At 27.9% G+C, this 57,671-nt stretch carries 46 protein-coding genes, 1 pseudogene and 1 other annotated feature (2 of these 48 cut by a window edge); of the genes and pseudogenes, 42 read left to right on the plus strand and 5 right to left on the minus strand.

The annotated features are described in order from the left end of the window. Together ACYUET_RS02060 and ACYUET_RS02065 are read left to right on the plus strand one after the other, a co-directional pair. On the plus strand, positions 1-991 hold the 3' portion of the coding sequence (locus ACYUET_RS02060; RefSeq protein ID WP_460277524.1) for an FAD-binding oxidoreductase. It extends 446 nt beyond the left edge of the window; 991 of the gene's 1,437 nt are visible here — the last part of the coding sequence; its start codon lies off the left edge, out of view; the stop codon is at positions 989-991. Positions 992-1,161: 170 nt separating this feature from the next. Beyond that, positions 1,162-2,301, plus strand: a complete 1,140-nt coding sequence (locus ACYUET_RS02065; RefSeq protein ID WP_460277525.1) for an acyl-CoA dehydrogenase — start codon at positions 1,162-1,164, stop codon at positions 2,299-2,301. Positions 2,302-2,817: 516 nt separating this feature from the next. Here ACYUET_RS02065 and ACYUET_RS02070 read toward each other — a convergent pair. Further along, positions 2,818-4,557 (minus strand): ABC-F family ATP-binding cassette domain-containing protein, encoded by a 1,740-nt coding sequence (locus ACYUET_RS02070; RefSeq protein WP_460277526.1) that lies wholly within the window; start codon positions 4,555-4,557, stop codon positions 2,818-2,820. A 701-nt stretch (positions 4,558-5,258) separates the two neighbouring features. Between ACYUET_RS02070 and ACYUET_RS02075 the strand changes: the two genes are divergently transcribed. The 22 genes from ACYUET_RS02075 (at position 5,259) to ACYUET_RS02180 (ending at position 29,347) form a co-directional block, all read left to right on the plus strand. Then, the gene (locus ACYUET_RS02075) at positions 5,259-7,697 is read left to right on the plus strand and encodes a S24 family peptidase (protein WP_460277527.1); all 2,439 of its coding nucleotides are present in this window, start codon (positions 5,259-5,261) and stop codon (positions 7,695-7,697) included. 162 nt (positions 7,698-7,859) lie between these two features. Next, positions 7,860-7,994 (plus strand): hypothetical protein, encoded by a 135-nt coding sequence (locus ACYUET_RS02080; protein WP_460277528.1) that lies wholly within the window; start codon positions 7,860-7,862, stop codon positions 7,992-7,994. Between the two features lie 134 nt (positions 7,995-8,128). Then, positions 8,129-9,292 carry a flagellin lysine-N-methylase gene (gene fliB / locus ACYUET_RS02085; protein WP_460277530.1) on the plus strand — a complete coding sequence of 388 codons (1,164 nt, stop codon included), beginning with the start codon at positions 8,129-8,131 and terminating at the stop codon, positions 9,290-9,292. A 161-nt stretch (positions 9,293-9,453) separates the two neighbouring features. Next, positions 9,454-12,354 (plus strand): DEAD/DEAH box helicase, encoded by a 2,901-nt coding sequence (locus ACYUET_RS02090; RefSeq protein ID WP_460277532.1) that lies wholly within the window; start codon positions 9,454-9,456, stop codon positions 12,352-12,354. 241 nt (positions 12,355-12,595) lie between these two features. Further along, positions 12,596-12,841 carry a hypothetical protein gene (locus ACYUET_RS02095; RefSeq protein WP_460277534.1) on the plus strand — a complete coding sequence of 82 codons (246 nt, stop codon included), beginning with the start codon at positions 12,596-12,598 and terminating at the stop codon, positions 12,839-12,841. A 1-nt stretch (position 12,842) separates the two neighbouring features. Beyond that, entirely contained in the window at positions 12,843-13,124 is a 282-nt protein-coding gene (locus tag ACYUET_RS02100; protein ID WP_460277535.1) for a hypothetical protein, read from the plus strand. A 125-nt stretch (positions 13,125-13,249) separates the two neighbouring features. Beyond that, positions 13,250-13,426 carry an HRDC domain-containing protein gene (locus ACYUET_RS02105; protein WP_460278231.1) on the plus strand — a complete coding sequence of 59 codons (177 nt, stop codon included), beginning with the start codon at positions 13,250-13,252 and terminating at the stop codon, positions 13,424-13,426. A 617-nt stretch (positions 13,427-14,043) separates the two neighbouring features. After that, the gene (locus tag ACYUET_RS02110; RefSeq protein WP_460277537.1) at positions 14,044-15,720 is read left to right on the plus strand and encodes an AAA family ATPase; all 1,677 of its coding nucleotides are present in this window, start codon (positions 14,044-14,046) and stop codon (positions 15,718-15,720) included. A 372-nt stretch (positions 15,721-16,092) separates the two neighbouring features. After that, positions 16,093-17,334 carry a sensor histidine kinase gene (locus ACYUET_RS02115; RefSeq protein ID WP_460277538.1) on the plus strand — a complete coding sequence of 414 codons (1,242 nt, stop codon included), beginning with the start codon at positions 16,093-16,095 and terminating at the stop codon, positions 17,332-17,334. Between the two features lie 15 nt (positions 17,335-17,349). After that, positions 17,350-18,096 (plus strand): response regulator transcription factor, encoded by a 747-nt coding sequence (locus tag ACYUET_RS02120; protein WP_460277539.1) that lies wholly within the window; start codon positions 17,350-17,352, stop codon positions 18,094-18,096. 326 nt (positions 18,097-18,422) lie between these two features. Next, a complete protein-coding gene (locus ACYUET_RS02125; RefSeq protein WP_460277541.1) occupies positions 18,423-20,087 on the plus strand; it encodes a propanediol/glycerol family dehydratase large subunit in 1,665 nt (554 codons plus the stop codon). A gap of 17 nt (positions 20,088-20,104) precedes the next feature. Further along, on the plus strand, positions 20,105-20,680 hold the full coding sequence (locus tag ACYUET_RS02130) for a propanediol/glycerol family dehydratase medium subunit (RefSeq protein ID WP_460277543.1): 576 nt from the start codon (positions 20,105-20,107) through the stop codon (positions 20,678-20,680). Between the two features lie 21 nt (positions 20,681-20,701). Then, positions 20,702-21,124 (plus strand): diol dehydratase small subunit, encoded by a 423-nt coding sequence (locus ACYUET_RS02135; RefSeq protein WP_460277545.1) that lies wholly within the window; start codon positions 20,702-20,704, stop codon positions 21,122-21,124. A gap of 27 nt (positions 21,125-21,151) precedes the next feature. Continuing rightward, the gene (locus ACYUET_RS02140; protein WP_460277546.1) at positions 21,152-22,990 is read left to right on the plus strand and encodes a diol dehydratase reactivase subunit alpha; all 1,839 of its coding nucleotides are present in this window, start codon (positions 21,152-21,154) and stop codon (positions 22,988-22,990) included. Then, the gene (locus ACYUET_RS02145) at positions 22,990-23,349 is read left to right on the plus strand and encodes a glycerol dehydratase reactivase beta/small subunit family protein (protein WP_460277548.1); all 360 of its coding nucleotides are present in this window, start codon (positions 22,990-22,992) and stop codon (positions 23,347-23,349) included. Before ACYUET_RS02140 ends, ACYUET_RS02145 begins: the two co-directional genes overlap by 1 nt. Positions 23,350-23,370: 21 nt before the next feature. Then, the gene (locus tag ACYUET_RS02150) at positions 23,371-23,883 is read left to right on the plus strand and encodes a cob(I)yrinic acid a,c-diamide adenosyltransferase (protein WP_460277549.1); all 513 of its coding nucleotides are present in this window, start codon (positions 23,371-23,373) and stop codon (positions 23,881-23,883) included. A gap of 17 nt (positions 23,884-23,900) precedes the next feature. Then, the gene (locus tag ACYUET_RS02155) at positions 23,901-24,326 is read left to right on the plus strand and encodes a GlcG/HbpS family heme-binding protein (RefSeq protein WP_460277550.1); all 426 of its coding nucleotides are present in this window, start codon (positions 23,901-23,903) and stop codon (positions 24,324-24,326) included. Between the two features lie 131 nt (positions 24,327-24,457). Next, a complete protein-coding gene (locus ACYUET_RS02160; RefSeq protein ID WP_460277551.1) occupies positions 24,458-25,615 on the plus strand; it encodes an iron-containing alcohol dehydrogenase in 1,158 nt (385 codons plus the stop codon). Positions 25,616-25,749: 134 nt separating this feature from the next. Continuing rightward, entirely contained in the window at positions 25,750-26,460 is a 711-nt protein-coding gene (locus ACYUET_RS02165; protein ID WP_460277553.1) for an MIP/aquaporin family protein, read from the plus strand. A 457-nt stretch (positions 26,461-26,917) separates the two neighbouring features. After that, positions 26,918-27,634 carry a CoA transferase subunit A gene (locus ACYUET_RS02170; RefSeq protein ID WP_460277554.1) on the plus strand — a complete coding sequence of 239 codons (717 nt, stop codon included), beginning with the start codon at positions 26,918-26,920 and terminating at the stop codon, positions 27,632-27,634. Positions 27,635-27,645: 11 nt separating this feature from the next. Then, positions 27,646-28,299, plus strand: a complete 654-nt coding sequence (locus tag ACYUET_RS02175; protein ID WP_460277555.1) for a 3-oxoacid CoA-transferase subunit B — start codon at positions 27,646-27,648, stop codon at positions 28,297-28,299. Between the two features lie 64 nt (positions 28,300-28,363). Continuing rightward, positions 28,364-29,347 carry a patatin-like phospholipase family protein gene (locus ACYUET_RS02180; protein ID WP_460277557.1) on the plus strand — a complete coding sequence of 328 codons (984 nt, stop codon included), beginning with the start codon at positions 28,364-28,366 and terminating at the stop codon, positions 29,345-29,347. 148 nt (positions 29,348-29,495) lie between these two features. Here ACYUET_RS02180 and ACYUET_RS02185 read toward each other — a convergent pair whose 3' ends face one another. Further along, the gene (locus tag ACYUET_RS02185) at positions 29,496-33,065 is read right to left on the minus strand and encodes a transglutaminase domain-containing protein (RefSeq protein WP_460277559.1); all 3,570 of its coding nucleotides are present in this window, start codon (positions 33,063-33,065) and stop codon (positions 29,496-29,498) included. A gap of 417 nt (positions 33,066-33,482) precedes the next feature. On the opposite strand from ACYUET_RS02185, the pseudogene ACYUET_RS02190 reads away from it, so the two are divergent. The 7 genes and pseudogenes from ACYUET_RS02190 to ACYUET_RS02220 all read left to right on the plus strand — a co-directional run. After that, positions 33,483-33,749, plus strand: a pseudogene (locus tag ACYUET_RS02190) (HI0074 family nucleotidyltransferase substrate-binding subunit); the annotation flags it as partial. A 269-nt stretch (positions 33,750-34,018) separates the two neighbouring features. Further along, positions 34,019-35,158: an AlbA family DNA-binding domain-containing protein gene (locus ACYUET_RS02195; RefSeq protein WP_460277560.1), complete on the plus strand. Its 1,140-nt coding sequence runs from the start codon at positions 34,019-34,021 to the stop codon at positions 35,156-35,158. 202 nt (positions 35,159-35,360) lie between these two features. Next, positions 35,361-35,618: a hypothetical protein gene (locus ACYUET_RS02200; RefSeq protein WP_460277561.1), complete on the plus strand. Its 258-nt coding sequence runs from the start codon at positions 35,361-35,363 to the stop codon at positions 35,616-35,618. A gap of 63 nt (positions 35,619-35,681) precedes the next feature. After that, a complete protein-coding gene (locus ACYUET_RS02205) occupies positions 35,682-36,623 on the plus strand; it encodes a sugar-binding transcriptional regulator (protein ID WP_460277563.1) in 942 nt (313 codons plus the stop codon). 430 nt (positions 36,624-37,053) lie between these two features. Further along, on the plus strand, positions 37,054-38,235 hold the full coding sequence (locus ACYUET_RS02210; RefSeq protein WP_460277565.1) for a NupC/NupG family nucleoside CNT transporter: 1,182 nt from the start codon (positions 37,054-37,056) through the stop codon (positions 38,233-38,235). Positions 38,236-38,526: 291 nt separating this feature from the next. Then, positions 38,527-39,480 carry an L-lactate dehydrogenase gene (locus ACYUET_RS02215; protein WP_460277566.1) on the plus strand — a complete coding sequence of 318 codons (954 nt, stop codon included), beginning with the start codon at positions 38,527-38,529 and terminating at the stop codon, positions 39,478-39,480. A gap of 94 nt (positions 39,481-39,574) precedes the next feature. After that, the gene (locus ACYUET_RS02220) at positions 39,575-41,275 is read left to right on the plus strand and encodes a WD40/YVTN/BNR-like repeat-containing protein (protein WP_460277568.1); all 1,701 of its coding nucleotides are present in this window, start codon (positions 39,575-39,577) and stop codon (positions 41,273-41,275) included. Positions 41,276-41,520: 245 nt separating this feature from the next. Here the strand turns inward: ACYUET_RS02220 and ACYUET_RS02225 are convergent, their stop codons facing one another. Beyond that, positions 41,521-42,387 (minus strand): LysR family transcriptional regulator, encoded by an 867-nt coding sequence (locus tag ACYUET_RS02225; protein WP_460277569.1) that lies wholly within the window; start codon positions 42,385-42,387, stop codon positions 41,521-41,523. Positions 42,388-42,686: 299 nt separating this feature from the next. Between ACYUET_RS02225 and ACYUET_RS02230 the strand changes: the two genes are divergently transcribed. The 3 genes from ACYUET_RS02230 to ACYUET_RS02240 all read left to right on the plus strand — a co-directional run bounded on the left by ACYUET_RS02230 (position 42,687) and on the right by ACYUET_RS02240 (position 47,908). Further along, a complete protein-coding gene (locus ACYUET_RS02230; protein ID WP_460277571.1) occupies positions 42,687-44,420 on the plus strand; it encodes an ABC transporter ATP-binding protein in 1,734 nt (577 codons plus the stop codon). Next, positions 44,421-46,160 carry an ABC transporter ATP-binding protein gene (locus tag ACYUET_RS02235; RefSeq protein WP_460277572.1) on the plus strand — a complete coding sequence of 580 codons (1,740 nt, stop codon included), beginning with the start codon at positions 44,421-44,423 and terminating at the stop codon, positions 46,158-46,160. A gap of 242 nt (positions 46,161-46,402) precedes the next feature. Then, positions 46,403-47,908 carry a leucine-rich repeat protein gene (locus ACYUET_RS02240; protein ID WP_460277574.1) on the plus strand — a complete coding sequence of 502 codons (1,506 nt, stop codon included), beginning with the start codon at positions 46,403-46,405 and terminating at the stop codon, positions 47,906-47,908. Positions 47,909-48,039: 131 nt separating this feature from the next. On the opposite strand, the gene asnB is transcribed toward ACYUET_RS02240, so the two are convergent. Next, a complete protein-coding gene (gene asnB / locus ACYUET_RS02245; RefSeq protein ID WP_460277575.1) occupies positions 48,040-49,629 on the minus strand; it encodes an asparagine synthase B in 1,590 nt (529 codons plus the stop codon). 47 nt (positions 49,630-49,676) lie between these two features. Then, positions 49,677-49,949: a binding site (T-box leader), on the minus strand. 257 nt (positions 49,950-50,206) lie between these two features. Between asnB and ACYUET_RS02250 the strand changes: the two genes are divergently transcribed. The 6 genes from ACYUET_RS02250 to ACYUET_RS02275 all read left to right on the plus strand — a co-directional run bounded on the left by ACYUET_RS02250 (position 50,207) and on the right by ACYUET_RS02275 (position 54,825). Further along, positions 50,207-50,992: an ABC transporter ATP-binding protein gene (locus ACYUET_RS02250; protein WP_460277577.1), complete on the plus strand. Its 786-nt coding sequence runs from the start codon at positions 50,207-50,209 to the stop codon at positions 50,990-50,992. Positions 50,993-50,994: 2 nt separating this feature from the next. Beyond that, positions 50,995-52,653 (plus strand): hypothetical protein, encoded by a 1,659-nt coding sequence (locus ACYUET_RS02255; protein WP_460277578.1) that lies wholly within the window; start codon positions 50,995-50,997, stop codon positions 52,651-52,653. Between the two features lie 401 nt (positions 52,654-53,054). Continuing rightward, positions 53,055-53,567, plus strand: coding sequence for an RNA polymerase sigma factor (locus ACYUET_RS02260; RefSeq protein ID WP_460278232.1), 513 nt, complete (start codon positions 53,055-53,057; stop codon positions 53,565-53,567). Next, positions 53,564-54,022, plus strand: a complete 459-nt coding sequence (locus tag ACYUET_RS02265; RefSeq protein WP_460277579.1) for a hypothetical protein — start codon at positions 53,564-53,566, stop codon at positions 54,020-54,022. The genes ACYUET_RS02260 and ACYUET_RS02265 overlap by 4 nt, the downstream gene beginning before the upstream one ends. Then, positions 54,003-54,527 carry a hypothetical protein gene (locus ACYUET_RS02270; protein WP_460277580.1) on the plus strand — a complete coding sequence of 175 codons (525 nt, stop codon included), beginning with the start codon at positions 54,003-54,005 and terminating at the stop codon, positions 54,525-54,527. The genes ACYUET_RS02265 and ACYUET_RS02270 overlap by 20 nt, the downstream gene beginning before the upstream one ends. Continuing rightward, entirely contained in the window at positions 54,520-54,825 is a 306-nt protein-coding gene (locus ACYUET_RS02275) for a LiaF transmembrane domain-containing protein (protein ID WP_460277582.1), read from the plus strand. The genes ACYUET_RS02270 and ACYUET_RS02275 overlap by 8 nt, the downstream gene beginning before the upstream one ends. A gap of 201 nt (positions 54,826-55,026) precedes the next feature. Here ACYUET_RS02275 and ACYUET_RS02280 read toward each other — a convergent pair whose 3' ends face one another. Next, complete coding sequence (locus ACYUET_RS02280) at positions 55,027-55,917, minus strand: AraC family transcriptional regulator (protein ID WP_460277583.1); 891 nt, start codon at positions 55,915-55,917, stop codon at positions 55,027-55,029. 172 nt (positions 55,918-56,089) lie between these two features. Here ACYUET_RS02280 and ACYUET_RS02285 point away from each other — a divergent pair, with 172 nt between their 5' ends. Then, on the plus strand, positions 56,090-57,475 hold the full coding sequence (locus ACYUET_RS02285) for an MFS transporter (protein ID WP_460277584.1): 1,386 nt from the start codon (positions 56,090-56,092) through the stop codon (positions 57,473-57,475). Between the two features lie 177 nt (positions 57,476-57,652). Further along, on the plus strand, positions 57,653-57,671 hold the beginning of the coding sequence (locus ACYUET_RS02290; RefSeq protein ID WP_460277586.1) for an ROK family protein. It continues 923 nt past the right edge of the window; the window shows 19 of its 942 coding nt (coding positions 1-19); its start codon is at positions 57,653-57,655; its stop codon lies off the right edge, out of view.

Consider the following 57,671-nt stretch of genomic DNA (forward strand, 5'->3'; position numbering starts at 1 on the left):
TGCAACTAATGCTGGTGGAATGAGAGCGGTAAAATACGGTGCAACACGTGATTATGTACGTGCAATGAAGGTTGTACTTCCAACAGGTGAAGTAACAGACTTTGGAGCTACAGTATCGAAAACAAGTTCAGGTTATAGTCTTTTGAATTTAATGATTGGTTCAGAAGGTACCCTTGGAGTTATTACTGAACTTACACTTAAAATCATGCCAGCACCAAAGGTAGTTGCAAGTTTAATTATACCTTTTGAAAATTTAGATGATTGTATTGCTACTGTTCCTAAATTTAAAATGGAACACATGAATCCGCAAGCTATAGAATTTATGGAAAGAGAAATCGTTTTATCTAGTGAAAGATATATTGGAAAAAGCGTATTCCCACAAGTAATTGATGGAGTAACTGCAAATGCTTATTTACTTGTAACTGTTGATGCGGGTAATGAAGATGAGTTAAATAATCTTATAGAACAAGCTAGTGAAATAGTATTAGAATCAGGAGCAATTGATGTGCTTGTAGCTGATACACCAGCAAAAATTAAGGATGCGTGGGCTGCACGTTCTAGTTTCCTTGAAGCCATTATGGCAGAAACAAAATTATTAGATGAATGTGATGTTGTAGTTCCAGTAAATAAAATTGCTCCTTATCTTGCATTTGTAAATAAAACTGGTGAAGAGTGTGGAATAACTATTAAAAGCTTTGGACATGCAGGAGATGGAAATCTTCACATATACCAATGCAGTAATGATTTAGAAGAAGGAGAGTTTAAAACAAGAGTTGATAAATTCTTTAAGATTATTTACGAGGAAGCAATAAAATGTGGAGGCCTTGTTTCAGGAGAACATGGAATTGGTAGTGGAAAGGTTAGCTATTTAAGAGATAGCATTGGAGAAGTAAATATGGAATTAATGAAAGGCATTAAAAAAGTCTTTGATCCAAATTCCATTATGAATCCAGGAAAAGTATGTAGCCAAATAGAAGGTTTAAGTTCATAATAAAAAAGTTTATATATATAAATATCTCATAAAAGTAAAAAAGAAAAATAAGCGTATCCTACAAAAAGTAAAAAGGAAAAGATGTTCCACAAAACAAGAAAAGGAATTAAAAAAAAACAATTGATATCACACAAATTATAAAAAGGAAAAAAGGAAGGCAGGAGATTAATATGAATTTTAGACAAGATGAAACCCATGAACAATTACAAGAAATGTATCGCGAGTTTGCAGAAAATGAGGTAAAACCAATCGCAAAAGAAATTGATGAAAGCATGCGTTTTCCAGAAGAGAATGTAGCAAAAATGGCTGAAATGGGCTTACTTGGAATTCCATTTTCTGAAGAATACGGCGGAGCTGGAATGGACACATTAAGTTATGTACAATGTGTAGAAGAATTATCTAAATGTTGCGCGACAACAGGTGTTATTGTTTCAGCACATACAAGTCTTTGCGCAACTCCAATTCATACTTTTGGTACAGAAGAGCAAAAAGTAAAATATTTAAAACCACTTGCTTCAGGTGAAAAATTAGGTGCATTTGGATTAACAGAACCTGTTGCTGGAACTGATGCCTCTATGCAAAAGACAACAGCAGTACTTGAAGGAGACCATTATGTATTAAATGGAAGCAAGATTTTCATTACAAATGCAGGATATGCAGATATATATATTGTTTTTGCTATGACAGATAAGAGCAAGGGAACAAAGGGTATTTCAGCATTTATCGTTGAAAAAGATTTCCCAGGTTTTTCTGTTGGAACTCATGAATTAAAGATGGGAATTCGTGCATCTTCTACATGTGAATTATTCTTTGATAACTGCATAGTTCCAAAGGAAAATCTTTTAGGAGAAGAAGGTAAAGGATTTGGAATTGCAATGGCGACTCTTGATGGAGGACGTATTGGTATTGCAGCACAAGCTCTTGGTATTGCAGAAGGTGCAATAGAAGAAACAGTAAAATATGTTAAAGAGCGTGTTCAATTTGGAAAATCAATTTCACAATTCCAAAATACTCAATTTGAACTTGCACAAATGCGTGCAAGTACAGAAGCTGCAAAACTTTTAGTATATCAAGCAGCATGTGCAAAAGATGATAATGAAAAATATACACATTTAGCTGCTATGGCAAAATTGGTTGCTTCTAGAAATGCTACTGATGTAACAAATCGTTGCCTGCAATTATTTGGTGGCTATGGATATTCAAGTGATTATCCAATTGAAAGAATGATGCGTGATGCTAAGATAACAGAAATCTATGAAGGAACATCAGAAGTTCAAATGATGGTGATTTCAGGATGGATGCTTAGATAAGCCACATTTTAAAATCTAATAAATTTGTTCTCTAGTTAAACACAATCAAAAAATAATAGATTAAATATCAATTATATTGAACTAGCATTTTTTGATTGTGCATTAAACCTATTTAAATAAACTATGAAAATAACAAGTTCAACTATATATTATAGGGAACTTGTTATTTTTTATGTCTTTAATCGGATGGAGTGCTTTTTTATTCTTTAGGAATTTATAATACATTAAATCTGTGGATAACTTATATAATAAGCTAACAAAATACATTTGACAAAAACCTAAAGAATAAAAAACAAATATATTCGCCTGCCAGATTTTTCTCACATGCGTTCGAAAAGACAGATGCGTAAAAAAAATCTACGGCTTCATAGTCGCCTGTGATTTTTTAATAAAAATTGTGATTTTATTAAGAATAATTTTATCTGCTTTTGTTTGATAAGAGGTAAGCGTCAAAGAATTAACGCCTAGATATAGCTAAACCCCTTTGCTAACGTCCTAAGTAAAAAAATATAAGATTTAAAGTAACTTAATCAGCGATTCTAACTCTTCAGATAAAGTTTTTGCACGTTCAAAATCAGTATTTCGTAAAGCTAAGGCTATTTTCATTTCTACTGATTTTTTCTTTTGTTCAATTTCTAAATAGTCTTTATCAAAATACTTTGAATAAATCATCTTTCTAAATTTTCGCATATTCATTTTTCTAATTGTCTTATCTTCAATGAGTAAAACATAATCTACACAGTTTATTATAAAATAGTAATCATGAGATATCATTAGAATCGCACCGTTATAATTTTCTATGGCTTTTTCAAGTGCTATTTGTGAATAGGTGTCTAAATGGCTTGTTGGTTCATCTAGAAGCAACATGTTTGATTTACTAGCAGAAACTTTGGCTAATTGAAGTATATTCTTTTCTCCACCAGATAAAGATTCTATCTTTTGGTTAATGATTTCTTCATCAAAATCATAGTTTGAAATATATGATTCAACATCTTCATAAGTTTTAAATCCTGCATCTAGGAATTCTTTAAGTATTGTATTAGACTCATTTAGTACTTCCCCTTGAAGCTGTGATAAATAAGCTACTTCAATGTCAGAATTTATTTCAATAGCAGGATGATTATTTTTAAAGATATCTCTTAGTAAAGTAGTTTTCCCAGTGCCGTTTAACCCGATAATAGCTACTTTATCATTGGATTTAATCTCAAAGTTAACATTTTCTAAAAGCATCTCATCAAAGCTAACACTGTAATCATTAATTTTTAAAGCTATTTTTTCTTCAATTTGATTATTAGTAGTTAAACGAATATAAGGTTGTTTAATTTCTACAAATGGTGTTTTAATTCTACGTGCTTCTAATCTTTCTTGAAATTTCATTCTAGCTTTTAGATATCTTCCAGCAGAAGTTTCACCTGTAATTTCTGCTCTATCTCTTAGTTTATTGATTATTTGCTCGTTTCTCTTAATTTCTTCATCATCAGCAATAGCTAGTTCCTGCAACTCAATTTTAGTTTGAAGTAATGTGAAGTTATAATCAATATATCTTCCATCAAACTCTTGAAGCTCCATGTTTTCAAGGTGAATAATTTTATTAAAGCAATGATTCAATAGATATCTGTTGTGCGTAATAACTAACATTATTCCCTTGTGAGAATTAATTAGATTTTTGAGAGAATTAAGGTTTTCAAAGTCTAAAAACACATCTGGTTCATCCATAATCATTAAGTCTGGACTATTAAGCATTTCCTTAATCACTTGAATAAGCTTGAATTGCCCACCACTAAGTTCAGATACCATTAGATCTTTAAGGTTGCTTAGATTTGCAAGATTTAATTTCTTATTAAGGTCACTTTCGAAATCATCTCCAAAAGTTGCATCAAGTAAATCTAAAGCTTCTTGGTACTTTTCTAGTAAAGGTTCAATCTCAGAAGATGTTTCCATTTCAGCACAAATAGAAGTTATTTCACTTTGTAGCTTAATAAAATCTTCACATAGATATTCGAAAACTGTAGTTTCTTTTGTTTTGTCTAGTTGAGGGAATTGACTTACATATCCAATCTTACAATTTGGATCTATCTTTAGGCTGCCATCGAACATGTAGTTTTCTGAATCTATAATTATATCTATCAGTGTACTTTTTCCACTACCACTTGTTCCTATAAAAGCACAATGTTGATCATCTTCTAAGGTAAATGAAATCTTATTATATAAATCTTTTTGCGGAAATGAGTAGGACAAATTATCAACTTTTATCATATTATTACCTCTCTTTATAACTTAAAAAAGAGCTTATAAAAATAAGCACTTTAATATATTCTTAGCAATTGAAATTTTATACTTGATTTTTATGTAGTAAAGACAATTTACTAAGTTTAACATTGACAGCATAACATTTTTTTCGACTAAGTTCAATCATTTCATATAATAAACAAAAATTGTCTTAGTATTCTAATAAATTAAGTATAGTAGTCTATTTTTTTGCACTTATAACTAATGAAAATTCAATATATATTATTACCTTGAATAATATATATTTAAAAAAGTAGTGGATTTCAAAGGTCAAGCTTCCCCTACATCATGAAATAAATGAAATGATTTTTTGTAAAGTGGATTTTATAATTCAAACTAAAGAAATAGCTAAGTTATTATACTTACAATTAGAAAATTAGTTATACTATTTCAGTACTTAAATAAGAGTTGTTATAAGTAAAACATGTGGAAACTATTATAATTTAATATTATTTTAAATAAGAAACAATCAATAATTTTAAAAAAGTAAATTGATTGTTTTTTATATTAAAATTAAAAAAATGATAATCAAAAGTAAAAATACAGTAATTATAAATAATATCAATAGTAACTTAATTTCTATTCATAATATTTCAAAACATTACATATAATTACATAATATAGTATAAATATTAAAAGTATAATAAAGTATGTAAATGGAGGATGAAATGCAACTTAATGTAGAGCAAAAAAGAATAATTCAGAGTAAACCTAATGGCCATTCTTTAATAAAGGGTGTAGCTGGTTCAGGTAAGACTACTGTTGCTGTAAATAGAATTCCATTGCTATTAAGGCACTATTGTTCCTCTAAAGATGATAGAGTTCTTATGGCAACTTATAATAAATCACTTCAAAAATATGTTTCATTTATATATGATAACATTAAAGATAATATTAATGATCAACTTAATATATTTGATGAAGACAATAGTAGTAAGTTATATATTAAAACCATAGATTCAATAATGTTTAATTATTTTAATCAATATAAAAAGTATAATAATGTTAATTTAGAAATTGCATTTCAAAAAGAATGTCAAGATGAATTAATTGATGCAATAAATTTTGTTAGCAAGAGTTTTGATGATATTAAAATCATTAATCAGAAGTATTTTCAATTTATAAAAGAAGAAATTATGTGGATAAAAGCTTGTAATTATATGGAGCTTGAAGAATATCAATCTGTTGATAGAATAGGGAGAGTTAGAAAAATTAATAATGATGGCCCGCAAAAACTTAGAAAAAATTCTAAACAACGAAATGCAATCTTTGAAGTTTTATTAAGGTATAATAAAAATTTAAAAAATACAAATAAAGTAGATTTTCAAGATATGGCATTAATCGCATTATCTCAGGCTAAAAAACATCCGTTTGAGAAATATACACATATTTTAATAGATGAAAGTCAAGATTTAACAAGAGTTCAATTGGAATTTTTAAAAGCATTATATAATGAAAAAGAATATTCTAGTATAACATTTATTTCTGATGTAGCTCAAAGTATATATCCTCAAGCTTGGCTTGTTAAAAATCGTTCATTTGCAAGTTTGGGTTATGATATGAAGGGAAAATCTAATTCTTTAAGTAAAAATTATAGGACAACTACACAGATAGCTCAAGCTGCATTTAGTTTAATTAATACAGATGAAGATTTAATTGAAGATGATAACTTTGTTAAACCTAATTTAATAGACAAGCAAGGTGAATATCCAGTATACAGAAACTTTAAAAATTCAAGTGAAGAATCATATTATATATCTAATTTAATAACCAGAAATCTAATGAAAAGGTATAACCTTAAAGATATTGTTATAATTTCTAGAAGAAAAAATCAATTAAAAGAAATTAAAGAAAATTTAGAAAAACACAAAATTACATGTTCTATATTTGATAAAAATAATGAATTTGATTTTTCAAATGAAAGTGTAAAGCTTGTAACTATGCATTCTATTAAAGGACTTGAATTTAAGGTTGTTATAATTGCTGGATTAAATTCTAAAGTAATGCCTTTATGTCCAGTTAGAAATGAAGAAGAAGATATGGACATGCTAGAATCTAGAGAAAGAAAATTACTTTATGTTGGAATGACTAGAGCTACAGAAAAATTATTTATAACATCAGATGGTATACCGTCTAAATTTATTAAAGATATAGATTATAAGTATTTAAGAATAAAAAGTAATTGTGATATGAAGAGAATTTCTTCAATAAGTTTAGAAAATTATTTGTTTAAAGAAGAGATTTCAGATATATATTCTAGAGAAGAAAAAATAAGACAATGGGTACTTAGAGAATTAAGAGATACTTATGGATATCCAACAAACTTATTTACTATAGAACAAAAAGTAAATATAGGATCACAAATTAAATTTGCGGATATTGCAGTTGATATTTATAGGAATAATACTAAAGGTCCATATATATTGATAGAGGTAAAAAGCTGGGGCAGTGGTATAAAGAATGCATTATCACAACTAAAGAGCTATATGGCTAATACTCCAAGTGCTAAATATGGAATAGCAACTGATGGAAATGAAATAGTTATAATAAATAAAGATTTAAAAGAAGTAGATGATATACCTAAGTTTGATTCATCAATGCTTCCATTAGAATTAGAAACTATTGAATATATAGATTTAAAAAGAAATATAAGTCATAAATTTATAAAAGATTCATTGGCAATAGGTGAATTATATATAGAGGAAAATGGATGTGAAAGAAAAGTTGATAGTGTAAGAGCTGTTCCAGTATTTAATGAGATAGCAGCGGGAGTGCCTATATTAATCAATGATAGTATACAAGGAAAATATTATTTACCAACAGAATGGATTAGAAATTTTAAGGATGTATATATTCTTAAGATTAAAGGTGATTCAATGATAAATAAGAATATAAATGATGGAGATTATGTTGTTATAAATAAACAAAATTCAGCTGATATTGGACAAATAGTTGCAGTAGATATTGAGGGAAATTGTACATTAAAAACATATAAAACAATAGGTGGAAAAATCCTCTTAATGCCTGAAAATGATGATTATGAACCAATTATCCTTGAAGAAGATCAATGTAGTATTCTTGGAGTGGCGATTGGATTGATAAAATAAATCTAATATTTAATAGAGGAAATTTATTCTAAATAATACTATTAACTTAAAATTAGTTTTTTATTTTTGTAGAATACATTTGAGGTTATTAAGAATTTATATAAAAATATATAATTCTATAGATGAAGCTAATATATATTTTGATTACATTACAGAGCTAATATGATTAGCTTAGCAGAAGAAAGAACTAAATTGCAAGTCGCAAAGAATTTATTAGATATTTTAGATGATGAAACAATAGCAATAAAAACAGTATTAGATATAGAAAAAATTAAAAGGTTAAGAAAAGAAAATTAAAGGGTAGGCTTATTTTAGTCTATCCTTAGTTTTTATAAAAATATTAATGAAAATTTGAATTTTTAGTTAAGAATGTTATAATCAATAAATAGTAAAATTAAGTAATAATTTATATAGAAAGTGTGAAACTAGAAATGAGAATAAGAGTACCAAGTTATTTTAAGGATTTTAAATGTATATCATCAGAGTGTGAAGATACATGTTGTGCAGGATGGGGAATTGTAATTGATGAGGAAACTAATAATTATTATCAAAAGGTAGATAGTGAGTTTGGAGAAATGTTAAGAAGTAAGATAGTACAAGAAGATGGGGAAAATGTTTTTGTATTAAACGGTGATAATTGTTCATTTTTGAATGAAAATAATCTTTGTGAAATATATAAGGAGCTTGGAGAAAAAAATCTTTGCTATGTATGCAGACAATACCCAAGATACATGGAAGAGTTTTTGGATTTAAGAGAAATTGGAATATCATTATCTTGTCCAGAGGCTGCAAGAATAATATTAAGAAATTGTAAAGTATCAGAATTTGAATTAAGTGAAAATAATGAAGTTGGGGATAAAGATAGTGATATTGATGAAAATGTACTTGAAGACTTTTTGCTTTGTAGAAATATAGCCATTAATGTTATAGAAATGCCTAATATAGATTTAGAAGTTAAGGCAGCAGTGGTGCTTAAATTTGTTAAAGAAATTCAAGATAAAATAGATTTAGGGGATATGGATGAAATAAAATATGTTAGAGAAAAGTACAGTGAAAACAATTTTATAAAAGAAATAATAAATGATTTATATAGATATAAGGGAAATGAAGAAACTAAATATAATAATGTATATGAATACTTTAAAACATATATAGATTTAAAACATATAAAACCTAATGATCAATTAGGTTTAAATAATGCATTAAGACATTTTTGGCAAAGTGAAGAGAATAGAGAATTTTATATAGATGAACATAAGAAATTTAATTATTATTACAAAAATAATATGTACAAGTTTAAGAATATATTAGTGTATTTTATATTTAGATATTTTATGAAGGCTATTTTTGATTATGATGTATCTGCAAAAATAAAGATAGCTATAATTAGTTTAATAATGATTAAGGAATTGGCAGTAGTAAGATGGATAGAAAATGGAGAACTTACGGAAGAAGATATGGTGGATATAAGTCATATGTATTCTAAGGATGTTGAGCATTTAGAAGAGAATATAGAAACACTACAGGAAATTTTTGAAACAGAAGAAGTTTATGAAGTAGATAAAATCTTAATTACTTTAATGAATGAATTTTAAAATAATAAGTGGTGGATTTTAAAGGTCATGTTTCTCCTCCACCATGAAACCAATGAATCGTCTATAAGATAAGTGTTTATAGACGATTTTATTTTTAAAATAGAAAAATATTAAATAATTTGGTAAAATTAACATGGTGAATAAGAACTATGGGGGATAATATGAATTCAACAGTTAATGAATTGAATAGTGTAAGAGAAGAGCAAATCAGTTTTAATGATATTAAATATAAAGATATAGAGAGTAAGGAATTTTTAGTTAATAATAAGCTTATAGTCAATTCAGAGAAAGGTAATCTTTTAGATGAACTTAAAAAACTTTTAAGTGAATGTGAAAAATTTTATTTTAGTGTAGCTTTTATTAATTTTAGCGGTCTTCAGCTTTTATTAGATAGTTTTAAAGAGCTTGAGGACAAGGGGATTAAGGGCAAAATTTTAACTTCTACATATTTAAATTTTACTGAACCTAAGGCTCTTGAGAGAATTAATAGGTTTAGTAATATTGATTTAAAAGTTTTTATAGCCACTAAGGAGAGTGGATTTCATACTAAGGCTTATATTTTTGAGAACAAGGAAGAATATAAGATAATTATAGGTTCTTCTAATATAACACAAAGAGCGTTAAAAAGTAATATTGAATGGAATGTTAGTGTTATCTCTAAGAAAGATGATAGTTTTACACGCGAAGTTTTAGAGGAATATTTGAGTTTATGGGAAGTAACTTCTATTGTTGATAATGAATTTTTGGAAAGTTATAGTAGTTTTTTAAAGGAAATTAGAAAAGTCCAAAATAATAAAAGCTTGGATTTTAATGATTATGAGATTATTAAACCAAATAATATGCAAAAAAGAGCTATTGAAAATTTAAATAGAATTAGAAGCTCAGGTGAGGATAAAGCTCTTGTTATTGCAGCAACTGGTACAGGAAAGACTTACATGTCAGCTTTTGATGTTTTAAGTTATAAACCTAAAAAGATACTTTTTTTAGTTCATAGAGAGGAAATTTTAATATCTGCTGAGAGAACTTTTAAAAGATTAGTTAAGAATAAAAATAAAACTACAGGTCTTTTAACAGGGACAAGTAAAGAGTTAGAAGCTGATTATTTATTTTCTACTATACAATCTATGAGCAGTGAGTTTGAGAATTTTAGTAGAGATGAGTTTGAATATATTATTATAGATGAGGCTCATCATGCTTCTAGTCCATCTTATAAAAAAATTATGGAGTATTTTAAACCTAAATTTTTACTTGGAATGACTGCAACACCAGAGAGATGTGATAGTGAAAGTATTTTTGATATTTTTGATAATAATGTAGCTTTGGAAGTGAGACTTAGAGAAGCTTTAGAACTTGAATTAATAACTCCATTTCATTATTTTGGAATAACAGATATTGATGGTGTTGATTTAAGTGATGTGAAGATAAATGATATAGATGAAATAGCCAAAAGATTAAAAGTTAATGAAAGAGTTGATTTTATTATAGATAAGATGAACTTTTATGGTTATGATGGAGAAAAACTAAAGTGTGTAGGTTTTTGTGCAAGTGTTGATCATGCTGAATATATGGCAAATGAATTTAATAAAAAAGGGATAAAAAGTATATGTTTAACAGGATCAAATTCTGCAAAGGAAAGAGCTGATTATATAAAAAAGTTAGAATCAGAAGATGATGAATTAGAAGTTATTTTTACAGTTGATATTTTTAATGAAGGTGTAGATATACCCTCTATTAATTTAGTATTAATGTTAAGACCTACTAATTCGCCTATAATATTTATACAACAACTTGGTAGAGGACTTAGAAAACATAAGGAAAAAACTTTTTTAACTGTTTTAGATTTTATAGGAAATCATAAGAAAGCTTTTTTAATAGCGTTAGCTTTAAATAGCTCTAAATATTATGATAAGGATAGTTTGAAGGTAGCTGTTGCAACTCAGTTTGCTAATATACCAGGATGTACTAATATTCAAATGGATAGAATAGCACAGGAAAGAATATTAGAGCAGTTAAATGAAGAAAACTTTAATTCTATGAAGTATTTAAAGGAAGAATATTTAGAATTTAAGAAAATGAATGGTTTAAAAACTCCTTATTTTCTTATGGATTATATAAAGTATGATGGAGCTCCAGATCCTTTAAGATTTATAAATAAAGAAAAAACTTATATTGGTTTTGTAGCTAAAATTGAGAAGGATGATAAACTCAAAAATTTATTAGAGGATGAAGTTTTTATTAAAATACTTAAAGAGCTTTCAAGTAAATTACCTATAAAAAGAGTATATGAATTTAGCATATTAAAATATATGTTAAAGCATGGAGAGATAAGTGTAGATAAAGCTAAAAGTGAAATCTTAAAGTATATTGATTATGTAGATGATAATAGTGTTATTCATTCTCTTCAATGTTTAAGCCAAGCTTATTATGATTCAGGGCAAATTAAGAATAATATTAAATGTTTTGAGTTTGAGGGTAAAGTATTAAAAGCTACTTGGAATTTTAAAAAGGTAGTAAATGATAAAAAATATAGTATGTATATTGAAGATGTTATAAATTATGCACTTATACGCTATGAAAAAGAATTTGAAAGTCAGTATTATGGGATGCCATTTTTAAAAAATTATGAACAATATCAAATGGTAGATGCAGCACTTCTTTCTAATTATACTAAAATTCATAGTTCATTTAGGGGAAGTGGGCTTATAACTAATGGAAAAGAATATTTTCTTTTTGTGGATTTACATAAGGAAGATGGTATTAAGGAAAGTATAAATTATAAAGATAAATTTATAGATAGAAGATATTTTCAGTGGCAAACACCAAACAGTACTTCTCAAAGTTCAGAAAGAGGTAAAAATATTATATTTAATAAGCAAAGAAAAGTTAATTTACATATTTTTGTTAGAAAGTATAAAGAAATTGATGGAGCTGTAGAACCTTATATTTATATAGGCAAAGGAGATGTAGTAGAATATGAAGGTGAAAAGCCTATAACAGTTAAGATAAAATTAGAACATGAAATGCCAGTGAGGTTATATACAGAATTTATAAAAAAAGTATAGAAAAATTTACTATACAATTTATGTTAAAAGTAATAATTATTTCTTATGAATTACCACAAAAAAACAAATTCCTAGGATATTAGAACATAAATTCATTAAAACAAAGAAATGTATTAGTATAGTTAACTTAGATATTATAAACTTATTTTTTGTATTATTAGAAAGATGTAGAAAGTATATATAATATATCAAAATAATGATATAATTATTTTAGAAACCTAAAGATAAGGAGTGATTCTATATGAAATGGAAAGAAGTAAGGGAATTATATCCTAATCAATTTGTAAAGTTTGAAATTTTAGAATCTCATATAAAAGATAACAAAGAGTATGTAGATGATGTTGCAATTATTAAAGCAATTTCTGATGGAAAAGATGCAAGAAAAGAATTTATAAATTGTAAAACAGATCAATTAGTATACAGTACTAAAAATGAGGAACTAGTAATACAATTAGTAAAACATGTGGGAATAAGAAGGAGTGTATAAAGTGAAAAGTTTGCAATTTAAAGATGGACTATTATACACTTCAATAACTTTAAAACATGGAGATAAATCTGTTTTAGTAGACGATGTTATTATAGTAAAAGAGACTTGGAATGCCAAGTCTCTTTTAAATTCTAAAATAACAAGAATAGATATAATTGAATCTATACGGGAATGGAAAGCTATATATTCACAAATTAATACTAATGAAATTAATAATAAATATTATGCGAATGATTTGGCGGGAATAGGAATTGATACTGAAACAGGTTATATAAGGGTATAAAATAAAGTGTTTAAGATGTAATTATAATAAATATCTAAAAGGCTAATAAAGTTTAATTAATCTATTTTAGTTAAATGGTAAAATATAATTATTGGGTTTGATTTGAAAGGGGAGAATTATATGGAATTTATAGGGGAAATGTTAAGTCTTACTTTATATATAGTAATGAAGGAATTAAAGATATAATTAAATCAAAACCTAAGACTTTGGATGATATTAAATTAATATCTGGATTTGGAAAGGTTAAGTGTGAGAAATATGGAGCGGATATTTTAGAAATAGTTAAAAGAAATCTATGTTAATATGTAGATAGAGTTAGACTAGTATTTTATTTTAGTAAGTATATTTAAGAATATAATTTTAGGGATAGATAATTTGTAAAAAAACAAATTGTCTATCTCTTTTAATTTATAAAATTAGATAAGAACATAACAAAAAATTTAATTTAAGATAGGTTATTGAATATAAACTTTATAAGAAGGAAAAACTGAATTTGAGGTGAGAAAAATGTCAAAAAATAAATCAAATAAAAATAAGAATGATAATAAATCATCAAGTACTACTATGGAACCAGGTGAAAAAATGCATAAACCTACAAGAGGCCTTCCAAGAACAGAAAACTAACAAAAGGATTAGAATTCTTGTATAAGTTTATCAAATAAAAACATTGTTCTAAATTTATGTTTGAACTGAGCCCCGTTGAGTAAATAATACAGTAAAAGTACTGCTGTAAAATCTACTTGATGGGGTAATTTTTATGTAGTTAACTTACACTATATTTGCAGGTGTTAATATTATGAAAAGGTTGAGTTTAAGAGTGGTTCTAGGATTTTAGGTTTAACAATAAGATATTTTTGGATATAATAGAGGTAATGTAATTGATTATTGTAATGAATCAGTTAAAATATGGAGGTTTGTTATGAAATTAAAGCCACTACCAATAGGTGTAGATAATTTTGAAAAATTAATAACGAGAGATTATTATTATATAGATAAAACATTATTAATAAAGGACTTACTAGATAATAAAGCAGATGTTAATTTATTTACAAGACCAAGAAGATTCGGAAAAACTTTAAATATGAGTATGATTCAATATTTCTTTGAAAAAAGAGAAGAAGATAATTCTTATCTTTTTGAAGGGTTAAATATAATGAAAGAAGGAGAAAAATATACTTCTCATATAGGAAAATATCCTGTAATTAATCTTTCTTTAAAATCAGGAAAACAACCTAATTTTGAATTAGCTTATATTTCTATTACACGAAGAATAGCAGAAGAATATAAAAGGCATGAATATATATTAAAAAGTGAAAAATTAAAAGATGATAAAGAAAGATTCTTAAAGATTCTAAGAGAACAAGGTGATGAAGGAGATTATATTGATTCGCTATTTTTCCTTAGTCAATGTCTAGAAAAATATCATAAGAAAAAGACTATAATATTAATTGATGAATATGATGTACCACTTGAAAATTCATTTTTTGAAGGATTTTATGATAGAATGATAGCATTTATAAGATCAATTTTTGAATCTGCATTAAAAACAAATCCTTCTTTAGAATTTGCAGTAATAACAGGTTGTTTACGTATTTCAAAGGAAAGTATTTTTACTGGACTTAATAATCTAGAAATAATCTCAATTTTAAATAAATCTTATGATGAGTATTTTGGTTTTACTCAAAAAGAGGTAAATAAAATGCTTGAAGATTATAATTTAATGGATAAAGAAACTTTAATAAAAGATTGGTACAATGGTTATATTTTTGGTGATGCTAAAGTTTATAATCCTTGGAGTGCTGTACGTTTTATAAAGGATTTAAAAATAAATCCAAATGTAATACCAACATCTTATTGGGCAAATACAAGTTCAAACAGTATTGTTAAAAGTTTAATTGAAAAAGCAGATAGTGTAACCAAAAAGGAAATTGAGCTTTTGATTGAAGGAAATACTATAGAAAAAAGAGTTCATGAAGATATAACTTACGATGAAGTTTATGATAGCATGGAAAATCTTTGGAATTTTATGTTCTTTACTGGGTATTTTAAAAAAGTTGGGGAAAGAATGGATGAAGAAGACAATCATTATATAAGCTTAAAAATACCTAATAAAGAAGTTAAATACATTTTTAAGAATAAGATTTTAAAATGGTTTCATGATAAGGTTAAAGTAAAAGATTTATCTAAAATGTATAAGGCTATATTTGATAAAGATGTTGAAACTTTTCAAAAAGAATTGAATTTAATGCTTAGACAAACTATAAGCTTTAATGATGCTTATGAAAATTTTTATCATGGATTTACTTTAGGAGTATTAGCTAACATGCATGACTTTTTAGTAAAGTCTAACAGAGAAGCTGGAGATGGCAGGAGCGATATTTTTATAAAATCACTTTCAATATTTGAACCATGTGTAATTTTAGAACTTAAGGTATGTGATAAACCTAAAGATATTTTTAAGAAATGTGATGAAGCATTAGCACAAATTGATGAGAAAAATTATGAAGAAGAACTTAAAGAAGAAGGATACGAAAATATAATTAAATACGGAATTTCATTTTATAGAAAAGATTGTGTAATAAAAGTTAAGGAATAGAACTTATATTTAAAGTAAGGAATTTGTGAAATAGTGAATAGATTAAGAAAAATGCTAATAGAGCTTAATTAGTTTTAAGTTTTATTAGCATTTTTAATTTATTCTTGGGGTTTTCATTATTTAGGAAATCTATCTTATTATTTGGTATGTGATGGATATAGTTTTAAGAAAAATAAAGAAATTTATATGAATTTAATTTAAGGCTTTACAAGGCATAAAACATGTAGATTTAAGACAAAAATACTCGAATTGTAGACTTATAATTTAAATTTACAATTTACATATGAAAAATAATATAATAAAATTAAATAAAATCATTAAAAATTTATTGCAATAATGTACACGAGATATACAAAGAAAGAAGATGAAAATATGAAAAAAACATTGCATTTGAAAGATGCCATTGATATAAATGCTTTTCAGAAAATACAAGATGATATATCAGATGCTACAGAAATGTCTATAATAACTGTTGATTATATGGGAAAGTTAGCAACTAAGCATAGTAGATGTAGTGAATTCTGTAAGCTTATGAGGGCAAGTGAATCATATTCTCAGTTGTGTGAACGTTGTGACTCACGTGGTGGTTTAGAAGCAGCTAGATTAGAAAAGCCATATATATATATATGTCATAAGGGATTAATAGATTTTGCTACACCTATAATTGTTAATGGTCAGTACTTAGGTTCAGTAATGGCAGGCCAAGTGTTAATGGAAGAGCATTCAAATGTTGAATTGGAGAAAATAGTAAATGTAGAAAATGATTTTGATGATTTAAAGAAAGAGGAAAAAGAAAAGCTATTAGAAGCTTATAATAATTTGCCTGTAGTTAGTTTTAAAAGAATACAGGCAGTGGCACAAATGATGTTTCACATAAGTAATTATATCGTAGAAGAAGCTATATCAAAAATAGTCCAAAGAGAGCTAGATGAAAAAAAAGTCAAGTTTGCAGAAACTAAAAAAGTGCAAGCGGAGTTGGAAAAAGAATATAAGGCATCTCAATTAAAAGCACTTCAATCTCAGATAAATCCACATTTTTTATTTAATGTATTAAATAGCATATCGTCTTTAGCTATAGTTGAAAATGCACCTAAAACTCAAGAGGTTATATATAATTTATCTAATATGTTAAGATATACATTAAAAAAGGTAAATAAAATTGTTAGCTTAGAAGAAGAGTTTGACTATATAAACTCATATTTGAATCTTCAAAAGGTAAGATTTTCAGATAGATTAAATTATGAAATTAATATTGATAAACAATTTAAAAATATAAGAGTACCTTTTATGGTTATTCAAACTTTTGTAGAAAATTCTGTTGTACATGGACTTGAGACAAAAGAAGAATGTGGTTATATAAAAATTTTTGTAGAAGATGCAGAGGATTATGTAATAGTACATATTGAAGATAATGGTACAGGTATACCTAGAGAGCAACTTAATTTAATGCGAGAAGAACTACAAATAAGAGATGATAATAATTTGGATAAAATAGGAATAAATAATGCAAATAAAAGAATGGCTTATTACTATGGAGACGAATATAAAATAGAAATAACTAGCAAAATAAGAATAGGAACTTCAGTAAAAATAACTATTAAGAAAGAAGTTTAGCTAGGAGTTGAATAAATGCTTAAAATAATGATTGTTGATGATGAAATTTTAGAAAGACAAGCTTTAGGGATGATTATAAATAACTCAGATAGTGGAAGAGTTATAGCAGAAGCTTGTAATGGAAGGGAAGCTATAGAATTAGATAGGGAATTTAATCCTGATGTTATAATAATGGATGTTAAAATGCCTGGAATAGATGGAATAAAAGCATCGCAAATTATAAAAGAACAAAACAAAAATAAGATTATTATAATGATAACAGCTTATGATGATTTTGAATTAGTACGTAAAGCATTAGTGTTAGGCGTAGACGATTATATTTTAAAACCAATAAAACCAAGTGAATTAATAGATGTTATAAATAATATCTTTGTTAATTTAAAAATTAACAAAGATATCTGTATAGAAAAATCAGAAAAATCAGTAAGTGAGAGCAAGGAATTGCCTATTAAAGCAGCTATAGAGTATATACAGGATAACATTGGAGAAAATGTGAGTTTAGAAAAAATGGCATCTATATGCAACTTAAGTCCTTGTTATTTTAGTAGGGTATTTAAGAAATCGGTTGGAGTTACTTTTATTTCATATGTTAATGAGGCTAAAATAAATAGGGCAAAAGAATTACTTGAAAATACAGATATACCAGTTCTTAATGTAGCTTTAGATTTAGGATTTGATGATTGTGGGTATTTTATAAGGGTATTTAAAAAATCACAAGGGCTTACACCTAAAAAGTATAGAGAAGTACATAAAGTCCAATAATTTTATAGAAGGCCACTTTATCAAATTATGTAAAGTGGGTAATTTTTTTATATTTTTGCATGAAAAACATCTTTTTAAAGTTTAAAAAGATGTTTTTTTTGTTAGAACAAGCTTCAAATTTTATTTTATAGGATTATTTTTAACAAGATGGACAAAAAAGTCCAATTAGCACTCGTGAAAATCAAACAATAAAGTTCAAGAACAAAGCAAGAATTTGTGATGGAATTTAGGTGGATGTATATTATAATCTAAACATCACATCGATAAAAAAATAACAAAGTTTAAATATAATTTTTACAAAGTTATGTTAAAGGGAGGAAATATAAGTGAAATCAAAAAGATTCCAGGTTTTAGCAAAACGTCCTGTAAATCAAGATGGTCTTATTGGAGAATGGCCAGAAGAGGGATTGGTAGCAATGAATGGTGTTAACGATCCAAAATCTTCAATAAAAATTGAAAATGGAAAAGTGGTAGAGTTAGACAATAAAAAAAGAGAAGAATTTGATATGATAGATAGATTTATAGCTGACTATGCAATCAACTTAGAAAATGCAGAAAACGCTATGAGTTTAGATTCAGTAGAAATAGCAAAAAAACTTGTAGATATAAATGTTAGCAGAGATGAAATTGTTAATATAACAACAGCTATAACACCAGCTAAGGTAGTAGAAGTTGTGTCACATATGAATGTTGTTGAAATGATGATGGCTCTTCAAAAAATGAGAGCTAGAAAAACACCTTCAAATCAATGTCATGTTACAAACTTAAAAGATAATCCAGTTCAAATTGCAGCAGATGCAGCAGAAGCAGGAATAAGAGGTTTCTCAGAACAAGAAACTACAGTTGGTATAGTTAGATATGCTCCATTTAATGCATTAGCAATACTAATAGGTTCACAAGTAGGTCGTGGAGGAGTTTTAACTCAATGTTCAGTTGAGGAAGCTACAGAACTTGACCTTGGTATGAGAGGACTTACAAGTTATGCAGAAACAGTTTCAGTATATGGAACTGAAGCAGTATTTACAGATGGAGATGATACTCCATGGTCAAAGGCATTTTTAGCATCAGCTTATGCTTCAAGAGGTCTTAAGATGAGATATACATCAGGTACAGGTTCAGAAGCATTAATGGGATATTCAGAAGGAAAATCAATGCTTTACCTAGAGTCAAGATGTATATACATAACTAAGGGTGCTGGCGTTCAAGGACTTCAAAATGGTGCAGTTAGTTGTATAGGTATGACAGGAGCAGTTCCATCAGGAATAAGAGCAGTATTAGCTGAAAACTTAATAGCAGCAATGCTTGATATAGAAGTTGCATCAGCAAATGACCAAACTTTCTCACATTCAGATATAAGAAGAACAGCAAGAACATTAATGCAAATGTTGCCAGGAACAGACTTCATATTCTCAGGATATAGTGCAGTTCCAAACTATGATAACATGTTTGCAGGTTCAAACTTTGATGCTGAAGACTTTGATGATTACAACGTTCTTCAAAGAGACTTAATGGTAGATGGTGGATTAAGACCAGTATCAGAAGAAGAAACAATTGCAATTAGAAATAAAGCTGCAAAAGCAATACAAGCAGTATTTAGAGAATTAGGTTTCCCTGCTATAACTGACGAAGAAGTTGAAGCAGCAACTTATGCTCATGGAAGTAAAGATATGCCTGAAAGAAACATAGTTGAAGACTTAAAGGCAGCAGAAGAAATGCTTAAGAAGAGAGTAAGTGGATTAGATATAGTTAAAGCATTAAGCACTGGTGGATTTGATGATGTTGCAAATAACATATTAAACATGCTTAAGCAAAGAGTAACTGGAGATTACTTACAAACATCAGCTATATTAGATAATGATTTTGATGTTATAAGTGCAGTTAATGATAAAAATGATTATATGGGACCAGGAACTGGTTATAGAATGAGCGAAGAGAGATGGGAAGAAATAAAGAACATCCCTAACGTAATAAAACCAGAAGATATAGAGTAAGGGTAGAGGTGAGCGATATGGAAAATACAACAAATCAATATGTTATGCCAAAGCTTCAGCTTACTGAAGTAGGAGAAGCAAAAGTTGGAACTAAGGCAGATGAGGTTGTTATAGGATTAGCACCAGCTTTCCTTAAGTTTCAAAGTAAAACATTAGTAAATTTATCACACAGTGATATATTAACAGAAATTATAGCTGGAATAGAAGAAGAAGGATTAAAGGCTCGTGTTGTTAGAGTAATAAGAACATCTGATGTTTCATTCATATCAAATGATGCAGCAAAAATAAGTGGATCAGGAATAGGTATAGGAATACAATCAAAAGGAACAACAGTTATTCATCAAAAAGACTTACTTCCTTTAAACAACTTAGAATTATTCCCACAAGCACCACTATTAACATTAGATACTTATAGATTAATAGGAAAGAATGCAGCAAAATATGCTAAGGGAGAATCACCAACACCAGTTCCAACAAAGAACGACCAAATGGTTAGACCTAAGTTTATGGCAATAGCTGCCCTATTCCACATAAAAGAAACTAAACATGTAGAAGTCGGAGCAAAACCAATAGAAATCGAAGTAAAATTTTAATTTGAAGGGAGAATAATTGTTATGGAACAAAGAAAGATGAATCCTCAAGATTATCCTTTGGCTACAAAAAGACCTGAAAGTATAAAGACACCAACAGGAAAAAATCTACAAGATATAACTTTAGAGAACGTATTAAATGGAGATATTAAAGCAGAAGACGTTAGAATATCACCAGAAACTTTAGAAATGCAAGCTCAAATTGCTGAAGGTATGAATAGAGATGCTATAGCTAGAAATTTTAGAAGAGCAGCAGAACTTATAAAAGTTCCAGATGATAGAATTCTTGAAATATATAATGCATTAAGACCAAATCGTTCAACAAGAGAAGAACTTTTAGCAATAGCTGAAGAACTTGAAACACTTTATGGAGCAAAAGTTAATGCAGATTTCGTAAGAGAGGCTATTGAAGTTTACGAAACAAGACAAAAATTAAGACAAGAGTAATTGGCTTTGAATTAAGGAGGAAATTTAATGAAAATAATCGCAGGTGTAGACATTGGTAATGCTACAACGGAAGTGGCATTAGCAAAGGTTGAAAATGAAAAGATAAAGTTTCTTTCAAGTGGTATAGTTCCAACGACAGGAATAAAGGGAACAGAAGAAAACATAGAAGGAGTCTTTTCCTCTTTAAAACAAGCTTTAAATAAGGTAGATTTAGAACTTAAGAATTTGGATTTAGTAAGAATAAATGAAGCAGCACCAGTTATAGGTGATGTTGCTATGGAGACTATTACTGAGACTATAATAACAGAATCTACAATGATAGGACATAATCCATCTACTCCAGGTGGGGTAGGTCTTGGAATAGGAAAGACTATATATATTGAAGAGTTAGATAACTTAGAAGTAGATAAAATCGAAGAAAATCAATTTATTCCTTTAATTTTAAGTAGAGTTAACTTCTTAGAGGCTGCAGCTAGAATTAATGCTGCAACTAAAAGAGGGATAAATATAACATCAGCAGTAGTTCAAAGAGACGATGGGGTTTTAATTAATAATAGATTAGAAAAGAAAATACCTATAGTAGATGAAGTAACACTTCTAGAAAAAGTGCCATTAGGAATGATGGCTGCAGTAGAGGTTGCTGCACAAGGTGATGTTGTTGAAACTTTATCTAACCCTTACGGTATTGCTACAGTTTTCAATTTAACATCAGAAGAAACAAAAATGATAGTGCCAATATCTAGAGCTTTAATAGGAAATAGATCAGCAGTGGTAATTAAAACTCCTAAAGGTGATGTTCAGGAAAAAAGAATACCAGCAGGTAAAATTCATATAAATGGATTAAAAAGAAAAGAAGTTGTAGATGTAGAGCATGGTGCAGGAAGAATAATGGATGCAGTTAATTTATGCGTTCCAATTCAAGATGTTAAAGGCGAAGCTGGTACAAATGCAGGTGGAATGTTAGAAAGAGTAAGACAAGTAATGGCGAATCTTACAAAGCAAAAAATAGCAGATATCACAATTCAAGACTTATTAGCAGTTGATACATTCATACCTCAAATGGTAAAGGGTGGACTTGCAGCAGAGTTCTCAATGGAGAATGCAGTAGGAATAGCTGCAATGGTTAAAGCTGATAAACTTCAAATGCAGATGATTGCAGATAAATTACAAGAACAATTAAATGTTCCTGTTGAAGTTGGTGGAGTAGAAGCTGATATGGCTATAAGAGGAGCATTAACAACTCCAGGAAGTAGTACACCACTTGCAATATTAGATATGGGAGCAGGGTCTACTGATGCATCAATAATAAATAAGCAAGGAGAAATTTGTTCAATTCATTTGGCTGGAGCAGGAAACATGGTAACTATGCTTATAAAGTCAGAGCTTGGATTAGAAGATTTTAGCTTGGCTGAGGATATTAAAAAATATCCATTAGCAAAGGTAGAAAGTTTATTCCATATAAGACATGAAGATGGAACAGTAGAGTTTTTCCAAAAACCATTAGAGCCAGCAGTTTTTGCTAAGGTTGTAATTTTAAAAGATGGAATGCTTGTTCCAATAGATGGACAAAATTCTTTAGAAAAAATTATAAATATAAGAAAAAATGCTAAAGAAAAGGTATTTGTAACTAACTGCCTAAGAGCATTAAGTATAGTATCACCTACAGGAAGTATAAGAGATATTGAATTTGTTGTATTAGTAGGTGGATCTTCGTTAGATTTTGAAGTTCCTCAATTGGTAACAAATGCTTTATCACAATATGGAGTAGTAGCTGGAAGAGGAAATATAAGAGGATCAGAGGGACCAAGAAATGCTGTAGCTACAGGACTTGTATTAGCTTTTAATGGAAATGGAGAAGGTAAGTAATGATAATGAGATATTTTGAGTACGACATACCAACTATATGTCTGTATCATTCTTCAAAATTAGAAGACTTAACTATATTCGATGAAATTTTATGGGGACTAGAGGAAGAAGGAATACCTTGTAAGGTATTAAGTAAAGAAGATTCTCTAGGAGCAGAAGAGCTGAGTCATATGGCTGCACAAGATTCAAAGTTAGGAGTCGGTATTGGTATCGACAAAAGTAGAAAAGTAACATTAACTTTAAATAAACTTAAAAAAGATGAGCCTTTGTTTACTGTTAGTTTGGATGATGAAGTTAAAGTTTTAAGAGCTTTAGGAGCGAATGCAGGTAGGTTAGTTAAAGGAATTGCTTTTAAATAGAGTATAAGGAGTAGTTATATTATGAAAATTTATACTAAAACAGGTGATAAAGGAACTACCGCTTTATATGGTGGCAGTAGAGTAGATAAAGATAGTTTAAGAGTTGAAGCATATGGAACTATTGATGAAGTTATTTCATTTATTGGATTGGCTTATGCTGAGAGTGAAGATAAAGAAGAGAAAGCTGCACTTGAAGAAATACAAAGAAAATTATTTGTATTAGGTGCAGAACTTGCTAGCGATGAACAAGGATTTACATATTTAAAAGAAGTAATAACAGATGAAGATATAGAAAAACTAGAAGTTTTAATAGATAAATATATGAATATTGCAGGACCTTTCAAAGGATTTGTAACTCCAGGGAAAAATAAAATGTCAGCAGCTTTGCATGTAGCAAGAACTGTAGCTAGAAGAGCTGAAAGAAGAATTGCTACACTTTGTAAAGAAGAAGATGTGCGTGAGCAGGTTAAAATGTATGTAAATAGATTATCAGATGTTTTATTTGCATTTGCTAGATATGAAGAAGAAAAATAGTTTAGGAGGATGAAGATATGAAAAAGTTAAATGAAATTAAACAATTAAGCTTAGAAATAGTTAAGGAAATGGCTAAAGCAGCTGAGGAAAAAGCAGCTAGCATGAATGTACCAGTAATTTTTGCAGCAGTAGATGCTGGAGCAAACTTAATGTTAATGCACAGAATGGAAGATGCTTTCATAACAAGCATTGATATAGCAATAAACAAAGCTTATACAGCAGCATGTTTAAAACAAGGAAGCCATGGAATAGCTGAATGTGTACAACCAGGACAAAGTCTTTATGGACTTCAACTTACAAACAATTGCAGAATCGTTCCATTTGGTGGTGGACTACCAATAATAGTTGATGGGAAAGTTGTAGGAGCTGTTGGAGTAAGTGGTGGAACTGTAGAAGAAGATATGGCTATAGCTCAAGCAGCAGTAGATGCTTTTAATAAGTAAAAGACATCTAAAATATAATTTCTATATAAGATATTTAAATTTAAATATCTATAGTATTAACAATGCAAATATATTTTAAATTAATATATAAAAGATTAAATATATAATTAACTAATTAGGAGGAATTTACAATGAGAATGTACGATTATTTAGTACCAAGCGTTAACTTTATGGGCGCTGGATGTGTAAAATTAGTAGGAGAAAGATGTCAAATATTAGGCGGTAAAAAAGCCCTAATAGTAACAGATAAATTCTTAAGAAACATGGAAGGTGGAGCAGTAGAATTAACTGTTAAATCATTACAAGAAGCTGGAATAGAAGTTGCATACTATGATGCAGTTGAACCAAATCCAAAAGATACAAACGTTGCTGATGGATTAAAAATATTCAAAGATGAAAACTGTGATATGATAGTTACAGTTGGAGGCGGAAGTGCTCATGACTGTGGTAAAGGTATTGGTATAGTTGCTACTCATGAAGGAGATCTTTATGAATATGCTGGAATAGAAACTTTAACTAAGGCTCTTCCACCAATAGTTGCAGTTAATACTACAGCTGGAACAGCAAGTGAAGTTACAAGACACTGTGTTATAACTAACACTAAAACTAAAGTTAAATATGTTATAGTTAGTTGGAGAAACTTACCATTAGCTTCATTCAATGATCCAGAATTAATGGTTAAAAAACCTGCTGGTTTAACAGCTGCTACAGGAATGGATGCATTAACTCATGCTATCGAAGCTTATGTATCAAAAGATGCAAACCCTGTAACTGATGCTGCTGCTATACAAGCAATAAAATTAATATCAAACAACTTAAGACAAGCAGTTGCTTTAGGTGAAAACTTAGTAGCAAGAGAAAACATGGCATACGGTTCATTATTAGCTGGTATGGCATTCAACAATGCTAACTTAGGATATGTTCATGCTATGGCTCACCAATTAGGTGGATTATATGATATGCCACATGGAGTAGCTAATGCTATGCTTCTTCCACACGTTGAAAAATACAACTTAATATCAAACCCACAAAAATTTGCTGATATAGCAGAATTCATGGGAGAAAATATACAAGGATTATCAGTTATGGAAGCAGCAGAAAAAGCTATCGATGCTATGTTCAGACTTTCAACTGATATCGGAATTCCTACAAGCTTAAAAGAAATGGGAATAAAAGAAGAAGATTTCGAATACATGGCTGAAATGGCATTAAAAGATGGAAATGCATTCAGCAACCCAAGAAAAGGAAATGAAAAAGATATAGTTGAAATATTCAAAGCTGCATTTTAAGATAATAAAAAAGTAGATTAATACATAACTATTATGAAAACCCCTTTACTTTTAAAGGGGTTTTTTAAATGAAATTATATAAATTCATAAGATAAATTAATAAAAAAACATAAGATTTTAGGAGGACTAATATAATGAACATGACAACATTTTTTGCAGAAATGTTTGGAACTTTAATATTAGTATTATTAGGAGATGCTGTTGTAGCTAACGTAATACTTAAGAAAACAAAAGGTTACAATTCAGGATGGATGGTTATATCAAGTGGATGGGCTGTAGCTGTTGCAATTCCAGTATATATGTTTGGAAATATTAGTGGAGCACATTTTAATCCAGCAGTTACAATAGCATTAGCTACTGTTGGAAAATTTGCATGGGCTGATGTTCCAATGTATATAGTTGCACAACTTATAGGAGCATTTATAGGAGCTACGTTAGTTCTTATTTCTTACTATAATCATTTTGAAGCAACTGAAGATCAAGCTACAAAATTAGGAGTGTTTTGTACAGCACCAGAAATAAGAAAACCTATATTCAACTTTATAACTGAGTTTGTAGGAACATTCATATTAATTTTTGCAATAATGGGAGCAACAGCTCAACCATTTGTAAATGGAACTCAGCCAGTAGCTATAGGAGTAATAATATTAGCAATGGGATTATGTTTAGGTGGTCCAACAGGATATGCGATAAACCCAGCTAGAGATTTAGCACCAAGACTTGCTCACTTTTTATTGCCAGTACCAAATAAAGGTACTTCAGATTGGGGCTATGCATGGATACCAGTAGTAGCACCAATAGTAGGAGCAATAGCGGGAGCTTTAGTTTACGTAAATATATTCTAGGATTTGTTTTAATAGAGTGCTTATGTATGAATAAGTAAAGTGAACTAAGTAATTCAACTTCAGTTATTAAATATAGGAATATATATTTAGTACAGAGTTTAGAATTTAATATGATGAATGAGAGTCTATATAATGTAGGCTCTTATTTTTATACAAAAATTACATATCCTTAACTCAAGAAAATTATAAAACATGCTGGATAAGATGGCTGAATAAAAGTAGCTATTTTATCCAGCATTTTTAATTGGTAGGTTTTTTACTAATGAAAGGATGAGTTATATTAATTAATAGAAATTTAAGATTAACGATAAACGTCAGATATATAATAAATTATTTAGGATTATTAAATAAAATTGTAATAAAAATTATCAGGTAATAATAATAATAATATAAGAATTAAACTTCTAAGATAGAAAGAGTTATTTTAGATTAAAAAATTTTGGAGGTGTATAAAGAAATGACAAAGATTAGAACAATACAAGAAGCAGTAAAAAATATTAAAGATGGAATGAAAATTATGACAGCAGGTTTTTTAGGAATAGGTGCGCCATTAAAGATGATAGATGCATTATCAGAAACAAATGTTAAGAATCTTACACTTATTCAAGCTGTATCGGCTCAATCAGGAGAAACTCACGATGTTGGCAAGCTTGTAGCAAATAAACAAATAAAAAAGTTTGTAGGTTCACATATCGGAACTTGTCCTGAAATACAAGAACAATACAATGCAGGTACATTAGAAGTGGAATTTATACCTATGGGAACTATAGTAGAATGTATAAGAGCTGGTGGAGCTGGACTTGGTGCAGTTATAACTCCAACTGGTCTTGGAACTGAAATTGAAAAGGGAAGAGAGAAACTTACTATAGATGGAAAGGAATATTTAGTGTTTCCAGCAATAAAGGCAGATGTTGCATTAATAAAGGGGTATAAAGCTGATAAACTTGGAAATATCGTATATAGAGGAACAACTAAAGGAACAAATACAAATATGGCACTTGCAGCTGATTTAGTTATAGCTGAAGTAGATGAAATTGTAGAAGTAGGCGAAATTTCACCTGATAGTGTTGGAACACCAGGAATATTGGTAGATATAATAGTTCAAGGCGACTCTTTTGAAGAGAGAAAAAAATATTTTGAAGATTTATGGATAAGAACTAACAAAATGAAATAGGGGGAGAAATCATGAATAGTAGAGAGATAATTGCAAGAAGAATCGCAAAAGAGTTTAAAGAGGGAATGGTTGCTAATTTAGGATTCGGTATACCTAATATGGCTGCAAACTATTTGCCAGAAGGAATGGAAATAATACTACAATGTGAAAATGGTGCATTGAAGTTTGGTGCAACTCCAAGTAGAGGTGAGTCTGATCCTGACTTAGCCAATTCTGGTGGATCTCCAATTACTTTATTAAAAGGAGCATCAACATTTGAAATGGATTTATCTTTTTCGATAATAAGAGGTGGACACGTTGATATAACTGCATTAGGTGCTTTAGAGGTTGATCAAGAAGGAAATATTGCAAATTGGAAGATACCAGGAGTTTTTGCTCCAGGTATGGGTGGTGCAATGGATCTTTTAGTAGGAGCAAAATATGTAATAGCTGCTTTAACTCATAATGATAAAAAAGGAAATTCAAAAGTGCTAAAGAAATGCAAATTACCTTTGTCAGCTAAAAAGTGTGTTGATCTTATAATTACTGATAAAGCAGTTATGAAGGTTACAGATAAAGGATTAGTATTAATGGAAGTGGCACCAGGTTTAACTGTTGATGAAGTAGTAAAAATCACTGATGCTGATTTAATAATAGCTGATGATGTTAATGAAATGGAAATATAATATGTAGATAAAAAGATGAATTAATACTTCTATTAGTGAGATATTAATAATAGAGGTGATAAAAATGCTAAAATGTGATGCGGTCTTTCAAGGTGGTGGAGTTAAAGGAATAGGTCTAGTTGGTGCTGTAAAAGCTATTGAAAAGAAATATGATTTTGTTAATTTAGTTGGTAATTCAGCAGGAGCAATTGTAGCTTCATTACTTGCAGTGGGATATTCTGGAGAAGAAATTGAGCATGAACTTAAAAATTTAAACTATTTAAAGTTTAAAGATGAAACATTTATTGACAAAATCGGAATTCCTGGTAAGATATTCAGTACAATATTTGAATATGGAATATATGAAGGTGATTATTTTAAAGAGTGGATTGAAAGATTATTTAAAGCAAAAGGGAAAACTACTTTTGGTGATATAAGAATGAGTGATTCAGTAGATGAGAAATATGCTTATAAATTTAGTGCAATTGCATCTGATTTAACAGAGAAAAAGATGATTATAATTCCTCAAGATTTAAAATATTTTGGGCTTAATCCTGATGAATTTAGTATTTCTTTAGCTGTAAGGATGAGCATGAGTATACCTTTCTACTTTGAACCAGTTAAATTGCAAGATAGTACTGGTAAAATTCATTATATTGTTGATGGAGGAGTTTTAAGTAATTATCCAATATGGCTTTTGGATGATGGAAGTAGCAATCCTAAATGGCCCACAATTGGATTTAAGTTTTTTGAAAACACAAGAGAGGTACAACAAAGTAATAAAAATCATACGATTTCATCTATTGTAGAGTATTGTGAAGATTTAATAGATACTATGTTAAATGCACATGATAAACACTATGTTTCTACACTTAAAGGTGATTTAGATAGGACTATTATGATTCCTACTACAATTAATATCAATGGAAAAGATAAAAAAATAAATACAACTTATTTTGAGATTACCGAAGATGAAAGTAATGCTCTTTTATTGAATGGATATAAAGAAGCAGAAAAATTTCTAGAAACTTGGGATTTTGATTCATGGAAAAAGAAGTTTAGAAGTTAAATTTAATATGAAACCCATGAAAATTTAAAATTTAAAATTTAGATTTCCATGGGTATTTTAAATCTATGTTTCAAAACAATACTAACATTTACTTAAAACATAGCCTATTTTAATGTATTTAATATATATATAAGTTATTTTAGGAGTATTAATTCCATAAACCATTTTCATCTATATAATATCCATTTACCCTAGTATTTACTGCTAGTGAACCATTTGGGTTTAAGTAGTACCAATTACCGTAATAATCATTAAACCATCCTGTTTTCATTGAACCATCTGTATTTAAATAATACCAGTTTCCATTAGCATCGTTAAACCAGCCAGTATCCATATGTCCACTATTTGATAGATGATACCATTTATTATTATCTTGTATCCAACCTTTTTGCATTATACCTTGATTATTCATATGATACCATTTGTTATCAGATGTTTTAATCCAGCCTGTTATTGCCTGTCCATTTTCAACATATAGCCAATTGTTATTTATTTTATTCCAATTGTTATTTTTTAAAGATTGCATTTCTGTATTTGATAATATGTATTTGTCTTGGTTTTTAAGTTGTATTTCAACTGAATTTTCTTGAGTATTGTTTATTAGAACTAATTTATTTGTTATAGTATCTAATTTATAAAGATACTTATCTTTACTATTTAGTTTGCTTGTATCTATCTTAAGTGAAGCAGTTTTAGCAGCGTTAGTAGTATCTTCACAAGTAATATAAATAAATTTGTTATTATCTGATTTTAAATCCGCTATAGTTCCTTTTAAACCTTCGCTATTAACTTGATAAATTTCGTCTAAAGAGACTTCTTTATTAATATTGCTAATATTATTGATTTCAATTAATGTTTTTGCTACATTTTTTACTGTATTTACTATTTTTAAATTTGATGAATCATTAATATTAATTTTAGTGGAATTATAAGTATCATTTTGAGTGTTTGCATCTAGTTTGTTTTCAGATGAGTCTCTACTACTAGATCCACCACCTGATGAACCACCACCTCTTGAATTTCCACCTGATGAAGTATTATTATTTGGTTTCACAGGATTTATTACTTCTGGAGCCTTTTCTTTTAAATTATTTATAGCTGTTTGTAAATTAGCTAGTGCATTATCAACATCAGATTGAGTTATATCATCTCTATCTAATATATCTTTAGCTTGATTTAATGAATTTAAAAATAAATTCCAAGTTTCATCTGTATAATTACTTTTTAACTTATATTTATTATTGCTATATAGTGCTTGTAAGTTAGATTTATTAGGTTTTATTACATCATGAGCCTTTTCTTTTAAATTATTTATAGCTGTTTGTAAATTAGCTAGTGCATTATTAACATCAAGTTGAGTTACATTATCTCTATCTAATATATATTTAGCTTGATTTAATGAATTTATAAATAAATTCCAAGTTTCATCTGTATAATTACCTTTTAATTTATATTTATTATTGCTATATAGTGCTTGTAAATTAGATTTATTAAGCTTTATTACATCATGAACCTTTTCTTTTAAATTATTTAATGCTGTTTGTAAATTAGCTAGTGCATTATCAACATCAGGTTGAGTTATATCATCTCTATCTAATATATCTTTAGCTTGATTTAATGAATTTAAAAATAAATTCCAAGTTTCATCTGTATAATTGCCTTTTAACTTATATTTATTATTGCTATATAGTGCTTGTAAAGTGGATTTATTAAGTTTTATTACATCATGAGATTTTTCTTTTAAATTACTTATAGCTGTTTGTAAATTAGCTAGTGCATTATCAATATCAGATTGAGTTATATCATCTCTATCTAATATATCTTTAGCTTGATTTAATGAATTTATAAATAAATTCCAAGTTTCATCTGTATAATTATCTTTTAATTTATATTTATTATTGCTATATAGTGCTTGTAAGTTAGATTTATTAGGTTTTATTACATCATGAGTCTCTTCTTTTAAATTGCTTATAGCTGTTTGTAAATTAGATAGTGCATTATTAACATCAGGTTGAGTTATATCATCTCTATCTAATATATCTTTAGCTTGATTTAATGAATTTATAAATAAATTCCAAGTTTCATCTGTATAATTACCTTTTAATTTATCTTTATTATCATTATATAGTGCTTGTAAATTAGATTTATTAAGTTTTATTACATCTTGAGATTTTCCATCTGAATTATTTGTTTCTACATCTGTATTGGTATCTTCAGTACTACTTAATTCATACTTTTTAGTTGAATATCTAAGATTAGAACCTGTTTGGCTTTGTCCAAATTTAACATTTAGTTTATTATCTTTTATGTAAAATTGTACTGAATATGATCCGCTTGTAAAATTAAACTCATCACTTAGATTTTTAAAGGTTTCTATTTGACCATTATTTATATTAATTTTTTTAATTTCAAGTTCAGATAAATAATAAATATCTTTATTGTGAGCAGTTAAATTTAACATATTAGTATTTTCAGTTATATTTTGTTTAACTAAAGTTTTATTATTACCGTTTAAATCACATTTCCATAAATCAGTTTTATCTAAATAGTATAATTTATCTTTAATTCTTACAGCACTTTTTTCACTAACGCTACTTCCGTTTACTGTTCTAAATAAATTATCAAAGGTTGTATCAGTACAATTTCCAGGTAATGTAGATGTCCATGGATGTATCTTATGCATTACACTATCTGAACAATTAAAATTTTTATACATAATTTTATTAGTTTCTGGAGTAGGGTCATCCCATGTTAAATCAGTTTGATAGTAATTTCCATCTATATTTACATAATTCCAAGCATGACTATCATTTGTTACTATTCCAGCTTCAATACCATATTCATTTAATAAAAGCATAGTGGCCTTTGAATACCCGTCACAAACAGCTATTTGATTAACAAGTGCACCATACGATGTATGTGAAATATTCGGAACTGTTTTTTTATCATAATTATCTTTGTCATAAGTGCAGTTTTGTGTAATATAGTCATGAATAGCGTATTCTATTTCTAAGTTTGTTGAACAGTTATTTAAATATTTTTGTTTAATATCCTTTATTTTATTATTTAATTCGTTTCTCATTTTAGCTATAACATCATTACTGTATTCATAAGTAATTTTTATATCACATGAATTTAATTGTCCAGAAGATTGATTGTATGTACATTTGCCTAAATTTACAGAAGTTGGACTACAATAGAAAAATTGTGGGTTTTCATACATTACATCAAAATACAAGTCAAGAATTTTATTTGAATTATTTTTTATATCATCTAGATTAACAAGATCTTTTATATTAATGTCTGTTTCATAATTTTCAATTCCACTTTTAATTCGATCTTTAATTTCTTCCTTATTACTTTCGAAAAGACTAAAACTAGTATATCTTTTTACACGTCTATTATTTTGATGTATTTTAGATTTTAAATATTGATCTAAAGTTCGTTCACTATTTTCAATTGTTATAAATTCTTCTTCATTTTTTTCATCAGTTTCATCTATTTTATTATTCTCTATTTCATCAACGAAAGCTGCTGCACCAGTAGTGACTTTAACTTGATTTAATTTTAGAGAATTTTCGGTTGATGAATCAGTACAATTATTAGTATTAATTGTACTATTTGTTTCTTCATCTTTAGCATAAGCACATGTAGTAGTAATGCTTGTAGTAATTGCTAGTGCTATTAAGCTTGAAATAAGTTGATTTCTTTTCTTCATTTAATATATTTCTCCTTTATATTTAAGTTTTTCTATAATAATACATTTTTGGTTTTCAGTATATTTATCGGAAAAGTTAAGTAATTCTTTATAAACAAAACCATATTATGTAGTATAAAAAGCTATTATTGATACAAATTTCTCTGACAAGGAGATTTGTAATTTTAAGAATAAAAAACTGTAAATTTTGATTATGACAATATATTATGAAAGTAAAATAGAATGTATTTTTATGTAGGGGAATGATAATAACTCTAGATTTATTATTTTGAATATTGGTAGAATTAAGAATAGGTTTATTTATTTAAACTTATACAAGAATAGATTTATAATTTACTTATGTTATAATTATAGTAAAAAATTACGCTATGTTTTAAAACACAGCCTAAAATTAAAGGTAATTAATTTGAATTTACTTATGAGTTAACACATAAAACATTAAAAGAATTTTTAATATATTCAGGAGTTACATTAGAAAATTCATTTCCAAGAACTATTTATAAAAAAGCATATGTTAATAATTTAATTTCAGATGATCAAGTATGGATTAATTTATTAGAAGATAGAAATAAAACATCTCATATTTATAATGAAGAATTAGTAAGTGATATAGCAAGTAGAATAGTTAGTAGATATGTTGAAGCTATTGGTGAATTAGTAAGTAATTTAGGAAAAATGATATAACTTTGATAAAGGCAAGAAAAAAATAATTTTTAAGATAAACGGTATTATAAATATTAAATCACTTAAAGAAATATATTATATTAGGCACATGAAATAAAATAATAGCCACAAAATGCATTGTATATTCTGTGTCAGACAAGAAGCAAGTTCAGTTAATGGCAAGCTATTAGCTAAATTTACTGATGCAGTATTAAAATAGACGAGCATACTGTTCTATTATTATTGGTAATGTGTTTTATTAGGGTTCTAATATTTATGTGGAGGATTTTATGGATAAAAGAAAACTTATGTCATTGTTAAAGAAAGAAGAAGGAATAAAATTAGATTATAAATTAAAACTTGATTTTGTTACTGACAGTGGAAAGAAAGAATTATCAAAGGATATATGTGCAATTGCTAATACGGGATATGGGCGTGGATATATTATAGTTGGAATACAGGATAAAACAAAGAAGATAATAGGTATTAAAAGAGATGATTTGTTTACAGAAGAACAGATTCAACAGATTATAACTTCAAGATGTGAGCCACCTATACCTTTAAAGGTTGATTTTGTTTATATAGATAATAAAAAGATTGGAGTAATAACAATTTATGATGTTGGACAGAAGCCTTATCAGATTAGGGAAAATGGAGCTTTTTATATAAGAAGAGGTTCAACAACTGATGTTATGAGAAAACAAGAAATTATAACACTTCTAGAGCAGAATTTGAGTTTAACAATTGAAACGTGTCCTCTTGTTAATAGCAGAATAGAAATGCTTAATATGGATCTTGTAAAAAAATATTTTAGTCATAAAGGAATTGAACTTAATGATGAAAATAAAGAATTTTTACTTCTTTCATCAGGAATAGTATCACAAGAAAGAGATGGCAGTGAGCTTAGATGCACATATGGGGGACTCCTTGTTTTTTCAGATGATAATTATCTTTGTATTCCTAATAATATGATAAAAATTGTGGACAACTTAAATAATGCTTATGGTGATGTTTATATTATTCAAGGTAATCTTTTGGATATGATAGATAAGGCAGAAAAGAAAATATCAGAAATAATTAAAAGTGATTATCCATGTTCAGCCATAACAGAAGCTATAAAGAATGCTGTTCTTTACAGAGAATATTTTGATTTAAATAGAATCATTGAAGTTTTTATAGAAGAGGATAATGTTATTGTTTCAAGCCCGGGAGAATTCATAGATGAAAACATTAATAATGAAAGAACTCATTATAATAAAAGAAATATATGGCTGTATGAAAAACTTACAACTTTAGATGATGAAAAGAGATTTTTAAATAATGGACAAGGGTTTAAACGAATAATAAATGCATTTAAAAATAGAAAAAAAGTTGAGTTTGTAAATTCAATAAGTGAGCATAGTTTTAAAGTAATTCTTCCTGGAGTTTAATATTATCTAAAACTTATAAAGAATTAATGTGATTATAATAAATACGAAAAAGAGTCTATGTAATTTAGGCTCTTATTTTTTTATAATAACATGAAAAGTGTACTTTCAGAATTTTGTTTATAGGAGGAAATTTAGGTACTTTTATAGAATATTATAAGAGTAAAATATTTTATGGGCTAAGTTTATATGAGGGGGATTTTATATGAATAACAAAGAAATAACCAAAGAATTATTTGCTATAAAAGATAAGGATGGAAATTTAACGAATGAAGTTGTATGCGATATTTGTAACAAGAAATTTAGATGGACTGATGGAGTAAATTCTGAAGCTGTTGTGAAATCGATATCTATAATTAGTTACTATAATAAAAATGAAAAACAACTTACCCTAACTGTTACAGCCAAGTGCCCATATTGTAATTTTAGAGCAGAATATAATCAATATTATAAAGATAAGTAATAAGGGTAATATAAAGAAATGTAGTATTTATATAGGGTAAGAAGGAGAGAAAGTGAAAGTTTTATGGATAATGCAAAACAAGAATTGAGTGTAGAAGTGGCAAGACTTTATTATCAATCAGATTATAGCCAACAGCAAATTGCATCACAGCTTGGAATATCAAGATCAACTATATCAAGGCTTCTTAAATATGCCAAAGAAAAAGGTTATGTTACAATTAATATAGTTGATCCGTTTGCTGATTTAGATAAGTTAGCATATAGATTAAAAGAAAAATATGAATTAAATGATGTATGTATTGTTCTTTCACCAAAGAATGATTATGTTTCTATCATGGAATATATCAGTAAGCGAGCAGCAGAATATTTAGAAGAAACTGTGAAAAATGGAGATGTTATTGGAGTAAGTGCAGGAACAACAATGTATGAAGTTGCTAAAAAAGTTAAATATAAAAATGTTAAAGGGATAGAAGTGGTTCAATTACAAGGGTCTGTTACTGATTCAGAAGTAAATATATATACATCAGAAACAGTTTCTATTTTTGCTGAGAATTTGCAGGCAGTTCCAAGATATTTGCCACTACCAGTGATTTTTGATAATTCTAATATAAAACAAATGGTAGAAAAAGATAGTCATATTAAGAATACTATGGAAATGGGAATACAAGCCAATATAGCTATTTTTACAGCTGGTATTGTTGAAGATAGAGAATTGATTTTTCGATTAGGTTATTTAAATGAAAAAGAGAAAACGATTTTAAAGCAAAAAAGTGTTGGCTATATTTGTTCACATTTTTTTGATGAAAATGGTTATATTTGTGATAAAGAAATTGATGATCGTACTATAGCTATATCATTGGATAGCATTAAAGCAAAAGAAAAATCTATTTTAGTCGCAGGTGGCGAACATAAGGTAAAAGCAATCAAAGGAGCATTAAAAGGAAAAATTGCTAATGTTTTGATTACTGATCAATATACTGCCAAACAACTTTTAGAACAACAGTAAGGCTATGTTTTAAAACATAGAGAAAAGTAAAAATAAATATTTTTTTAAATAGAGTTTTAACATGTAAGCACTCTTTTGTAATTGTTTTAATATAAGTAATTGCAAAAGGGTGCTTTTTAATATTCAAAATTAATATTAAAATTCTATGTGAACAAAATTTCAAATAATTATTTACAAATGTTCAAAAGGGCTATATAATAAACAATTGTAAAATTAGTTAAAACATTTAAATGAAACCGAATACAGGTATTTTCAAGTTGTGATGGAAAATATTTTGCTGAATTTGTATTATTTTAAGCTTATAAAATATAATTAGAAATTTGGAGTAAAGGTTATTATAAAAACAATTTACTAAAAAGAAAAGTGTTTTATTGTATAAGATATATAACATCATAATTTAAACTTATCGTATTCAAGAAGGAGCATAGAAATGAAATATATTATTGGAATAATTGGATTAATTATTGTTTTAGCACTTGCGTGGATTGGAAGTAGTGATAAGAAAAATGTAAAATATAAGCCTATCATTACAATGCTTATCCTACAATTCATACTTGGGTTTGTTTTATTAAATACTGGAGTAGGAAATTATTTAGTAGGTGGTATAGCCCGTGGTTTTGAAGAATTACTTAAATGTGCAGCAGAAGGTGTAAATTTTGTATATGGTGGATTAGTTAATGAAAGTCAGTTTTCATTTTTTATTAGTGTTCTTCTACCAATAGTCTTTATTTCTGCATTGATAGGTATTTTACAATATTTAAAAATACTTCCGATTGTAGTAAAGTACATAGGTGTTGTTTTAAGTAAGATTAATGGCATGGGTAAATTAGAATCTTATAATGCAGTAGCTTCAGCTATTCTTGGTCAATCTGAAGTATTTATTTCAGTAAAGAAGCAACTTGCTTTATTACCAAAACATAGATTATATACTCTTTGTGCATCAGCTATGTCAACAGTATCTATGTCTATAGTTGGTTCTTACATGGTTCTTTTAGAACCTAGATATGTTGTAACAGCAATTGTTTTAAATTTATTTGGTGGATTTATTATAGCTTCAATTATAAATCCATATACTGTAACAGAAGAAGAAGATATTTTAGTAGTTCAAGAAGAAAAGAAACAAACGTTTTTTGAAGTTCTTGGTGAATATATTATGGATGGATTTAAAGTAGCTGTTATTGTTGGGGCTATGTTAGTTGGATTTATAGCAATAATTGCTATGATCAATATGCTGTTTAAAGGGATTTTTGGAATAAGTTTCCAAGAAGCACTTGGATATGTATTCTCTCCATTTGCATTTTTAATGGGTATACCTTTAAATGAATCAGTACAAGCTGCAAGTGTAATGGCAACTAAATTAGTATCTAATGAATTTGTTGCAATGAATTTATTATTAAGTGGAAGTATACATTTATCACCAAGATCAATAGGTATTGTTTCTACATTCTTAGTTTCTTTTGCAAATTTCTCATCAATAGGGATTCTTTCAGGAGCAGTAAAAGGACTTCATGAAGAACAAGGAAACGTGGTTGCACGTTTTGGACTAAAACTATTATATGGTGCAACATTAGTAAGTGTACTAACAGCAACTATTGTTGGATTAATTATATAAGGCACAACTCAAAAAATAACTAAAAGACATGTTTTAGAGAATATAGTATAGTAGTAAAATATTAATAAATAATGAATTTTAGAGGTGACAATTCGCCTTAAAGCATAAACCCTACAACAATACTAATATAAGTATTGTTGTAGGGTATTTTAGTTTGTAGAGATTTATAAAATAATTGGAAATGTATATTTTATGTGGTATATTTATCTAATAATAGTAAAAATAACTTACATAATATTAATGGTGAGAATTAAATATTTGTATGTGTACATTTATGAGGAGGGATTAAAAATGAGTATAAAAACTAGAAAAATAGTAATAGTAGGGAGCGGAAATGTAGGTTCACATTGTGCATTTTCACTAGCAATACAAGGTATATGTGATGAAATTATAATGATTGATAAAATAGACAAGAAGGCAAATGCAGAAGCAGTTGATTTAAGTGATACAGTTTCATATTTACCTCATTATGTAAAAAGTGAAAAAGGAACTTTTAAAGATTGTAAAGACGCAGATATTATAGTAGTAAGTCTTGGAATTCCACCACATGATAATAAATCACGTTTAGATTATTTAGAAGGCACAATAAAAGAAGTTGATACTATAATAGATCCAATATTAGAATCAGGATTTGATGGTATATTTATAGTTATATCAAATCCAGTAGATGTAATAGCTCATTATATATGGAAGAAAACAGGCTTCTCTAAAAATAAAGTGTTTGGAACTGGGACAACTCTAGATTCATCAAGACTTAGAAGAATACTATCAGATGAAACAGGAATAGATCAAAAATCTATACAAGCATATTGTATGGGGGAACATGGAGATTCACAAATGGTTCCATGGTCACATGTATATTTTGGAGGGAAATCATTATTTGATTTAATGAAAGAAAAACCAGAAACTTATGGAAAACTTGATTTAGATGAGCTAACACATAGAACTGCAAATGCAGCATACGAGATAATAGCTGGAAAGGGATGCACAGAGTTTGGAATAGGTGTAGGTTTAAGTGAAATAGTTAAAGCAATACTTCATGATGAAAAGAGAATACTTCCTGCATCTACATTATTAGAAGGACACTATGGACAAGAAAATGTTTTTGCAAGTATACCTGTTATATTAGGTAAAAATGGAGTAGAAGAAATTGTTGAAATAAACTTAACTGAAAAGGAAAAATCACAATTTAATCATACATGTAGAATTTTAAAAGAATATATAGAGAAAGCCAATACGCTTTAAACTACTGCCATTAGATACATTTGTAAAGTTTTATTTGTAAATTTGCCGTATAATTTAAATATGTTAATAAAAAAGAAGTGTTAAGGAGAGTTAAATGAAAAAATATAAGAAAATTATACGAAGACGATTGCTTCTATCGATGATGCGTAATCCAATATTTATAATTGTATATGGGATTTCATTTTATGAATTATATACTTTATGTAAATATGGAAGACTACATAATAATATTATTATATTACTTGTTTGCATGTTATTTTTTTTAGTTTGGATTGCAATTTTAATTATTAGAATTATGAAAAAACCTATAATTGCACCACAACAGAATATAGATGAATATGAGTTTTATGAGAGCGGCATAAAAGTTTTACATAGTGAAGAATTAAGAATTAATTTTCAAGATATAAAGTCATTTAAGGTAAATAAAAAATATAGTTTTATTTTGCTTAAAAACAAAGAGATATTGATTCTAAATATGATAAATAAGCCACAGAATGAGATTAATATAATGAAAAATACTTTTTTGAAATCTGGTGTAAAATGTAATTCGTTTTATAAAGTTGTATGGAATTATATAGCGATAATAATTATAATTCTTATAACATTATTTTATGGAGCAAAAATATATGAAAGTGCAATAAATTATAATGGAAAACTTTCATGGTTTTTAAATGATTTTCAGAATAAAAAAACTGTAAATTTTGATCATAACAATATATATGAAAGTGGAATAGAAGGTATTTTTACAGACATTAATAAAAAAATTCATATGCCTAAAGATTTATATGTTTCTAATAATTTTAGTCTTACTTTTGACTCTAATGGGATAATTACATCTTTTGATGCATATCTATACGGAAAAGAGGAGAAAGGTAAGCTAGAGAGTTATCTAATTACTTATGATATGAATAAATCAAAGAATATAATAATAAATTTAAATGGTTATGTGAATGGAGATTATAATGAAGATAAACGAATAGAACCATTAATTAACACAACAAAGGTGATTCCACTTAAGGAAACAGTGAGTAAATGGAATGAAAATAAGTATGGCATACTTTATTATGGTAAACGAAGCTTTGGATATAATACAGATGGAATTGTTTATGTTAATCAAGATGGGGATATAAAGCAAGCTTCGAATGCTTCTTCAGAAATAATAGGATATTCTGTTTCTGTATTCGTACCAGGTAAAGAAAATGCATATACTCCTGTTCGATATATTTTTTCAGAAGATTTAAATAATATTAAATCATCAGATCCTTTAAAAGTAAATGAAAGTGAAAAAATTTCTAGAAAATCAAATAATGGTACAGATGAATTTTATTTATCAGATAAAGTTGGTTATCGTTTAGAAGTAACTGGAGCAGCAGCAGGAAGTAGATCTTATTCATTAAATGGTACTGTTGATGGTGGAGTTACATGGAATATTATAAATGAAGATCCATTTCAAGGGGGAATTGGAGTAGCATCAGGAATAACTTTTTTGAATGAAAAGCTTGGATTTTTATGCTTATCTCATAGCGGTGGCAGTAATGGAGAGTTATATAGAACAGAGGATGGAGGTTTATCTTATAAAAAAGTAGATTTCCAAAGTATAAAAATACCATTAAATAATGGAGAAAGTTATAATCCTTTTGATTTACCAGAAATGCCTTATAAGGAAGATGGAAAGCTTAATATTTTAATTGAGCAAGGTTCTGATGGAGATTACAATGGAGGATGCAAAGCATTGTATGAATCAAACGATGAAGGGAAAACATGGGTGTATATAAAAGAAGTTAATGGAGAGTAAGAATAAGTTTAGATTTATTAATATATATTTTTAAGCAGATTTTAAAGGTAGTACTTTGTTTATATTATAAAATTTGTGGCCGTCTGTATATAGCTTAAATAGCTGATTACAGACGGTCATAAATTTTATTGTCGTGATTAGTTTTAATAAAAATATACTATAATTAAAGTTAATATACCTAAAGTCATATTTTCAAAAAAATTAATGTATTATAGTTGAATGATTATAATTTTAGATAGGAAATTTTATGTATCTGAGAAAATGTTTAAAAAATTTTTCCCAGCAGATGAAAGATAACCTGTTTTAGACCATATTATAGCTATTTGAGTTGATAATTCTTCATTATCAATTTCTTTAAAAATTATATCTGAAGAGCCTATTAATTTTATTGCGGATTTTGGGACTATAGCGATTCCAAGTCCAGAATTTGCCCAAAGCAGAGAAGTTCGTGCATCATCATTTTTACAAAATACAGTTGGTTGAAAATTAGAATCCTCACATACTTTAAATATGAGCCTTTCAAATCTTCTATAAAATATTAATGGTTTATTTTTTAATTCTGTAATGTCAATAATTTTCCTATTAGTCCAACTTAAATCTTTTACCATTGCTGCAACCATAGGTTCTTTTTGCAATAAAACTGAATTTATTCCAGAGTTATTAAAAGGGGTTCTGACAATGGCCATTTCAATTATACCTTTATTTAATGCTTCTAATAGTTCATATGTGTTTCCTTCATGAATTTCAAAATTTATAAATGGGTATTTATCATGAAATATACTTAGTCTGCTATCTAAAAGTGATGCACCAGATGAAGATACAGTGCCTATAGATAGAGTTCCATGTATTCCTTGTTTAAAATCTTTTAATTCATCCTCAGTAGATTTTGTTAAAGATAATATCTGTTTAGCACGTTTATAAAGAATAACTCCTGCATCGGTTAATTTAATGTTGCGATTTCCTCTTTCAACAAGTTTTACACCTAACTCATTTTCCAAGCTTTTTAGTTGATAGCTTAAAGGAGGTTGGGCAATATGGAGCTTTTTAGCAGCACTTGTTATTTGGCCTTCTTCTGCAATTACATAGAAATATTTTAATTGTTTAATATCCATTCTATTCACCTTCTGATATATAAAAATTGTATGGGACTTATATATATTATGTATTTTTTATATATATTTGTTTTTGATATAATGATAAAGGAATTTTGGACAATATTCAACAATACACTAAGGTACAAGCAAAAAAATAATAGATTATAGTATGATAGTTTATTTCGAATAATACTGCATCATCAAATGTTATTAATAGGCCGTTATGAGAAGAATTTATTTTCTTGTTTGACACGAAATATGTATTATATATTTGGTTTATTATTTTCTTTCATGTGCTTACGAATGGAGGGCAAACTTTGAATAATTTATTGAAATTCATAAAGCCTTATAAAAAACAAGTTATATTAGGGCCTATATTTAAATTGTTAGAGGCAATTTTCGAAATATCAATACCTACAATAATGGTGCTTATAACTGATAAAGGTATAGGAATAAAAAATATTAATTATATAATTGAAATAGGTTTAATCATGCTTTTAATGGCGGTTTGTGGAGTATTAGCATCTTTTACATGTCAGTATTTTGCTTCTATTTCTTCACAGGGATTTGGAACGGCACTTAGAAATGAGTTGTTTAAAAAGATAGGAACTTTTTCATATAATGAGATCGATAATTTTGGAACATCATCTCTTATTAATCGTGTAACAAATGATGTAAATCAACTTCAACTTGCACTTGCATTATTTATTAGACTTGCCATAAGAGTTCCATTTTTGTGCATAGGCGGAATTATAATGGCAATGTTACTTGATGTTAAATTATCTTTAATAATGTATTTATCAATTCCATTTTTTATTTTTGCAATATATATTATTATGAGTAACTCTCTTCCTCTTTATAAAGTGGTTCAGAAAAAACTTGATAAATTAGCACTTATATTAAGAGAAAATTTATCTGGGGTAAGGGTTATAAGAGCATTTTCAAGAGTAGAAAGTGAAAAAATACGATTTAAAGAATCAAACGAAAATCTTGCAAGTACTGCAATTAAGGTAGGAAAAATATCAGCATTTATGAATCCAGTTACAAGTATAATAATGAATTTTGCACTTATGGCAGTAATTTGGTTTGGAGGAATAAGAGTAAACATAGGAGAAATGACAACAGGAAAGGTGATAGCATATATAAACTATATAAATCTAGTTTTATCAGCTCTTATAGTGCTTGCCACTCTTATAGTTACATTTACTAAAGCAGCGGCTAGTGTATCTCGTGTAAATGAAGTATTTAATACAGAGCCAAGTATTAATTATAATGGAAATTGTAGTTTTAGTAAAAATTATGATAGGGATATTTCAATACTTAAATTTGATAACGTATCTTTTTCTTATAATGATTCTAAGGAAGATGCTATAAGTGATATATCTTTTGAAATAAAAAGAGGACAAATGGTTGGAATAATAGGTGGTACAGGTTCAGGAAAAACTACCTTAATCAATTTAATACCTAGATTATATGATACAGGTAAAGGTAACATATTTATAAATGAAATAAATATTAAAGATTATAATAAAAAAGAACTTGAAAATAATATTGGATTAGTTCCTCAAAAAGCTGTTTTATTTTCTGGTACTGTATCAGAAAATATAAGATGGGGATCTCAAAATGCAACTATGAGTGAAGTTAAGAAGGCAGCTGAAATTGGAATGGCATCAGATTTTATAGAAAAAATGCCTGAAAAGTATGATACATATATTTCTCAAGGGGGAGTTAATCTTTCAGGAGGGCAAAAACAAAGACTTACTATAGCAAGAGCTTTAATAAAAAAACCAGAAATATTAATTATGGATGACAGTTTAAGTGCTCTTGATTATGCCACAGATGCAGCACTTAGAAAGGTTATTAAAGAAAATTTTAAAGACACAACTGTAATTATGGTTACTCAAAGAATAAGCACTATAAAAAATGCTGATTTAATAATTGTATTAGATGATGGAAAAATTGCAGGAGTTGGAACGCATGAAGAATTAGTTAAAGAGTCAAGTGTTTATAAAGAAATATGTAGTTCTCAAATTACAAAGGAGGCTATATAAATGAAAAAAAGTACAGTTTCTAGATTATTAGGTTATGTTTCAAAATATAAAGGTTATATGTTTGCTTCTTTAATATTTGCACTTATAAGTAATATCCTTATTGTATTTATACCATTAATAATTGGAAAAGCTATTGATAAAATAATTTCTAAAGGTGAGGTTGACTTTGATAGTTTAATTAAGAAAATCATATTACTTGGAGTAATTTATTTAATAAGTGCATTATTTACATGGCTTTTTAATGCAGTTGCTAATATGGTAGCTTATAACACTGTAAAAGATCTTAGAAATGAAGCATTAAATAAAATAAATACTCTACCTTTAAAATATTTTGATAGAAATCCTCATGGAGATATTATAAGTAGACTTACAAATGATATGGATAATATTTCAGATGGATTATTTCAAGCTATAACGCAATTCTATCCAGGTATTATAACTATATTAAGTTCAATTATTTTAATGATAATTTTAAGTTTTAAATTAACTGTTGTAATAGTCTTAATGACTCCACTATGTTTTCTTATTGCTTCCTTTATTACAAAAAGATCTACTAAAATGTTTAAAGAACAACAAAAAACTTTAGGAGAATTAAATGGATATATAGAAGAAATTATAGGAAATCAAAAGGTAGTACGACTTTTTGGATATGAAAAAAGAGCACAGGAAAGTTTTTCTGAAATTAATGGAAGACTTTATAAATGTGGACAACTTGCTCAATTTTATTCATCACTTACAAATCCATCTACAAGATTTGTAAATAATGTTACATATATTTTAGTGGGATTGATCGGAGGAATCTTTTCAGTTTTAAGTGGATTAAGTGTTGGTGTAATTTCAAGTTTTTTAACGTATTCAACTCAATTTTCGCAACCTATAAATAATATAACAAGTGTGGCTACTCAGCTTCAAGCTGCCTTTGCATCTTCTGAAAGAGTATTCTCAATTTTAGATGAAAAATCAGAGAAAACAGATTCTAAAGATAATGAAAATATAAAAAGATGTGAGGGAAATGTTAAGTTTGAAAATGTATCTTTTTCCTATAATAAGAAAGTACCACTTATAGAGGAATTTAGTGTTGATATAAAAAAAGGAAGTACTGTAGCTATTGTAGGGCCGACAGGTGCTGGAAAAACTACTCTGGTAAACTTACTTATGAGATTTTATGATTTGGATAAAGGTAAGATTACTATAGATGGTAAAGAAATAAATAATCTTACTAGAGATAGTCTTAGAAATCAATTTGGCATGGTACTTCAAGACACATGGCTTTTTGAAGGGACTATAAAGGAAAATATAGCTTATGGCAATCCAAATGCTACTTTAGAAGAAATTCAAAATGCAGCTAAATCAGCATATATTCATAGTTTTATAAAGAGACTTCCTGATGGCTATGAAACTATGATAACTGAATCTGGAGGAAATCTTTCAGAAGGTCAGAAGCAACTTTTAACTATAGCAAGGGTAATGCTTATAGATCCGCCAATACTTATATTAGATGAAGCAACAAGTAATGTTGATACGAGAACAGAACTGAAAATACAAAATGCTTTTCTTTCAATCATGAATGGACGTACAAGCTTTGTTATAGCTCATAGACTTTCAACCATACGTGATGCAGATATAATACTTGTTATGAATAATGGTAAAATTGTTGAAAGAGGAAAGCACGAAGAACTTGTAGATAAAGGTGGAATTTATACAGAACTTTATAATAGTCAATTTAAATATCAATTGTAGAAATAATAAGATTAAAAAATATATAGTTAGTGAATTTTAAAGATGGAGCTTTGACTATAATATTAAACCCATGAAAATCTAAAATATAGATTTTTGTGGGTTATTTTATTGAGCATAAGTTTAAGATTTTTATATAAAAAGTCTTGATATTTTTATGGGAAGTTGTATTATATATGGTGTTATTATCAATAAAAGTATTATAATGTTTTATATAATACTAATAAAACTTAGGAGGAATAATAATGTTAAAACGTAAAAAATATTTGGTAGGTTTATTGGTTGTGGCGCTTAGTATGAGTTTTGCAGACTCTAGTATGGTATTGGCTGCGAGTAATTCTACTTCAGATATAGTAGCGGAACAAAAAAATGGTACAGGAAAAACAGGCGTAGATGAAAATGATATTAAATGGTCCTATAAAGAATGTTCTGATGGAACAATATCTATTTGGCAAAATGATAACTTAAGTGGAGAAGTAGAGATTCCGAAAGAAATTGAAGGACATACTGTATCAGGAATAGAAGAAAATGGATTAAGAGAATCTACAGAGATTACTAGTGTAAAAATTCCAGATACCGTAAAACATATTGGGGAATTGGCTTTTTTTGGATGTACAAGCTTGAGAAATATTAAAATTCCATCAAGTATAACTGAAATAGATGTAGGTGCTTTTGAAAATACTTCATGGCTTACTAATAAAAGAAATTCAAATCCACTTGTAGTTGTAAATGGTATTTTAATAGATGGTAAAGATGCAGTTGGTGACATTGTGATTCCATCTAATGTAACAACTATAGCAGATGGTGCTTTTACTGTAATTGATATAGGTGGCTCTAGAAAATATCGATATGGCAATTATGAAAATATAACAAGTGTTGTGATTCCAGAGGGTGTAAAAAAGATAGGAAGTGGTGCTTTTTTAGGATGTTATAAGTTAAGTAGTATTACTATTCCCTCTACAGTAGACGAAATAGGAATTAGTGCATTTGTAGGTTGTAAACCAAGTAACGATACTATTTATATTCCAAACAGTGGAGTAAAAATAGGAGATAAAGCATTTAATCCAAATACAAAAGTTATTTTAGGAGCTTTAAATAATGGAAATGAAATATCTAGTAATACCTCAGATTTTACTTCAGGATGGAATTATAGAGGAAATGATAGGTATTATGTAAATTCAAGTGGAAAGCTACAAAATGGTTGGATGGATTTAGATGGCAAGAGATATTATTTTTATGGAAATGGGCAAATGGCAATTGGATTTATAAACTTAGGTAATAACTCATTTTATTATTTAGATCCTACAGTTGGAAATAACATGGGTAATTTAGTTACGGGCTGGCATAAAGTGGAAGGATCTTGGTACTATTTTAATTTAAATGGTAAGACAGGAAAAGAAAAAGGATATATGCAAACAGGATGGTTTTATAATAATGGAAGCTGGTATTACTTCTATGGAAATGGTCAAATGGCAACTGGTTTTATAAATCTTGGTGGAGATGCTTATTATTATTTAGATGAAAGTAGTAGTAGCAGTATTGGGATTATGAAAACAGGATGGCAAAAAATTAATGGTTCTTGGTATTACTTTAATACGAGTTCAAGTGAAGGTATAGTAGGAATGATGAAAAAAGGTTGGCAAAACATTGATGGAAGTTGGTATTACTTCTATAGTGAAGATGGTACAATGGCACATGATACATGGGTAAATGGATGGTATCTTAATTCTTCTGGTGCATGGGTTAAGTAATAGATAAAAATAAAAAGCACTTTAGAAATATACTTTTACATATGTTTCTAAAGTGCACTTGTTTTATTATGATATAAGTTACTTGTATATTTTTGCTGATTTTTTTAATAAATCAACTTAGATTTTCTTAATTATTTACCACTGTTACCGTAATTTGATAATACTCTAGCACTAGGATCATTTACATTACAGCCTTCCCATTCTTTATTTGGCATCCAATAATCTATTACCATTTCTGCTTGTTTTGGATAGTGTTTTTCAAATATTTCTCTATATAATAGAGATTCTTTTGTGAATGGTTTAGCATGATATTTATACTTTTCACATAGTTTTTCAAATTCTTCGTCAGAATAGCATTTTTCTGCATATTCTTTTAAATGATCTACCATAGAGTGTCCTACAGCATCACTGAATGCTGCTTTATCACGATATAAAATACTATTTGGAAGATAATCGCCTTCAAATGCATGTCTTAAAAGGTATTTACCCATGTTATATTTATTTAATTTCTTTTCAGGATCTATTGCCATAACATATTTTACAAAATCTAAATCTCCAAATGGCACCCTTGCTTCTAAAGAATTTGAGCTGATACAACGGTCAGCACGAAGTACATCATACATATAAAGTTCTTTTACTCTTTTTTGTGATTCTTTTTGGAATTCATCTGCGTTTGGAGCAAAATCAGTATATTTATAGCCAAATAATTCATCAGAAATTTCACCTGTTAGAAGAACTTTTACATCAGAAATTTCATGTATTTTTTTGCAAAGTAAGTACATTCCCATACTTGCTCTTATTGTTGTAATATCAAAAGTTCCAAGAAGTTTAATAACTTCATCAAGTGATTCAAGAACCTCTTCTTTTGTCATATAAACAGCAGTGTGATCACTACCAATGTAATCCGCAACTTCTTTTGCGTATTTTAAGTCAATTGCATCCTCAGTCATACCTATGCAGAATGTTTTAATTTTCTTTCCAGGATGTAATTTTTGAGCAACTGAACATACTAACGAACTATCTAATCCACCACTTAATAAGAAACCTACAGGAGCATCAGCATCCATACGTTTTTCTATAGCAGCTACTAATTTGTCATGAATATTTTTACAAATAACTTCTAAATCGTCTTTGCAATATTCACCTTTTACTGCTGCTATATCACAATAGCATGTAAATTTACCATCAGCATAATAGTGTCCTGGTGGAAATGCCATTATCTTGTCTGTAAGACCAACTAAATTTTTTGCTTCACTTGCAAACATGATTTTTCCTGATTCAGAATATCCATAAAATAGAGGACGAATTCCAAATGGATCTCTTGCTGCAATGAAACTATCCTTTTCTCCATCATAGATAACAGTTGCAAACTCTGCATCTAATTTTGCAAACATATCTAATCCATATTCATAATACATAGGAATTAATACTTCACAATCACTATCTGAGATAAACTTATGTCCTTTTTCTATTAAGTCCTTTTTTAGTTCACGGAAACCATAAATTTCACCATTACAGATAGAAGCATCCATTTTTCTTGTGAATGGTTGCATTCCACTATAACTTAAGTCCATAATAGCAAGTCTTTGGAATCCTAAAATACCAGATGGTAAAGTAAGAATTTCAGTCATATCTGGTCCTCTTGACTCAGTTCTTTGTAATGCTTCAGCAAATTTTTCATGTTTCATGTCTGTTCCTGTATAACACATAATTGTACACATATTGGTATAACCCCCTTAGATATAAAAATAGCGTCAATTCATCTTAATCATAGGACGAATTGACGCTTATCCGCGGTGCCACCTAAATTACCATATAGGTCTCTTTTTTCCAGCTAATACTGGTATCCAAGTAACGTATGGAACACGGCGCACCTAATCTATTTTCTTCTGCGTCAAACCTGAGTTTAAATTACAGTCTATAAATATTTCAGCTTGCAACTCCGGAGTGTTATTCAAAAAAACTCTGCCACTGGGTTCACACTATCTCCAGCTCACTGTTGGTGAATATTTTTTTTACTTGTCTCCATCATAGCTTTTTCTCTTTGATGAATCTAATTTTATACTGTGTATATTTCTTTGTCAATATTTTTTCGTTTTAAATATAAGGGAATTTAAACAATTAAGTCGCATTATGTAAAAATTTATCTAAAAATTAAAATATCAGGTTTTATATTTAACGTTTTCATAAAACTATTTATTTACATTAAAACATTTATTTGGTACATTAACAATATATTTTATTTCTAAAATAAAATATTAAATTTGCACATTTTGTGCTTTTAAAGGGGCAAAAGTTATGGAAAGTTTAAAAAGTATAATATCAATTGAAAATTTAAAAATGAGTTATGGCGACAAGCAAGTACTTAATGGAATAAATTTAGAGATTCCTAGAGGACAAATAATAGGATATATAGGTACTAATGGCGCAGGTAAAAGTACAACTATAAAAATAATGCTTGGTATAATAGAAGGATATGAAGGAAAGGTAGAAATATTAGGACAAGATATAAGTGATGGAAATGTGGAATATAAGAAAAAAATAGGGTATGTTCCAGAACTTGCAGATATATATGAAAATTTAACTGCATTTGAGTATATAAGCTTTTTAGGTGGAGTATATGGGCTAGATCAAGAAAAATTTATTGAAAGAGCAGAGAAACTTATGGAATTATTTGAAATTAAAGGAGCTATGTATTCTAGGATATCTTCATATTCAAAAGGAATGAAGCAAAAGTTTCTTATAATATGCAGTTTAATTCATAATCCAGACATATTATTTTTTGATGAGCCTTTAAGTGGACTAGATGCTAATAGTGTAATGATATTTAAGGAAGTCATGAGTCATCTTGCTAGAGAAGGAAAGACTATATTTTATTCTTCACATATAATGGATGTTGTTGAAAAAATAAGTGATAGAATTGTACTTGTTAATAATGGGAAAATAGCTGCAGATGGAAGTTTTGAGGAACTTAAAAATAGCAAAAAAGAAAGTTCTTTAGAAGAAATATTTAATCAATTAACAGGTTTTAATGAACATGAGAATATTGCTAAGAAATTTGTTTCTTTAGTTGAAGAGGTATAGAGATGAAAGAATTTAAAATATTAAAGTTGTTAGATAAGTTTGAAATATTATATAAGAAGTTGGGTGTTAATTATGATATTATGAGAATGATTTTACAAATAAAATTAACTATGGATGGACGTAGAGTAAGTACTGCTTTGACAAATAATAAAAAATCTGTTGAAGATGAGGATAAGAATAATTATGTGCGTCTTCTTATGTTTAATGGATTTTTAAGTATTTTTCTTGGATTAATAATGATAAATGATATATCAGCTTTGCAAAATATAAATATTATTGTAGGCGTAAATTTATTTATGATAGTATCGCTTATGATATCAGATTTTTCATCAGTTTTATTAGATGTAACAGAAAAAAATATATTATTACCAAAGCCTATAGATAGCAAAACTTTTAATGCTGCCAAGCTTACTCATATATGTATATATATAATGGGGATTTCTTTATCTTTAAATTTAATTCCGTTAATTATTGGAACAGTAAAATATGGAGTGATATTTTCTCCAATATTTATTATAGAAAATATATTATTAGCTTTAATAGTTATAGTAATAACGGCATTTCTATATACTTTAGTTTTAAAGTTTTTTGATGGAGAGAAATTAAAGGATATAATAAACTATTTTCAGATATTTTTAGCATTTTTATTTACTTTTGGTTATCAGTTATTTAATAAAATTTTTACTATTGAAGGTATTAAAACTTGCTACGTTCCTAAGTTTTGGCATGGATTACTTCCATCTATGTGGTTTGCAGCTCCATTTGGAATATTAATAGATAGAGATAAAAATTCTTTTTTAATATTTTTATCTATAATGGCTATATTAGGTCCAGTTATATTGATTATGTTTTATGTTACAAAAGTAGTACCTTATTTTGAAAATAATCTTCAAAAATTAAATAATAATGGAGGAGTTATAAGTCGTGGAAATGAAAAAAGAACAGAGTTTACAGCAGCATTGATTTGCAGAGACAAAATTGAAAAGAGCATGTTTATATTTACTAAAAATATGCTAGCAACAGAGAGGAATTTTAAGCTTAAGGTATATCCTTCACTTGCAATGGCTGTATTTATGCCAGTTATATTTGTTTTTAGCGATAGAAAAAAAACATTTATTGAAACTATTCAAACAAGCTATGATGGGAAATTACATTTATTAATGTATATAACTGTATTAATGTTATGTTTTTGTACTGCTTATATAAATAATAGTGATAGTTATAAAGGTGCATTTATATATAAGGTATTACCAATAAAAGATCCAGGGGTAATAATGAAGGGGGCAATAAAAGGAACTTTATTTAATTTAGTTATTCCAATTTATTTATTAGTGGCTGTAGTATTTTTAATATTAAAAGGACCATCAATAATTATGGACTTAATTGTAATGTTTTTAGTTCTTTTAGTATCAGCCTTACTGTATTTTAAACTATCAAATAAAAGAATGCCTTTTAGTGTAAAATTTGCTACAGTTGATAGTGGCAAGCTTATAGCTCCAGGGGTACTGACCTTTATGCTTATTGGAATGTTTGCTTTAATACATGTATTAATTAGAAATAATATTTTATTTGTTGGAATATTTGCATTTGTTCTTTTTATAGTTAATATAATTCTTTGGAAAATAAGCTTTAAGATAAGTTGGAAAGATGTAGAAATGTAAGAATAACTATAGGTTATGATATATATGTTGCAAATTTAAATATTAAACAAAAGAGTATTTAGTTATTTGATTTATTAAATAATTATTATTGAAATATATATGTATATTATTTAATAAATTAATATTATATTTGAGAAGGTCACATTTAATGTGGCCTTTTTCTATAATAAAGTTTTATATTAATTATAAAGAATGTTCATTGAAATGTATTATTTCTGGATGCAATAAATTAAAAAAGATATGGATATTTATAGTTCGATTTTGAATTAAATAGACGGATAATCTAACTACTAATAGCTTTATTTTTTAGTAATTTTAAAATTTTTATTATAATTATGAAAAATATTGAAGTGTTTTTTATTTTTGAATCGTTATATTAAGTGTAAGGATAAAATGAGGTGGTGATATTTATTGAAAAAGAAGATTTTACAAATTGTATAAAACAATATAAACGTTTAATTATCACTATTTGTCTATCTTTTACTAAAAATTATTTTGATGCTGAAGACTTGGCACAGCAAACTTTTTTATCTGCATATCAAAACTATGAAAGTTTTGATGGTAATAATTTTAAGGCTTGGCTTACAACAATCGCTGCAAATAAGTGCAAGGATTATCTTAAAAGTAAAGTAAGAACAAATATTAGTTTATCAGAAGAAGGATATGAGGATTTGGAAGATAAGGGAGATTCACCAGAGGAAACGGTAGTAAAAAAGAACACTCTGGAAAGAATTCAAAGCGTATGTAATAAGTTAAAAGAGCCTTATAAGACTGTAGCTATAAGCTATTTTTGTAAAGATATTAAACTTTCACATTTAGCAAAGGAAACTGGTAAAAGCATAAAAACTTTAGAAACACAACTTTATAGGTCAAAAAAATTATTAAAGGATTTATGGAAGGAGGAGTTTATGTGAAGCATGCATTATTTAATAAAGAGGGACATTTGACTGAGGAGATATTAAACGAACTTAAATTTGGCACTTTAACTGATGAAGAAATGATCCCTATATTGGATCATATTAGTGACTGTCAAAAGTGTGCATGTGCATTTGCAGACAATTTTAAAGATGATGAACTTGCAGAAGCTCCTTTAGGTTTTCAAGAGAAAGTAGAAATAAAGATAAAAGCTAAAAAACAAAGTGGTGTTCAGTTTGGTTTTTATTGTACTAAAGTTGTAGTTGCTGCTAGTATAGCATTAATGATACTTTTCTCAAATGGATTAAATATTATGGCTAGTTCATTTGAAAACTCAAATTCTATTAAGCCACTGGATTTAAGTATTTTAAATTCAGTTAATTCAACACTTAGTAGCTTTTCTGAAAAAATAATTAATTTGGAGGTTTTTAATAATGGTAAAGAGAAAAGGTAAATTTTTAACTTTTATTTTTTCAATGTTGCCTGGTGCAGGGCATATGTATATGGGATTTATGAAGATAGGGCTATCTTTTATGTCCATGTTTTTCTTTTTAATATTTCTTTCTTCTTGGATTGGTATAGGAGAATTATTATTTATATTACCACTTATTTGGTTCTATTCAGTTTTTGATTGTGCAAATAAAGCAAGTTTAAATGATAATGAACTTTTACTTGTAGAAGATAAGTATCTATTTTCTATTGATAAATTAGTAACATTAGATAAAAATATATTTGAAAAACGTAGACTTGTTATAGGTATAGTATTATTATTTTTAGGTATTTATTTAGTGACTAATAATATAATGAATGTCCTAGAACGATATATTCCCTATGAAATTTATGGTGTTATATATTATTCTATAAAACAAGTTCCACAAGTAATTATAGGAATAGCAATAGTTGCTCTTGGTGTAAAACTTATTATGGGAAAGAAAAAGGAGCGTGAAATTGATGCTTAAGGGACGTAGAGTAGGAACATTAACTGCAGGAATTGTTTTAGTTACGTTTGGAGTAATGTTTTTGCTTAGATTAGTTAACACTGCTATTAATATTTCTTTAATAGCATCCCTTTGGCCTGTTATATTAGTACTTTTAGGAATAGAAATTATTCTATCCTACATAATAAATAAAGAAGAAAAAATGAAATATGATTTTGGTGCAATAATATTAATTGTTATTTTAGCATTCTTTGCTATGGGGATGGGGATAACAGAATTTATAATAACTCATTTAGAAGAGTTTAAAGTAATAATTTAATTAAAGAAATGGTATAGGTTAATTTAGTTTATTATAATAAATTTTGAGTTTGACACAAATATTTATCTAATTTAATTAAAGGAATACCTAGAGCAAGAAGAGCTTTGAGTATTCCTTTTTCTATTAATGGTACTATGAATATATAGAATTACTTTCTAATGATGAGATTTTAGATGATAATTATTTATGATAGTATAGATTTTATCTAGTTAGTATATTTCTAAACTCAGAAGGACTCATTCCACTCCATAATTTAAATTGACGGCTAAAGTGAGAAACATTTCTATATCCAGTACGTTCACTTATTTCAGATAAAGTGATATTGGGTTGACCCAAGAGAATTTTGGCCTCATTAAATTTTAGCTGATTAAGATAACTTTTAGGGGAAATATTGTAGACAGATTTAAAATTTACTAATAAATATCCATTACTTATATTCAACTGGTTTGCTATATATTTCATTGTTAAAGTTTTTAACTTATCGTCAGACGGGTTTAGAGAAAATTGGCGAAAATTTTCTTTGATTTTTTCACTTATACAACGAGCATAATAAAGTGTGCTGTCATTACTTTTAATTTCTAACTTCTTTTTTGTTTCTGCATATTTAAGTAATTCTATAATCAATTCCATAAGTATAATTTCTACTTCCAATTTATTAATCAAAGAAGAAGTGTCAATATTCATATCTAATAAGTCAATCCATTTATTTATAACGTTTTTCAACTGAATGTATACTTTATTTTCTTCTGTAAAAATAAAGTTGCAATAACATATTAAATCATGATGAATTTGTGGCTCATCAATATCAAAATGAACACAAAAATAGGTCATGCCTTCTTCAGAAATACAAGTGTTTGTATGTCTGTAACCTGGAGGGATTAATATTATTTGATTTTTTTTAATTTTATATTCTTGTTGATTAGTCTCTGTTAATTGTTCTCCATCTAGAACTATTAAAATTTCAAATGCATGATGATATTCTTCTGAAACTGACCAACCTTTTTTTACGCTATGTTTATGTCCGCCGAAAAATCTAATGTTTGAATCCACGTAGGGTAATTTTTTCACTTTATTTAGCCAGCTTGTATTCATAATTTTCACTCCAATACATTTTAAAATGGTATAAAACGATTTGTTTATGATATAGATTCTACCATAAGTTAATTGTAAAATGAAAGTGCAATAAAGATAACGGTTACTTATTCTAAAGTGGTTAGCTTTATGTACAAGTATTTTATTTGAAAATTGGAAGGGGGGAATAAAGTTGGATTTAGAAATTACCAAGAACTATAATGAACAAAAGAAAGAAAAAATTAAATTTTATGAAAAATTTGGGTACGGATTAGGAGATTTTGCATGCAATTTGGTTTGGAATTCACTTAGTATGTTTATATTATATTTCTATACTGATGTAATGGGAATGACAGCAGCTATAATTAGTACATTAATGTTAGTAGTACGTATCATCGCCGGTTTTATGGATATTATTGCAGGTATTATGGTCGATAAAACAAAGACGAAGTACGGAAAAGCTCGACCATGGATTTTATGGATGGCAATTCCTTTTGGTATAAGCACAATACTACTTTTTTCTGTTCCTAATATAGGACAGACTGGAAAGTTAGTCTATATTGTTGGAACTTATGTGTTGTTAAATGTCATTTATACAGCTATTAATATTCCATACGGTGTATTAAATTCCTTGATGACTCAAGATCAATATGAAAGATCAGAAATCAATATTTATAGAATGTTTTGTTCAACATCTGGATCGCTTTGTGTAAGCGCCTTGGTTTTGCCTCTCGTATCTTTATTTGGAGGGGGACAACATGCATGGATTTTAACTTTCTGTGTATTTGGCATTATTGCTACAATTATGTTTTTTGTAACATTTAAAACAACAAAAGAAAGAGTTATTGCAGTAACCGAGGAAAAGTCAAAAAATATTTCATTTATGGATGGAATGAAAACGTTAATTAAAAATAAATATTGGATTATTATAGTCTTATTATTGGTTGTAGTATTTATGAGTATGGGAATTATGGGTGGAAGTATGATTTATTATGCCCAGTATATACTTAATGACAAAAATTTAGTTGGTGGGCTATCAATTGCACAAAATATCCCTACATTGATTGTGATGTTAATCATTGCTATGCCATTAATCAAAAAATATAGAAAACGAAATACTGCAATTTTGGGTTCATTTATTTTTATCTTAGGTTCGTTAATCGCTTTGATAGATTTAAAAAGTGTCACATTAATTTATGTGTCTATCATTGTTAAAGGGACTGGGAATGCTCTGGTTTTTGCTACTATTTTTGCTTTATTAGCAGACACAATCGAGTATGGGGAATGGAAAACAAATGTAAGGACTGAAGGGCTAATTTATAGTGCGGGAAACTTCGGATTAAAAATTGGTATGGGCTTGGGTACAGCTATAGTAGGTTGGTTATTAGCATTTAGTAATTATAATGGAGAAGCCATTGTTCAACCAGATACAGCTATAAGTGCTATTAACATATTGTTTACCTGGTTACCTATGATTTTAGCTGGTATACAAATTGTTTTACTTAAATTTTATAAACTAGATAAATTATATACAACCATTATTAGTGATTTACAAAAAAGGAAACAAATACAAGCGTAAAGATTATGAATTTTATACATTTAAAAATGATGAATCAAGGATTGCTAATATTGAATTTGAAGATAATGTATTTAAAGTTGAATTAGAAGGACATTCATTTAATACCATAGTTTTAAAATAATAAGTAAAATGAATAACAATATTTAAGGAAAGAATAATATTAAAAGGAAGGATAATATGGATAATAAACATTATT

The organism is Clostridium sp. CTA-5 (assembly GCF_054768135.1).

Excerpts from the sequence above, each read along its gene's own strand:
- ACYUET_RS02065 (WP_460277525.1), top strand. The coding sequence starts at position 1,162 with ATGAATTTTAGACAAGATGAAACCCATGAACAATTACAAGAAATGTAT.
- ACYUET_RS02070 (WP_460277526.1), bottom strand. The coding sequence starts at position 4,557 with ATGATAAAAGTTGATAATTTGTCCTACTCATTTCCGCAAAAAGATTTA.
- ACYUET_RS02075 (WP_460277527.1), top strand. The coding sequence starts at position 5,259 with ATGCAACTTAATGTAGAGCAAAAAAGAATAATTCAGAGTAAACCTAAT.
- ACYUET_RS02080 (WP_460277528.1), top strand. The coding sequence starts at position 7,860 with ATGATTAGCTTAGCAGAAGAAAGAACTAAATTGCAAGTCGCAAAGAAT.
- fliB (WP_460277530.1), top strand. The coding sequence starts at position 8,129 with ATGAGAATAAGAGTACCAAGTTATTTTAAGGATTTTAAATGTATATCA.
- ACYUET_RS02090 (WP_460277532.1), top strand. The coding sequence starts at position 9,454 with ATGAATTCAACAGTTAATGAATTGAATAGTGTAAGAGAAGAGCAAATC.
- ACYUET_RS02095 (WP_460277534.1), top strand. The coding sequence starts at position 12,596 with ATGAAATGGAAAGAAGTAAGGGAATTATATCCTAATCAATTTGTAAAG.
- ACYUET_RS02110 (WP_460277537.1), top strand. The coding sequence starts at position 14,044 with ATGAAATTAAAGCCACTACCAATAGGTGTAGATAATTTTGAAAAATTA.
- ACYUET_RS02115 (WP_460277538.1), top strand. The coding sequence starts at position 16,093 with ATGAAAAAAACATTGCATTTGAAAGATGCCATTGATATAAATGCTTTT.
- ACYUET_RS02120 (WP_460277539.1), top strand. The coding sequence starts at position 17,350 with ATGCTTAAAATAATGATTGTTGATGATGAAATTTTAGAAAGACAAGCT.
- ACYUET_RS02130 (WP_460277543.1), top strand. The coding sequence starts at position 20,105 with ATGGAAAATACAACAAATCAATATGTTATGCCAAAGCTTCAGCTTACT.
- ACYUET_RS02135 (WP_460277545.1), top strand. The coding sequence starts at position 20,702 with ATGGAACAAAGAAAGATGAATCCTCAAGATTATCCTTTGGCTACAAAA.
- ACYUET_RS02140 (WP_460277546.1), top strand. The coding sequence starts at position 21,152 with ATGAAAATAATCGCAGGTGTAGACATTGGTAATGCTACAACGGAAGTG.
- ACYUET_RS02145 (WP_460277548.1), top strand. The coding sequence starts at position 22,990 with ATGATAATGAGATATTTTGAGTACGACATACCAACTATATGTCTGTAT.
- ACYUET_RS02150 (WP_460277549.1), top strand. The coding sequence starts at position 23,371 with ATGAAAATTTATACTAAAACAGGTGATAAAGGAACTACCGCTTTATAT.
- ACYUET_RS02155 (WP_460277550.1), top strand. The coding sequence starts at position 23,901 with ATGAAAAAGTTAAATGAAATTAAACAATTAAGCTTAGAAATAGTTAAG.
- ACYUET_RS02160 (WP_460277551.1), top strand. The coding sequence starts at position 24,458 with ATGAGAATGTACGATTATTTAGTACCAAGCGTTAACTTTATGGGCGCT.
- ACYUET_RS02165 (WP_460277553.1), top strand. The coding sequence starts at position 25,750 with ATGAACATGACAACATTTTTTGCAGAAATGTTTGGAACTTTAATATTA.
- ACYUET_RS02170 (WP_460277554.1), top strand. The coding sequence starts at position 26,918 with ATGACAAAGATTAGAACAATACAAGAAGCAGTAAAAAATATTAAAGAT.
- ACYUET_RS02175 (WP_460277555.1), top strand. The coding sequence starts at position 27,646 with ATGAATAGTAGAGAGATAATTGCAAGAAGAATCGCAAAAGAGTTTAAA.
- ACYUET_RS02180 (WP_460277557.1), top strand. The coding sequence starts at position 28,364 with ATGCTAAAATGTGATGCGGTCTTTCAAGGTGGTGGAGTTAAAGGAATA.
- ACYUET_RS02185 (WP_460277559.1), bottom strand. The coding sequence starts at position 33,065 with ATGAAGAAAAGAAATCAACTTATTTCAAGCTTAATAGCACTAGCAATT.
- ACYUET_RS02195 (WP_460277560.1), top strand. The coding sequence starts at position 34,019 with ATGGATAAAAGAAAACTTATGTCATTGTTAAAGAAAGAAGAAGGAATA.
- ACYUET_RS02200 (WP_460277561.1), top strand. The coding sequence starts at position 35,361 with ATGAATAACAAAGAAATAACCAAAGAATTATTTGCTATAAAAGATAAG.
- ACYUET_RS02205 (WP_460277563.1), top strand. The coding sequence starts at position 35,682 with ATGGATAATGCAAAACAAGAATTGAGTGTAGAAGTGGCAAGACTTTAT.
- ACYUET_RS02210 (WP_460277565.1), top strand. The coding sequence starts at position 37,054 with ATGAAATATATTATTGGAATAATTGGATTAATTATTGTTTTAGCACTT.
- ACYUET_RS02215 (WP_460277566.1), top strand. The coding sequence starts at position 38,527 with ATGAGTATAAAAACTAGAAAAATAGTAATAGTAGGGAGCGGAAATGTA.
- ACYUET_RS02220 (WP_460277568.1), top strand. The coding sequence starts at position 39,575 with ATGAAAAAATATAAGAAAATTATACGAAGACGATTGCTTCTATCGATG.
- ACYUET_RS02225 (WP_460277569.1), bottom strand. The coding sequence starts at position 42,387 with ATGGATATTAAACAATTAAAATATTTCTATGTAATTGCAGAAGAAGGC.
- ACYUET_RS02235 (WP_460277572.1), top strand. The coding sequence starts at position 44,421 with ATGAAAAAAAGTACAGTTTCTAGATTATTAGGTTATGTTTCAAAATAT.
- ACYUET_RS02240 (WP_460277574.1), top strand. The coding sequence starts at position 46,403 with ATGTTAAAACGTAAAAAATATTTGGTAGGTTTATTGGTTGTGGCGCTT.
- asnB (WP_460277575.1), bottom strand. The coding sequence starts at position 49,629 with ATGTGTACAATTATGTGTTATACAGGAACAGACATGAAACATGAAAAA.
- ACYUET_RS02250 (WP_460277577.1), top strand. The coding sequence starts at position 50,207 with ATGGAAAGTTTAAAAAGTATAATATCAATTGAAAATTTAAAAATGAGT.
- ACYUET_RS02255 (WP_460277578.1), top strand. The coding sequence starts at position 50,995 with ATGAAAGAATTTAAAATATTAAAGTTGTTAGATAAGTTTGAAATATTA.
- ACYUET_RS02270 (WP_460277580.1), top strand. The coding sequence starts at position 54,003 with ATGGTAAAGAGAAAAGGTAAATTTTTAACTTTTATTTTTTCAATGTTG.
- ACYUET_RS02275 (WP_460277582.1), top strand. The coding sequence starts at position 54,520 with ATGCTTAAGGGACGTAGAGTAGGAACATTAACTGCAGGAATTGTTTTA.
- ACYUET_RS02280 (WP_460277583.1), bottom strand. The coding sequence starts at position 55,917 with ATGAATACAAGCTGGCTAAATAAAGTGAAAAAATTACCCTACGTGGAT.